Source organism: Rhodococcoides sp. S146-33 (assembly GCF_059489205.1).
The window spans coordinates 1,500,866-1,558,536 of the sequence record NZ_JCAJWY010000002.1; the positions used below are offsets into that span (position 1 = coordinate 1,500,866).

The following is a 57,671-nucleotide window of genomic DNA, read 5'->3' on the forward strand; positions in this document are numbered from 1 at the left end:
CCCCCGGTCGTTCCGCAGGCTCCACTCCTGCCCCCGGTCGTTCCGCAGGCTCCACCGTCAGGTGCCGGCCGCTGCCGGGTCGACCGCCCTGGCCACTGCAATGGCCTTGCCGAGGTACAGCAGTCCCGTCCAGGAGTACAGAACGGTGCCCCAGATGAGCAGGGCGTACCCGAGCGGTCCTGCGGCGTCGGCCACCGAACTGGTGCCTGCGGAGACCAGCAACACGGGCAACGCGATCATGACGACGAAGGTGGCGGCCTTGCCGAGGTAGATGACGTCCGGAGGCGGAAGCGATCGACGTCGGTAGACGAACATCGTCAATCCGAGCACAGCATCTCGCCCGATCAGTATCGCCGCCACCCACCACGGAATGATGCCGCGCAGGACGAAGGCGACGAGAGTACTGACTACGTAGAGCCGATCGACCAACGGATCGAGTACGGCACCCAACTTCGATGCCTGTCCGAGCATGCGAGCGAGTTTGCCGTCCAGCCAATCGGTTCCGCCGCTGACCAGCAGAATGACCAGTGCCCACCCATCAGCCGCGGGCCCGAGCAGGAGATACAGAAACAGCGGAACGCCGGCGAGCCGGATGGCACTGAGCAGGTTCGGAACGGTCGCAATGCGATCGGATACGTCGAGCTCACGGTTGTCGGTCACCGACGATCACCTCCTGTCCATTCTGCTCGTCGTGCATTCGAGCCGAGTCTGCGGCCACGTTAGCGCCACGCGAACACGGGCTGCTCGAAGTCCGCGACTCGCGTGTGTCGACCGTGCATCGCCACTTCACGAAATTGATGCACGATCGCCCCGGTCGGAGCATGGATGGCTCCGGTTCGGTACGGCCATCGAATGACCGGGCGGGTCGATTCGGGAATCGATACGAACTGCGCGTCGACGTCGAGTTCGGCCGCCGTCACCTCGAACACCTCGGATACCTCGTCCTCGTTGGGACGCAACGTGGACGAGTAGTCACCTACCCACACGACGAACGGGGTGATGACGTAACCGGATCGGGTGACGTAGTCGTCCAGCCTGCCGAGCACGTCGACCGTCCCAGCACGAATGCCCAGCTCTTCGTGCAATTCCCGTAAGCACGCCTGCATCGAAGATTCACCTGGATCCACGCCGCCGCCCGGAAGCGCGTACTGGCCCGGATGTGCGCGCAATCGACTCGGCCGCTTCGTCAGCAGCATCCGCCGGTCCCCCGGCGCTCCGCCGAGTGCGACGGCCACCGCAGCGGCGCGCAGGCCCTCGGCATCGGCGGTGCGGAATGTGAAACGTGCGAGTTCGCGCGCGACGGAACTCCGATCGAGCAGGTCCTCGGCCGACTCGGCGGAAGTATCGTCACTCACAGCACGAACACTAGAGCCCCGGCGATGTCGACGGGAGACGGGCGGCGGGCGGAAGCAGGTCGTCGGCGGCAACCGGCCAGCTGCGAGGGTCGTCGGCCAGAACCGACAGTTGTTCCACTTGTGTACGGCACCACGGTGATACGTCGACGGTTCCGTCGAGCACACCGGCAGAGAATTCCGCCCACGACACCCACCGGGTCTCGTCCACCTCGAGTGGGTCGGGGTCGAGCGTCGCGCTCTCGTCCACCCGCACGCGGTACACGGGACAGATCTCGTTCTCCACGATGCCGTTGTCCATGACGGCCCGGTACCGGAAGTGCGGGAGAACCAGTTCGGCCGAGCTTGCGTGCAGTCCCAACTCTTCACCGATCCGGCGCAGCACCGCATCGGAGAGCTCTTCACCGGGAGCGGGGTGACCACAACAAGTGTTGGTCAGTACGCCCGGCCAGGTCGTCTTGCTCGACGCTCGTCGCGTGAGCAGTACCGCACCGTCCGATCCGACCACATAGCTGGAGAACGCCAGATGCAGCGGTGTCTGCAGCGTGTGCACGGTCGTCTTGTCCTGTGTGCCGACAGCGCGGCCTTCGTCGTCGAGCAGCACCACGTGCTGCGCCGGTGATCGATCCATAGTTCCATGGTCCCACGGCCGATCCGTCGGTCTACTGTCGAACCATGGGACGTGAAACGAACGCAGACGACGAGACACCGACCGACAGCGAGAATTCGACTACGCCCGATTCACCGAAGGGCGGCCGCCCAGGACCGGTGGACGGCGGAGGCGGCGGCGGGATGGCGACACGTGAGAATGCGCCGGAGATCGCAGACGGCTCTGCTTGAAAGTTCCACACCACGGCTGTTTGAAAAATATAGTTCGCGTCAATACCCCCGATGTTCTCGCGCGACGCGGGCACACGAACCTCCACGACCGGAAGGATCTCGATGAGCATCAACGACGACGACATCACCACCACGGGCGGAGCCGCAGGCGAAGGCCCCGCTGACGGCGGATCGAACCCGGGTGGCCATGACGGCGGAGCAGACGGCCCCGCTGGAGCCGGCGAAGGCCCCGCCGACGGCGGATCGAACCCTGACGGTCACGACGGCGGAGCAGACGGCCCCGCCGGAGCCGGCGAAGGCCCCGCCGACGGCGGCTCCAACCCCAATGGACACGACGGCGGTGCGGACGGTACCGCTTGATCACTGAGTCGAGCGACGAGCGCGGATCGGATCACCGGTCCGCGCTCCGTCGTCTCACCGGTGTCGACCTCGCGACCTTCGCCGATCGGTTCTGGGGCGTCGCGCCCAAGCTGAGTAGATCCGCTGATCTCTCGGACTCGTTCGACGATCTGATGACGCTCGCCGCGGTAGACGAGCTGATCGCCGAACGCGGAGTACGCACTCCGTTCGTGCGAATGGCCAAAGACGGTCAGCTGCTGGACAAGTCGCAGTTCACCGCGTCCGGTGGGTTCGGTGCCGAGGTCACGGACCAGGTCGACTCCGCAGCGGTGCTGGCAGCCTTTGCGGCCGGAAATACGCTGGTACTTCAGGGCCTGCACAGACTATGGCCCCCGCTGATTCATTTCGTCGGTGATCTCGTTCGCGAGCTGGGCCATCCAGTGCAGGTCAATTCGTATGTCACACCGGCTGCGTCGCAAGGTTTTTCACCGCACTACGACGTGCACGATGTGTTCGTCGTACAGATCGCGGGAACCAAGCGGTGGAGCATTCACTCACCGGTGCACGTGCATCCGCTCAACAATCAACCGTGGTCGGACCGGCGGTCGGCCGTCGAAGACCACGCATCGAATACTCCCGAACTGGACATCGTCCTCGAGCCCGGCGATGTGCTCTACCTGCCGCGCGGGTGGATCCACTCGGCGCAAGCGCTCGGTGACACCACAGTGCACCTGACCATCGGCGTCGCGTCGTACAACGATTACGACCTCGCGCACCACGTACTGAAGTCGCTCGGCGACGTCGAGAGTCTGCGTGCTCCTCTTCCCGCCGGCCTCGACCACTCCGACCCGGAGTCCATCGTCCCGCACGTGCATCGAGTTGTGGACGCCATGCGTGCCGCGCTCGACGACATCGACCGAGACCCCGCTGCGGTACGTCGACTCGCCGAACGCCTCGCAGACCGTCACGACGCCCTCGTCCGACCGGAACCGGTGCGCCCACTGGCCAGTGTCGCCGCGATGGGTGCGTTGCGGGGCGAGGATTCGATTCGATTGCGGCCCGGCATGTTCGCGCGGATCGCGCACGACAAGGACGGAGTGTCGATGGTGCTTCGGAACAAAACCGTCACGCTGCCGCCTCAGTGCACCGACGCGATCGAGAGCCTGATGAAGGGCTCTCCGTGCCGCCTCGATTCGATGCCGGGCCTCGACCCCGGCGATGCACTGGTGGTCGCGCGCAGACTCATTCGCGAGGGGATAGCGGTGACGGCAGCGCCGTAGCCGCCGTCAGGTGATCGTGACCCCACCGTCGACCGCAATGGTCTGACCCGTCACGTATCCCCCGGCGTCGGAGGCGAGCCAGATCGCGGTGGCGGCCAGTTCCTCGGGATCGCCCTTGCGGCCGAGGATCATGCGTGGAGCCATCGACTCGAGGTACCCGGGCTGATAGCTGTCGGTCATCTCACTCTGGAAGAAGCCCGGGGCAATGGCATTGACCCTGATCCCTTTTCGCGCACCCCACTGCTGCGCAAGGTCGCGGGTGAGCCCGACGATGGCTGCCTTGCTTGCGCTGTAGGCGGCCTGAGGCAGGCCTGCAGTGGTCAGACCGAGCACGCTCGAGATGTTCACGATCGAACTGCCGGGCGCCATCACCCGTCCGCACGCCTGGGCCGCCCAATACGACCCGTTCAGATTGATGTCGATCACCGAGCGAAACTGCTCGGGGGTCTCGCGGGTCGCCGGGAAGGCTGTGCCGATGCCGGCGTTGTTGATCAGCACGTCCACCTTCCCGAACTCTGCCACTGCGGCGTCGACCATCGCGGAGCACTGGTCAGGATCGACCACATCGGTCCCGACGGAGATCGAACGTCCTCCGACACTGTCGATCAGCTTCGCGGTCTGCGCCAATTTGTCCACCCTTCGCGCGGCGAGCACGACGTCGGCCCCGGCCTCGGCAGCTGCTTTGGCGAAGGCGACACCCAGACCCGAGGATGCGCCGGTAACGACGACAACTCGGCCGTCGAGGCGGAATTTGTCCAAGATCGACATGTACGTGAATCTCCTTGTAGGTCGCGGTCAGAACCAGGCGGGTGACATATCGAGGGTGGTGCGGTCCAGTCGCGCGAGCAGGTCCAGTTGAGCCGTCACCTTGGGCAACTCGTAGACGTAGAAGAATTGCGCTGCAGAACGCTTTCCGTCGTAGAAGTCGCCGGACTTCGCGCCGACGGCCAGTAGCTGTTCGAGCCACATCCAGGCAATGACGATGTGCCCCATGGCTTCGAGGTAGGCAGTGGAGTTCGCCAAGGCCACAGCTGCGTCACCGGTCCCCCACAGTGTCGCGGTGACCTCGACGATTCTCGCGAATCGGTCCTGCAGTTCCGCGCCGAAAGTGCCAGCGTCACCGCCGGCAGCGTCCGCCTGCGCGACCGTCTTCGAGATCTCTTCGCTGAGCAGTGTCAAACCAGCGCCGCCCTGCATAACAACCTTGCGGCCCAGCAGGTCCAACCCCTGAATACCGTGCGTACCTTCGTGAATCGGATTGAGCCGGTTGTCCCGGTAGTGCTGTTCGACGTCGTAGTCGCGGGTGTATCCGTAGCCGCCGTGCACCTGGATGGCCAAGCTGTTGGCCTCGAGGCACCACTGTGACGGCCAGCTCTTGGCGATGGGAGTCAGGACGTCCAGCAACAGTGTCGAGCGCGCCGATTCGGCATCGTCGGACGCCGAGTCCTGGAGGTCGACCAGATGCGAGCAGTACAGACCGAGTGCCAGCGCACCTTCGACGTAGGACTTCTGCGCCAACAACATTCGTCGGACGTCGGCATGTTCGATCAGTGCTACCGGAGGTGATGCAGGATCCTTCGCGCCGAGCGGCCGTCCCTGGGTGCGTGTCTTCGCGTACTCGACCGATTTGAGGTACCCGACGTAGCCGAGGGCGATGGCCAGGAACCCGACACCGATACGGGCCTCGTTCATCATGTGGAACATGTAGGACAGTCCACGATTCTCCTCGGCGACCAGGAATCCGATCGCCCCGGGCTGTCCTGCGGGAGAATGGGTTCCGTCGCCGAACGCCAGCAGAGTGTTGGTGGTCCCGCGGTTGCCCATCTTGTGATTGAGGCCGGTCAACACGATGTCGTTCCGCTCTCCCGCACCGCCGTCGCCGTTCGGGAGGAATTTGGGAACGATGAACAACGAGATCCCCTTGACACCTGGAGGACCTCCCGGTGTCTTCGCGAGCACCAGGTGGACGATGTTCTCGGTCAGTTCGTGATCGCCGCCGGAGATCCACATCTTGGTACCGGTGATACGAAAGCTGCCGTCGTCCTGCGGTATCGCTTTGGTCGTGATGTCCGCCAGTGACGATCCGGCCTGCGGCTCCGACAGGCACATGGTTCCGAACCATCGTCCGTCCAGCATGGGCCCGACGTAATCACGCACCTGATCCGGCGTCCCGTACGTCGCGATCAAGTTGGCGTTGGCCATGGTCAGGAACGGGTACGACGACGTGCCTGCGTTCGCCGCCTGGAAGAATGCCATCGCCGCCCGAGAGACGGTCGCAGGAAGCTGCATCCCGCCGATCGACTCGTCGAACTGCCCGGCGATCAGACCTGCCGCCGCGTACACATCGAGCGCTTCCTTCACCTCCGGAATCAGCTCGACCGAGCCATCCGGATTCATGGTCGGTTCGTGCGTGTCGGCCTTCTTGTTGTGCGGCGCGAAGTGCTTGCGGGCAATATCCGCGCTGAGGTCGAGTACTGCGTCGAAGGTCGCGCGCGAGTGTTCGGCGAAGCGGGGGCGAGTGGTCAGGCCTGCTACGTCCAGCCACTCGTACAGCAGAAAATCCAGGTCGCGGCGCGAGAGGACGTCCGACATTCACTTCTCCGATCGCGAGGGGTGACACGTGCGCACGATGGTGACGAGCACTGTGACGCACATGACTGTGGATTCACCATACAAGTCTTGATCTCCGGCTTTCACCGAGCACCAGAGTGAGCTGTCGACGCAGACCTACGTTCGTCGTCCGGCGTTCAAAAACCCAGCCAGGCAGACTTTTACGACTTATCGGGCTATGAGGAGCGTCACGATTGGCACAGCCCCCGGCGGCATATACTTACCTTTGATAACGATATGAATCGGACAATCGCGAGGCGTCCCGGCCCACCGGGCGCGCATCGTCGGAGGGAGTCGAGCATGACGCACACGCTGGCCGTCGACAGCCGACAGGATCGAGAGACCAGGCAACGCAGTCGGTTTCAGGAGCTGCACGAGTCCGACCAGGAATTTCGCGCCGCCGAACCGGACAGCTCCGTAGCGGACGCCGCCCAGGAGCTGGCACCCAACCTCGCACGCGTGGTTGCCGAGATCATGACGCGCTACTCCGACCGCCCGGCCCTGGGCAGCCGGGCTCGACAAATCACTCGCGTGGACGACGCAAACGTCCTTCACCTACTCCCGCGCTTCGACACCGTCACCTACGGGGAAGTCTGGAAGAGTGCCGGTGCACTGGCCTCGGCTCTCACGCACGACTCGGTCGGAATCGCGCCCGGTGATTTCTTCGCAACGCTGGGATTCGCGAGCGCCGACTATGTCATCGCGGAGTTGGCCACGATCCGGCTCGGCGCAGTCGCCGTTCCGTTGCAGGCCGGTGCCTCCGCGGGCCAGCTGTCGGCCATCGCGGACGAGGTCGAACCCGTCGTCCTCGCAGCCGACGTCGACAATCTGTCCGTTGCGGTCCAGGTTGCCGGCCAGTGCAGGTCCATTCGGCGAATTGTCGTCCTCGATTACGACGCTGAACTCGACGTGCACACACGGATCATGAAGTCCGCGCGCGACGATGCCGAACAGGCCGGGGTCGTCATCCGGCCCCTGACCGAGCTGATTCGCGACGGCGAGCAACTACCGGAGATTCCACTACCCGATGCCGAAGATCCCGACCGACTCGCGACACTGATCTACACCTCCGGCAGCACCGGAACTCCCAAAGGAGCGATGCACACCGAACGAATCGTCTGCGGAGCCTGGACCGGAGCCTGGCACCACACCGGAGCTTCCTCCGAATCCGTGGACCGGCCTGCTTTCCCCGTGATCACTCTCGACTATCTTCCGATGAGTCACCTGGCCGGCCGTGGTCTCGTGTTCTCGGCGCTCGCTGCCGGCGGGACGGTGCACTTCGCCGGAGCCAGCGACCTGTCCACCCTGTTCGAGGACTTCGCACTCGCTCGGCCCACGATGGCACTGTTGATTCCCCGAGTGTGCGAGATGATTCGGCACAACGTCCTTGCCGAGATCGACCGAGAGGTCGACCGGTCCAGTGGCGGAGACGAAGACAGTGTCCGTCGAGACGTTCTGGAGCGCCACAGGAACGACCGATTCGGCGGACGCATCCTGGCGGCGATGGTCGGCACCGCGCCGATCGCGACGGAGGTCAAGGACTTCGTTACCGAGCTGCTCGACATCCAGGTCCGCGACAACTACGGCTCCACCGAAGCCGGAATGGTGCTGCACGACGGCATCATCGCGCGTCCGCCGGTGATCGAGTACAAACTCGACGACGTACCCGAGCTCGGCTACTTCTCCACCGACACCCCGCATCCACGCGGCGAACTCCTACTCAAGACGTCGTCCATCATTCCCGGGTACTACAAGCGCCCGGACGTCACCGCGGACGTGTTCGATTCCGAGGGCTTCTATCGCACCGGAGACGTTGTCGCCGAGATCGAGCCGGACCGACTCGCCTACGTCGACCGCCGCAAGAACGTTCTCAAGCTGGCCCAGGGTGAGTTCGTGGCCCTTGCCCGTCTCGAGGCAGTGTTCGGTACCAGCGATCTGGTGGACCAGATATTCCTCTACGGCAACAGCCAACGCGCATATCTGCTTGCCGTCGTCGTCCCGTCTCACCCGGATACGACCACAGCCTCGATCATCGAGTCGCTGCAAGAAATCGCTCGTACGGAATCGCTGAACTCGTACGAAATTCCGCGTGACGTGACGATCGAGCACCAGCCGTTCACTCAGGAGAACGGGCTCCTCTCGGGCGCCGGGAAGCAACTACGGCCGAAGCTCGTCGAACGCTATGGTGCCGATCTCGAGCGTCGCTACGTAGATCTCGAGTCGGGTCAGAACGAACGCATCCGCGAGCTTCGACGCCATGGTGCCGACGCCCCGGTTCTGACCACCGTCGGCGATGCAGCACAGGCACTGCTGGGATGCGACGGATCCGATGTCCGACCCGACGCACATTTCAGCGACCTCGGTGGAGACTCGTTGTCGGCGTTGACGTTCTCGACGCTCCTGCGAGACATCTACGGAGTGGACGTGCCGGTGGGAGTGATCACGGGGCCGGCCATGGATCTGTCCGCCTTGGCCGACTACATCACCTCGGCCCGGGACAACGATTCCGACACAGCAACATTCGCCTCGGTACACGGACGCGACGCCACCGTCGCGCACGCCTCCGACCTGCGCTTGGCTGCATTCCTGGACGAGACACTCCTCGATACCGCTCATCACGTTGCCGGCCCTCGCACCCGAACCGAGACAGTGTTGTTGACCGGTGCCAACGGATACCTCGGCCGCTTCCTCTGCCTGGAATGGCTCGAGCGTATGGCCGAGGTAGGCGGGACGGTGGTGTGCTTGGTTCGCGGGCGCTCCGATTCCGACGCGCGTTCTCGACTCGATGCAGCGTTCGACAGTGGTGACGAAAAGCTGTCCGCTCACTACCGGGCTCTGGCAGACTCCGCGCTCGAGGTTGTGGCAGGAGATCTGGGCACGCCTCGATTCGGCTTGGACCACGACGAGTTCGCGGCTCTGGCCGAGCGGGTCGATCGCATCGTTCACCCCGCTGCGCTGGTCAACCACGCTCTTCCGTACGAGCACCTGTTCGGTCCCAATGTCGTCGGTACGGCGGAGGTGATTCGGCTCGCGCTGACCGACCATGTCAAGCCGGTGACCTACCTGTCGACGGTCGCCGTCGCTGTGGGCGTCGACAATTTCCGGGAGAACGGCGACATTCGCATCGACAGCCCCTCGCGAGCTGTCGACAATTCCTACGCCAACGGCTACGGCAACTCCAAGTGGGCCGGCGAAGTGTTGTTGCGCAACGCATTCGACGAATTCGGCCTGCCGGTGTCGGTCTTTCGCTCCGACATGATCCTCGCGCACAGCACGTGGTCGGGTCAGCTCAACGTACCGGATGTGTTCACGCGTCTGATCCTCTCGGTCGTGGCCACCGGCCTGGCTCCCAGGACGTTCTACGCCACGGGCACCGGTGCACCCACAGACGACAGTGGGCGCCCCCTGGCCCATTACGACGGGCTCCCTGCCGATTTCAGCGCCGAAGCCATCACGTCGATTGCCGGTGCCGACGTATCGGGCTACCGAACCTTCGACATTCTCAACCCGCACGACGACAGCATCTCGCTGGACACGTTCGTCGATTGGATCCGCGAGGCGGGTCGCGACATCGAAATCGTCGCGAACTACGACGAATGGTTCGAGCGCTTCAGCGCTGCGGTCGAGGCTCTTCCGGAAAAGCAGCGTTCGCATTCGCTGCTTCCCTTGATTCAGTCGTACGCGCAACCGCAGCAACCGTCGTCGGGTGCGATGTTGCCGGCGGACGAGTTCGCTGCGGCCGTCGGGGAGATTCCGCACCTCGGGCGTGGACTGATCGAGAAGTATCTGTCCGATCTTGTTTCCCTCGGCCTCCTCGGCAAGAGCTGAGGCATCTCCCGGTGCGGGCCGAGCGGCCCGCACCGGGAGCGCTACTCCCCTGACTCACCGACTGGTTGCGCCTCGTCCGTCCGCGTCGTGCGGGGAACCAGCCGCGAGTACGCCAGACACACCAGTCCGAAGAACAGGTACCCCAGGGCCACTTGGGGATTGGCGGCCCATCCCACCTGGTGCGAGTGGATCAAGCCGACCCACGACAACGCTGCAGCAACCCCACCTGCTGCAGCGGCGGCAACAAATCGTTTGTCGAGAACGAACGTGACGATGGTGCCGAGCATCAGTCCGGCGAGTACCGCTCCGGACCCGAACGTCTTCAGCCCGTCGTACACGACACCTGCCTGGCCCAGCGCCTCGCTTCCCACTTCCGTCGCCGATGTGCCGGCAGCACTGAGCGCATTGTCGATCAGGCCCACCGCCCACTCCGCGAGGTTGGGGAGCAGTGCCACGACCACCGCGATGGCGTGGAGCTTCGGCACCGACTGGAATGCCTGAGCACCGATCAGCAATCCGATGTACAGCAGAATCGGGACGATAGCTGGAATCGGAAGGAGCGTGGCCAGTAATCCGAAGAGCCCGAGAAAACACATGATTCCGATCGCGACACCCGACGCGAGCGAATACCCGGTTCGGCCGCCCGCGTCTTTCCAGCCCGGGTGGCCGATGTAGACCGCAGGGGGAAACGGCGAGCCGAAGGCCGAGCCGACGATCGCACCGAATCCGTCCGCGAGCAACACGCTGCGGAGGTTGTAATTGTCTCCCGCGGCGGATGCACTTTCGACGTTGCTCATCGCCTCGGTGAAGTTGTACACCCCCAACGGAATTGCGGTAGCGAGCAGCGGAGCCAGATTACCGAGACCGTCGAGTAGGAGATCGAGGCGCAGATCGGGTAGGCCGAGTGCGATGTTGCTCGCCGCTTCTGACACGTCCGGGACCGACATGTATCCGCCGATCCAACCGATCGCCGTGCCTACCAGGAGCGCTGCGAGACCGACCGGGATGTTGCCCGGCAGCTTCACATCCGTGAAGAAGCCGATCAGAATGATGGCCAGAACGGGCAACCCGATCCAGGCTGCCTCCCACATCTGAGCGGCCGGACGCATTGCGATGAACGTGATCGAGATGCCGGCAAGGGTGCCGAGCATGGCAGCGCGCGGGGTGATCCTCCGAATGTACGGCCCGACGAATGCGCCGATCATCACGATGATGCCGATCATGAACGCCCAGGCCAACCCCGCTGCCCACGCCTGCAGCGCGTCTCCCGTTGCCAGGTACACCGGCAACATGACTACGAACACCACGATGAACATATGCGGAACGCTCGGCCCGTAAGGCAGCGCTGTCACGTCGGTTCGTCTCTCGCGCTTGGCCAATCGACGCGCGAGAACCATGTAGTAGAGGTTTCCCAGAATCAGTGCGATACCGAGGGCGGGAAGCAGAGTCCCGAGGACGTCACTCGACGGAATCCCGACCACTGCGATACTGAGTGTCGTCAGCGTGAGCACGTTGACGAGGATGTTGAAGCCGAGTCCGAAGAACGCGTTGGTGTCTCCCTTCGTCCACCACGAGAGAACGAACGGAGACGACGGGCCGGCAGCGGGTTGATCTTTCACGTCCATGGTCATGTCCGAGGTCCTATCGACTCGCCGAGGTGGGGACGAAAGCAGACAACGCAGCGACTACGTCCTCCGACGGCGCGGTCCACCCGAAAATTCCGCCTTGAGCCGAGATCATCTCGAGGCCCACTCGCTGAAATTCCGGAAAATACGAACCTACGCAGTCCGTCACCACGAGGCACTCGTATCCGCGATCGTTGGCTTCACGCACTGTCGTGTGCACGCATACCTCGGTCGTCACCCCGGTGACGAGCAGTGTGGTGATTCCTGCGGCGATCAGAATTTCGGCGAGTTCGGTTGCGTAGAACGCTCCCTTCCCGGGCTTGTCGATGACGGTCTCGCCGGCGATCGGTGCCAGTTCGTCGACGATGTCGTGACCGTACTCACCGCGAATCAGGATGCGGCCGAACGCTCCTGGATCTCCGATGCGTTGTGACGGGGTGCCGCGGCGCAGCTTTGCCGGCGGACAATCGGACAGATCCGGTAGATGACCCTCCCTGGTGTGGATCACCGGGATGCCGGTTTCTCGTGCCACCGAGATGAGGCGTGCGAGCGGTTCGATCACGCTCCGAAGAAGGCCGACGTCGTTGCCGAGGCTTTCGCCGAATCCCCCGGGCAACAGAAAGTCCCGTTGCATGTCTATGACGAGTAGCGCCGTCGTCGCGGTGCCGATGGTGAATTCCGAGGGTGAGGCCGACGGAACCACCGATTCCGGTGGATATTCCGATGTCATGAGATCTCCTGTGCTGCAGTCGAAGTGTCGTACTCGGATGAAAGCGCCCGGGAGTATGCCCGCCAGCCACCGAACTCGCTGATGTCGTCGACGTCGTGGCCCTCCGCTCCGGTCTGGACAGTCGCGTCGCAGACGTAGCCGAGAACGTCGGAACCGTCGGCCAGCAGCACTCGTCCCAGAGCGAGCACCGCCGGCAGTCTGCCCGCGAGTACAGCAAGAGAGGCGGCGGGCAGTCGCCACCTCTCCACGTGTATTGCGCTGCCGCCGAATGGAACTCGCAGCAGGCCAGGTGTGGGATCGGTGGTTCCGATCCGAAGCAGTGTGTACGTCGGTGCGGTAGTCGTCGCCTCCACCATGGTTCCGCCCAGCTCGAGCAGTTGCGAATTGGCCCGCTCGCCTGACAGATGATGCCCCGCAACGACGATGTCGACAGGCGATTCTTCGGTTGGAGTGGGAGCCGAGACGATGCGTCGTTCGCCGATGATCCTGGCTGCGACCGCCAGCACCGTGTCGTCGGCGAGCGCGGGCCCGATCACCATGAGACTGGCCGGTCGACCGTCTTCGGTGAACCCCGCGGGGACTGCCACGGCCGTCAGGTCGAGAAGGTTCCCGAAGTGGGTGTAGTGACCGAGCTTCGTATTGCACGCGATTGGGTCTGCGAGCACCTCCGGAACGGTGAAAGTGGTGCCGATGGTCGGCACGATCATCACGTCCATCGAGCTCCAGAGTTGTGCGACGCGAGCACGAAGCTGCTGGAGTGTCTGCAGGGCGCGAAAAGCATCGACTGCGCTGTACCGACGCCCTCCCAGGAAGATCTCGCGGACGACGGGGACGATGGAATCCGGCTTTTCGGTGAGGAATTCGTCGAACTCGACCAGCCGCTCGGCAACCCACGGTCCTTGGTACAGCAACGAGCCGGCATCGAGAAACGGCATCAGATCGACTGTTGCCGTGTGCAGTCCGTACGTGGGCAACAACTCCCGCGCAGCCGAATGCGCGTCGGCCATGGCCACGTCGCCGAAGAAATCCAGTTGGGTCGGGTCCGGTAGTCCGACGGTGATCTCGCGACCGTCGTATCTGCCTCCACGTGGGCGTGACCACCCGTCTTCCGGGTCTTCACGACACATCACGTCGAACACGAGGTCTAGGTCCTCGACGGACGATGCCATCAGCGTGATGCAGTCCAGTGACTTGCAGGCGGGGACGAGTCCGATGGTGCTGATCAGGCCACGTGATGGTTTCCATCCGACGATTCCGTTGAGCGCGGCCGGTACTCGACCGGATCCGGCGGTGTCGGTGGCCACGCAGAACGGCACCTGCCCGAGTGCGACGGCCAAGGCAGATCCGGAGCTCGATCCGCCCGAGATCATGTCGTTGCCGTAGACACTTCGCGGAACGGTGTGTGGTGTGCGAGTGCCGTTCAGCCCTGTTGCGAACTGATCGAGACTGGTCTTGCCGACAAAGATGGCTCCGGCGTCGAGCAGTGCCTGAACCGCAGGTGCCGTCGAATCCGGTGTGTACGCATAGTCCGGGCAGGCGAGGGTGGTGGGGTACCCGGCCACGTCGATGCTGTCTTTCACTCCGAAAGGAATGCCGAACAGCGGAAGCGACAGCGGGTCGGTCCGAGCTTCCAGCGCTGCGGCCGCCGCGGAGAGTTCCGCGCGCCCGACGACGGTGATCCAGGTGCCGTCGTCGCCGCGCGACTCCGCGGCGTCCGAGAATGCTTCGACAACACTCGATGGAGTCTTTGCCCCGGTCCGGTACGCCTGGAGCATCTCTGCAACGGTGGGGCCGAACGTGGGGCCCATGCCTGGATTCATACCGTCGATTGTCGACAGTTTTGTGTTTCTGCAGGTTGTCGACGTGTTTCGAGTCTGTTAGGAAATACTCTCGAGGTGCAGGTACGTGAGTTCGCCGTGTTGCTTCAGCGCAGCAAGCGCCACCGAGACATCGTTGGATTCGATCGCGTCGAGCAACCACTCGTGACGCCTGATCCCGTCGACCGGATTCGCGACCCGAGCTTCCTCTCTCAGGTTGCGAGCCATGGGTAGCTGCAATTTCAGCAATATCGGCGCGTACGCCACGTCGAGCTGACGGCTACCGGCCAGCGAGACGATGGCTTCGTGAAAGCGACGATGTGCGTCGTCCTTCCCCAGCGTGTCTCCGCGGGAGTCGGCGCCACGCATCTCGTCGAGAGCTGCACGGACCGGAGCGAACGAATCGCGGGACGTCGAGGACGCAACCGGGAGTGCACGCCTGAGCGCATGCTGTTCGAGAACTTGACGAAGCTCGAAGAGTTCGAGAATGTCCTCCGCCGACCACACGGTCACCCGAAACCCACGGCGCGGAAGGTGTTCGACGAGCCCTTGCTGAGCCAACAGGCGAAGCGCCTCGCGAACCGGTGCACGGCTGATTCCGAGGCGCGAGCACAAAGTCTCCTCGACGACTCGTGATCCGGGTTCGAGCTCACCGCTGAGCACCTCGGATCGCACCTGGCGGGTCGCCATTTCGACAAGGCTCGGCGGCAAGGATCCATGTCCCTCCGGCGCAGCCATGACGTCAGTGTACGAACCCGAGGGTCGAATTGCGTGTATCGACGGCCATCGCCACCTCGAGTCGGGACTACTCGGGTGCCGCCGGCATTACACTGGCGTGCCTATGTGGATTGGATGGATAGAATTCGACTTCCTTCTCGGCGATGTTCACTCACTCAAAGAGAAGCGCTCCGTGATCCGGCCGGTGATCTCCGAGATGCACCGCAAATTTGCAGTAACGGTCGCAGAGACCGATCATCGCGAATTGCACCGACGAGCAGGTATCGGCGCGTCCGTCGTAGCAGGCGATCGCGACCACGTCACCGACGTTCTCGACCGAATCGAGCGCGTGGCGGCGTCACGCCCCGAGCTGCAACTCGTCTCCGTTCGGCGACGCACCATCCGGAGCGACGACGTCTGAGGCCCACCCCGTCGGGTCATCGACGTACGTCGAACACCTGCTTCTGAATTCCGTTGCCGTAGACCTCGTGTTCGACCAAGTCGAGATGCGTTGTGTCCTTGTCGGCCTCACTGAACAATCGTTTTCCCGCCCCGAGCAGCAGCGGAAAGACGAGCAGGTGGTACCGATCGACGAGTCCGGCGTCGGCGAGACTTCGTCCCAGGGTGGCGCTGCCGTGTATGGAGATCGGCCCACCATCGGAGTTCCTGAGCTCGGCAACGTCGTCGACACCACGCAAAATGGTTGCCGGCCAACGTGAGTCGTCCTGCTCGAGCGTCGACGACACCACGTACCTCGGCATCGCGTTGTAGCCGGCAAAATCGTCCATGGTGGGCCAGATCGGCGCAAATGCCTCGTAGGAGGTGCGCCCCAACAGCAGCGCAGTGGCTTCCTCCTGCTCGCGGCCCTTGATTTCGTACGCCGCCGGGTCGAACTCGATGTCCTTGAACGTCCATCCGGAGTTGCGATAGCCGGCCTCGCCGCCGGGTCCTTCCATCACGCCGTCGAGCGAAACGAACGCGGTCACGATCAGAGTGCGCATCGGCGGTCCTCACAGTCGAAAGTGTCGGGTGCCGGAATCGTAGACCATCGGTATCGGTCGACGAATACCATCGTCGGCATGATCGGCACCGTCAGCATCGACATGTCCCGGCCGGCGTGGGACGACGACACTGTCGTGTCCGGTTGGCAGGGATTGCCCCCGTCGGACGGCGACTGCGCTGCCGACGTCTGCGTCGTCGGCCTCGGCGGATCGGGCATGGCCGCTGTCGCTGATCTGCTCGGCCGTGGTCTCGATGTCGTCGGAATCGATGCCGGGCGAGTTGCGGCCGGTGCGGCGGGCCGAAACGGCGGCTTCTTGTTGGGCGGCCCCGCATCGTTTCTGCATACCGCACTGTCGATGTGGGGGCCCTGCGCCGTCGATTTGTACCGTGCAACCCTCGACGAGATCGATTCGCTGGAAGCACTCCTCGGATCGTCCGTTGTCCGCCGCACCGGGTCGATCAGACTTGCGGGCGTCCCGGACACGGAGGCCGACCCCGCCGATGCGCAGGACTGCGCGGATTTGCAGAAGTGTCTGCGCGAGAACAACATTGCCGTCGAAGAGTATTCGGGCGAGCTGGGAAACGGCATCTTCCTGCCCGATGATGCGGTGATGAATCCTGCCCGTCGTGCAGTCGGAATGGCGGCGGCGCTGGCCGGTCGCGCCAGGCTCCACGAGTACACACCCGCGGTTGGCATCGAACCCGGAGCGGTGACAACGCCGACCGGGGTGATCCGCTGTGATCTCATATTGGTTGCCGTGGACGGTCGCCTCGAACGCGTACTCCCCCAGCTCGACGGTCGAGTTCGGACGGCCCGCCTCCAGATGCTCGCCACCGCTCCTGTCTCGGCGGGTCGGTTGCCGTGCCCCGTGTACGGACGGTGGGGATACGACTACGCGCAGCAGGATGCGTCGGGACGGCTGTACGTCGGGGGTGGCCGCGACTTGTTCGCCGAGGAAGAGTGGACCTTCTCCAACGAACCGACGGCCCGAGTGCAGAATTACCTCGATTCGCTCGCCGAGTTGTTTGCCGGTGAACACGTCTCCGTGAACGCCCGGTGGGCAGCGTCGGTGGGGTTCACCGCGGACGGGCGGCCGTTGTGTGGCTACGTCGCTGACGGAGTGATCGCGTTTGGTGGCTACAACGGAACCGGCAATCTCGTCGGGCCGGTGACCGCTCGCGCTGCTGTGGCCCTCGGACTGGACGCAATCGAGGTTCCGAAGTACCTGAGCAGCTGACCCATGGCAGTGTGTACTCATGGCTGACGAACCGGATCGCACCGAAGACGGCCACTACGTTGTCATAAAGGGGCGACGTTGGCGCGCAACGGATCCCGACATACCCGAGAATCGAAACGCAGAACTGCGGTCGATTCTCATGGCCTGGCGCAGGGAGGTCAAACGTACGTCGGGTGCCCCGGAGTCTCGCGCGGGTGTGCAGGCAACCAAGGTCGCTCTCGGTGAACGGGGAACACCGTGGTGGGAGCAGTCCGAAGACGAGCGACAGGCTCGATGGGAGTCCGCAATTCCTAGGCCGGGAGATACCGATACCTCGTCCGGTGACTTTTCGTCGTAGTGCGGGTCTACCGTTTCGACGGATGCACATCAGCGAAAAAGGAGCCTGCCATGTCCCTTCTCAATCCGTATCTTTCGTTTCGTGACAACGCCCGCGAGGCCATGGAGTTCTACCGGTCCGTGTTCGGGGGCGAGCTGACGATCAGCACGTTCGGCGAAGCACACGCCAGCGAGGATCCCGCCGATGAGAACAAGATCATGCACGGCCAGTTGACCACTTCCAACGGATTCACCTTGATGGGTGCGGATACACCGTCCTCGATGGAACACACTCCCGGTAGCGCGATCAGCGTCTCTCTCAGCGGCGACGAGGAGGACGAATTGACGGGGTACTGGAACAAGCTCGCCGTCGACGCGCAATTCACGATGGGCCTCGACAAGGCTCCGTGGGGCGATACGTTCGGCATGCTGACCGACAAGTTCGGTGTGCAGTGGATGGTGAACATCGCGGGATCCACGGCCGGTAGCTGAGCCCCGGCGCAACCGTCCCTGCTCATTACACCTAGCCGGCGAAGGTCTTCGGAGGAATCACCTGCCGGAGACCTTCGGGGCCCCAACCCCGGTCGAGCGCGACAAGCAATGTTGCGCAGCCGATTCCGGACAACACCAGGGCAGAACCGAACATTGCTGTGTAGCCGAACAGGTCTCCCACCACACCGGCTGCGATTCCTGCCGCCCCTTGCGCGAACACGACCGCACAGGCCATCAACGTGTAGTCGCTTCCTGCGAAACGCTTCTCAGATGCGTCCATCATCAGCGCGAACACCGCGACCGTGGCCGCGCCGCCGAGCACGTGCTCGGTGATGTTCGCCGTGATCAGTAGTGGAAATCCACCGATGCCGAGGGACGCGATGACGTACAACGCGAGGCTCAGGGTCTGGCTCACTCCGCCCACCAACAGCGCCCGGCGACGTCCGTGCCGGAAGGTCATCCACGCCCCGAGGGCAGCACCCCCGAGCGCTGCCACCGAAGAGAGGCCGCCCTCGACCAACGCGATCTGTGGCAGCGACAGTCCACTGTCCGACAGAAACGGCCCCACCAATGCCGATCCCATCGAGTTTCCGAACTTGAACCCGATGATCAGCAGTATGAACGCGACCATGCCGGGCCTGCGAAGCCTGGACCACCAGACAACCGCAAGCCGAGCCGGCGATTCCGACTCTCCGCGCCGATCGGAAGCGGCATCCGCCGCGTCGAGTTGCCTGCGCATCCACCACACCGGGACAGTCGTCAATACGATGAGCAACGCCATCGCGACGAACAACACTCGCCACCCGGCAAAGGTGAACAGCCACAACAGCAGTCCACCGCCACACACCATTCCGATTCGATAGGCACCGACTTGGAGGCCGTTGCCCAACCCGCGCTGCGCCGCGGTCAGCGTTCTGACCGCAATTCCGTCGGTCGCGATGTCTTGCGTGGCCGAGAGCGCATTCATGACGAAGATGCCGACGAACAACCAGCGCAACGTCGACGACAAGTCGAGGAACGACAACGCCAGAGCCACCACCGCAGCCGAACACTGCAGCGACAGCAGCCACCGTCGTCTGGATCCGTAGCGATCGACGTACGGTGCCCAGAGAAATTTCAGCGCCCAGGGCAGAAACAGCACACCGGTGGCACTGATCTTCACCAGCGAGAATCCCGACTCCCGCAGTACAACCGGGAGTGCCTGAGTGAAAAATCCGAATGGTAGTCCCTGCGCAAAATAGAGAGCCCCGAGCAAGGTGAGGGTTCCGGCTGTGAACGAAGCCGGACGCACCGCGTTGGTCATGTCGGCCATCGTGTCAGAGCGTCGACTACCCCGCTGAACGCACAACCGGTTGACGGAAAACAGTCCGGAGTTTCGCGGGCTCGACCCGGCGCGGATCGCTCAGGTAGATCTCGTGGTGTCTGCCGGTCATCGTCAATCCGGAATCGGGGATGTACCGATCGTGAAGTTCGGCCAGCACCGGCGTCTCGTCGTCGTAGGACCCGATGTGCAGTGTCTGAACGCAGAGTCCCTCGCTCAGGGTCTCCAACCGAACTTTGGTCGACGCCTCGGACCTGCGTTTCGCACCGGCTGACGCCACCGCCGCCTCGAACATTGTTGGGTCGATCCAGTCGGGCACCATGATCATGACGGTCCAGTTCCACTCGGCCTTGTTGCGAGCAGTGGTGAACGACGCCATGTCGTCGGCCCACCACAGAGCTTCCAGCGGCGGGACGACGTAGTCGCGGTCGAGGTCCTTCTTGCTGGCGAATTTCAGCGCGTACGCCACGGGGTAGAGAGCGGCGAGTGCGTCCGCATACTCGGGCGCGGTATTCGGATCACCGCGTCCGTCGATCATCAGATACTGCAACGGCGGCACGGCGAGAGTCCGAAAGACATTGCGCTGGGTCGAATACGAGTCGAGCGTCTTCTTGAAATCGATCTTCATGGCACCCGATCCGTTTCGACCACGGATCCAGCGTAACGATGGAGACCGTTCGTGCAAGTAGAGCGTTGAACGTTTCCCCTCAGAACAGTCCGACCGGCCGGTAGTATCGCCGAATGCGAAAAGTGATCCTGGGCGTCGTTCTGGTTGCTGCGTGGTCGACGACAGTGATCATGCCTGCGACGGCAGCACCGACGACGAGCGATGCATCCTGGAACGGCCTGTACACGCTGGAACGATTCGCAGCGACCAAATCCGGTTCCAGCCTGGCTGCCCGCCAGCCGGAACCGGATTTCTCCGACGACTACATGTTCGTTTCCACGTGCATGGGTGGTCCTTGCGTGGCAACCGTGGTCGGCGGCCCTCCCCCGAAGAATCCCACTCTCCCCCAGCCTCCTCAGTACACCTGGGACGGAACGAGCTGGGTCCACGTGTACGACTGGATATGGGACTGCTACCAGGGCCCTGATGTCCCACGCCCGTTGGCTCCGGCGCACTCCGTTGCGACGTACACGCCTCAGCCCGATGGCACGTTCTCCGGTGTATGGCGCACCGTCATCGACAGCGGACCGTGCGCGGGCGACGTGGTGATGAACGTCGCGGCCTACCCCGTGCAGGTTGCTCCCACGCCGTTCGGCAGCAGTTAGCTCGGCCCTACACCGAACCGAACACGGCCCGTCACACCAGCCACGCCCGTTCGTCGTCACTGAATCGGTTGACGGCTCCGCGGGTCGACATCGCCCTGTCGTACATTGCGGCCAACGCGTCGAGCAGTGGCCTGTTCTGCGAATCCAGTTCGTTCTGGCGCGTCACGATCTCGTCGAGGCGCTCGGCGAGTTCGGCCAGTACTGCCGAACGATCGACGGTGGTGACCCGTCCGCCCTCGACCACGATGCGTCCGGCCACGATCACCGTGTCGATCGACGATCCGTTCTCGGAATACACCAGTTGCCGATCGAGCTTCTGCCGAGGGGTGAACGCCATGGTCTCGAGGTCGAAGATCACCAGATCTGCTTGCATCCCGACCTCGACCGAACCGACGGTGTCCTGAAGGAGTGCACTGCGGGCACCGCCGACCGTGGCCGCATGCAGCACCTCGTCCACTCTCGGCCAGGTGGCGAAGTCTGGACTGGTGACCTTGTGCAGCAGCGCAGCTGATTTCACGACGTCGAGCATCCGTGGAGAATCACTGCTCGAGCACCCGTCGGTTCCGAGTCCGAGATTCACGCCGGCGTTACGCAGTGCGCGCCACGGGGCGATCCCAGACCCGAGCTTGAGATTGGAGATCGGATTGTGCGAGATCGATGTGCCCGCCGAAGCGATCATCGACATGTCATCTTCGGTCAGCCAAATGCCATGCGCCAGTGTGGTATTCGGTGACAGGGCACCGATCCTGTCCATGTACGCCACCAGTGAGCCGCCGTACATCTCGGTTCCCGTAACCAGTTGAGTCTTGGTTTCGAGCACGTGGATGTGGCATTCGGCGTCGAATTCCTGAGCCAACCGCGTAGCGCCGACCAGAAGATCCTCGTCGCACCGTTGTGGTGCCGAGGGGGCGACCATGTACCGCAGACGTCCGTTCCCTCGACCGTGATACTGCTCGAATGCCTGCCTGCTGAAGGCTAGATACTCCCCCGTCGTGGGGACGGGATGGGACAAGATCTCGGCTGTGATCTCCTGCGGTAGGTAGTCGACGACGAACGGCACGGTGTCGACGAACGGCTTGCTGATCACGTGTCCGGAAATGTTGGCTCTGATGCCGATCTGTTCGTACGCGTCGAACACCGCCGACAGTTGCGCCCAATCCTGAGTCGGGTTCTCCAGCACGTCGTCGACGATCGTGGTGACGCCCGCTTCGAGAGATTCGATTGCGAACAACGTGCTGCGCAGACGAACCAGATCGGGTTCGACGCGACTGTCGCCGAGAATGGGATACGACATGGCCATCCACATCTCGAGGGGCATGTTGTCGTATCGGCCCTTGTAGAACGTCTCCCAAGAATGCGTGTGCGCGTTGACGAAACCCGGCGTCACCAGCCGGTCACGCCCGTCGATGATCGTGTCGCCTTCTCGGGCTTCGAGATCACCGGCGACTGCGGTGACTACGTCGTTCTCGATTCGGATGCTGCGAACGATCGGCTCGGATCCGGTGCGGCTGTCCATGGTGATGACGTGCGCGTTTCTGATGAGGATTCCCATGTCTCTTTCCTTGACTGCGCGGTCTGAAGTCGGAGCGGACGCTATTCGACCGGTTGGGGAGCCGGTGCCTGCCCGTCCGGTAGCTGTTGCCGAACAGTCCACCGCCGATGCGTTTTTCGTGCGAGTAGGTAGTAGGTGAGCGCTGCGGCGCTCCCGCCGACCAGCCACGAGATGTCGAGACCGCCGAGTGCCTGCGAGCCGAATCCCTGCAGCGCCGGGACCAGGCCGTTGAGGAACATCCAGGTTCCGACAATTCCCACCGCGAACGCCACGAGCGCACGCCAGTTGACGTCCTGGATCCTCCTCGAACCCACTTCGTCGAACAGATGGTCGTAGCGGGTGCTGGCGCGCTCGAAGACGTAGTAGTGCACCAGCATGATGGCACCCCACGTCGCTACCCAGCCCACCACTCCGACCAGCCAGGCGTCGAGAGTCTCGGCCGCATCCTCCTGGAACACGAAGAACACGCTGGCGGCCAAGGCGAGAACACCGACGCACAAGTTCAGCGTCCGCCGACTCAGTCTGATGTCGAGGGCCTGCGCCGTGACACCGAAGCTGTAGACGTTGAGGACGTTCGTAGCGATGGGGCCGTGCAGAACCAACAGCAACACCGGTACAGCGAGTGCACCGAAGTTCTCGACGATGAGCTTGCCCGGATCGACGGAGCCGTTGGTGGTGGCCAGCGTCGCGCCGAGAACACCGAGCCAGACGACGGGAATGAACTGCCCCAACGCACTTACCAGGTACAGCTTGCGTCGTGGAACGCTGGTACTCACGAACCGGGAGTAGTCCGCCGCATAGGTCAGCCACGTCAGGCCCCATCCGATTCCGATGGCCGTCATCACGGCTGACATGGCGACGATGCGCTCGGAGCCTGCCAGGGCAACACCGTTGGGACCTGAGTAGCTCCAGTCGATGTCGAGGTAGAACCAGGCCACGATGGACATCAGAACCAGGACGGCGACGGTGGGCGGAACCGTCCAGCGCTCGAACGCAGCGATAGCCCGGTACCCGGCCATGGAGATACCGACCTGAATTGCCATGATGGCTGCAGCCACGAGGACCTTCCATCCGACGTTAGCGGCACCCGGATCGACCCAGCCGAGTTCGCCGAGCAATGCCATCACCAGGTCCAGGACGATCCAGGTGTTCACCGCGCACCAGCCGACTACCACCACGGCTTGGACGGCAGACGGAACATAGTTGCCTCGACGCCCGAAGACCGAGCGTCCCAACAGCATTCCGGTGGTACCCGTTCGCTGTCCGAGTAGGACGAAGAACCCGAAGATCGACATTCCGATCACGTTTCCGAGGACGAGCACCGTCAATGTGTCGGTCAGCCCGAGGCCCATGCTGATGCCGAGCGCGCCGAGCACCCAATTGATCGGTGCAATGTTCGCGCCTGCCCATATCCAGAACTGACCGGACAGCGCTGTAATTCTCTGGCTTTCGGGAATCGGTTGCAGCGATTCCTCGATGTCGTGGGAATGTGTGGTCACCGTGAGCTCCTCAGGAATTCGGCGGACCGGCGGTTCGGTTGGCCTGTCGCACAGCCTGGTTCTCGTGTGTTTCCCGAACCCTTACGTAATGTAAGCCACTCGTAACAGCGGGTGGACAAAATGTCACCTATGAATTTGCTCGACGCCTTCGACGACGTCTATCTGTCCGCAGCGCGTCCCGAACTCGTCGCGGCCGGGCGTTCCGCAACGCGGGCGCTGCGGTGGGTTCATGCCAGTGAGCAACTCGACATCGCACCGCTGTTGCGCGGTGGGGAGCTGATCTTGATGGAGGGCGCGAACTTCGGAACGTGTTCCGATGCCGGGCTGATGGCGTATGTCGATTCGATGAAGGCGGCAGGGGTAGTCGGGATCGCAGTGGAGACGAACGGACACCTCGACGTCATTCCGCGGTTTCTGCTCGAGCACGCTGACCGAGTCGGTTTTCCGGTGGTACAACTCCGTCGCCGGGTTCCGTTCGTGCAGGTGTGCGAGAGCATCAACAGCCAACTGGCCGACTCCGCTCTGCGCAGGCTGCACATGGCAGACCGCATATCGCGGTTGTTGTCGGCCTCGATCGAGACAGACGGGGCCGTGGGTGCAGTTCTCGACGTACTCGCCGTCGAGACTCGCTCGTCGGTGACGCTGCACTCGGTGTCGGGAGATTTGATCGGGCAGGCCGGCGTCGCCAGCCCGCACTCGGAGTTCACCGGTTTCGACGTGCCGGTGACGAGCGGCGGAACGGATGTCGCAACATTGACCGTGACACCCGGCCCTGACGCCGACATCTACACGATCAACGCCGGGTTGGAGAGGGCTCCGGAGATCTTGTCGATCGCGTTGCTGAGCGGGCACCCGGCCACGATGGAGGACCGGCTGCGCACACGCTTCTTCTCACTGTTGTCGGCAACGGCACACCCTGCCTCCGATGTCACCGACCACCTCGACGGCGTCGCCGAGCGCATGGGTCTGTCCGAACACGATTCCTACCTGACGCTGTCCGTCGAATTCGACGTCGACCCGCCTGCGGGAACCCTGCGCCGTCTCGCCGATGCGGTCACAGCGCGGAACTGGCATCACCGGATCGGTGACCGACACGTCGCGGTTCTCGGTTTCGACAGCTGGGCTCAACTCGACGACCGACGCCCGGTCGTGATGTCGATGTTGCGGGCCGGCGAGTTGCGGATTCGACGAGCGGTCGTCGGTCCGGGAGCCAACGACCGCCATGGTCTGCGCCGATGTTTCAGCACGGCCACTGCGGTGCTCGCATTGGACCCAGACCCTCAGTGTCGAATCCGCGACGCCCGCGATTTCGCCGTCGCTCTGCTGGTGGAGTCGATGTCGGGAGAATCCACTATCGACAAGTTCATCCAGAATCAGATCGGGGCGTTGCTCGCGCACGATCGCGAGCGGCACAGCGAGCTGTTCACGACCCTGCTGGCGTACATCACCCATTGGGGCAGCAAGACCGAGACCGCGAAAAGCCTTCTGATACAACGGCAGACGCTCTACCAACGGCTCGACAGGCTGTTCGACGTTCTCGGTCCACTGCCGGCGGGCTCCCCTCGGTTCCCTGGGATCGCCACGGCAGTGTTCCTCGAACAGGCCCGCCGCCAAGGCCATATCGGCCCCGGCGGCTGACCCACCCAACCAGGGATCTCAGACCTCGGCGTCGACCTTGTTCGGCTCACCCCGGCGCATTGCCATGTAGTCGGACAGTTCACGCTTGACTACCGGCAACAGCAGGTACAGACCGGTGATATTGACCAGTGCCAGCAGGAAGAGAGTGGCATCGGCGAAGTCGAGAACCGAGCCGAGCGAGAGCACCGTTCCGACGACCGTGAACACGCAGAACATGATGTTGAAAAAGCTCCGCGAGAGTCGGCTGCGGCCGAACAACGAGGTCCAGGCCTGTAGCCCGTAGTAGGCCCACGTGATCGCCGTCGACAGTGCGAACAGCGCCACCGCCAGCGTGAGTACGTACGGGAACCACGGCAGCACGGTCTCGAAGGCGTCCGAGGTGAGCGTCACTCCGCCTGCCGGTAGTTCGCCGGTCTCGGCGACGATGGCACGCTGGTCCTGCCAGGAGACGGTATTGGCGATCACGATGGTCAAAGCGGTCGCAGTACAGATGACGACCGTGTCGATGAAGGGTTCGAGCATGGCCACGAATCCCTCCGTGACCGGGTGCCTGGTCTTGACGGCGGAGTGCGCGATCGCCGCTGATCCCAGCCCCGCCTCGTTGGAGAACGCGGCCCGCTGGAATCCGATGATCATGACACCCAGCACACCACCTGCCACGCCCTCGGGCGAGAACGCACCCTCGAAGATTGCCGTGAACGCGGTGGGAACGGAACGGAAGTTGACGGCGATCACCACACCACACGCGACGATGTAGATCAGGGCCATGGTCGGCACGAGCTTTGCGGTCACCGCGGAGATCGACTTCATGCCACCGATGATGACCAGTCCGATGATCAACGCGACGACGATACCGAACACGGCCTTTGCCCCGTCGGAGCCGAGGAATCCGTCCTCGCCGCCGGTGACCGAGCGAACCTGCGCGTAAGTCTGGTTGGCCTGGAACATGTTGCCGCCACTGATGGCGAAGAACGTGATGATGATGGCGTAGAAGACAGCCATCACCTTGCCCACCTTGGCAAGACCTCGCTCGGCAAGACCTTTGGTGAGGTACTTCATCGGTCCGCCGGACACGGTGCCGTCCTCGTTGATGTCTCGGTACTTCACACCGAGTGTGCACTCGACGAATTTCGAAGCCATGCCGAGAACACCCGCGAGGATCATCCACAGCGTGGCGCCGGGGCCGCCGAGCGTCACCGCTACCGCGACACCTGCGATATTGCCGAGTCCGACAGTTCCGGAGACGGCCGCCGTGAGCGCGCGAAAATGACTCACCTCGCCCGGGGCATCGGCTTCGTCTTCCTTGCCGCTCACCAGGATCAGCGATCTCTTGATCCCGCGGAACTGGATGAATTTGAAGGTCACCGTGAAGATGACGGCACCGAGGATCAGCCACAGCACGATCAGAGGAACAGCGGCACCGCCGATGTTGACGGTGAAGAACACGAAGTTCGACACCGCGGCGGAGATCGGATCGAACGCGTTGTTGATCGCCGTCTCGATGGAGCTGAGTGTGCCTCCATCCGCGGCCAGATGATCGGTGGCAAGGAGGTGAGAGCTCATGCCTACGAGTGAACAGCACAAAGAGTGCAGTCGAAGCCCTTTACCGAATTTACAGCGAATGTTTACCTGAATTTGACCGCTTGGATCGGCCGATCATGACGAAGGTCGCGCAGGAATTCGCCTGAGAAGCACCGTGGCTGCATCGAGTACGACGTCGCGGTCGTAGGTCAGGCGGTAGTCGTAGAGTGTCGTGCCGTCGGGCGTGACACCACACTCGACAGCGATCAGCGCCACGCTCGACATCGGTGCCACGATCACAGTCGAGCGCTCCCTGGCCAACGGCTCGTTCTCCCCCACCGGCACCGACCGATAGCGGTGCGGCGGCAGCGCTGGATCGAAGCCGAACACTGCCACGAGAGCGGTGCGCGCGGCCAGGTCGTCCAAGACTGCGGCACGTGCGGGCGTCAGCCGATTCGACACATTTGCCGTAGCCAACACGACTGTCGACGGTCCGGTGCCGAACGCACCGGTCAGCAAGCTTTTCTCGATGGCCTCGAGAAAAGCTGTCTCGGCATGTCTGCGGGCACCGAGCTGATGGATGAGACCGAAGGGTGTCACCGCCACCGGAGCGCGGACGGTGACTGTCGCATCCAACTCCAGAGATCCAACTCGTTCCCGCACATCACCGAAGTCCGGGAGTGGCCCCGGAGCACCATAGAAGAAGCCCTGTCCCAGAACGGCACCCATGTCGCGTGCATAGCGTTCGTGTACGTCGGTTTCGATTCCCTCGGCCAACACGAGGGCACCGGTACGTTCGACCTCGGCGGCGACAGCAGCAACTATGGCGGCAGTCTGGTCGGTCGAACGTTCCTGCACGAGCGTCATGTCGAGCTTGATCACGTCGGGACGCAACAACGGGATCAGCGCCAGACTGGACGAGTCTGCTCCCACGTCGTCGATGGCGACCCGCCAACCCATGTTTCGGGCATGCTCGGCCGCCCTCAGCAAACCTGCTGGATCTCCCATCAGGTCTCGTTCGGTAATTTCGACAGTGATCGACAGGCGTGCGGCGTCGGCAATCAGCGGCCGGCTGTCTCGAGGTGGGAGCGTGTCGAGTGCGGTCGGCTCTGCATTGACGAACAGCTCCAGCTCATTGGGATAACCCGCCTCGACGGCCCCGTGCAGTGCGCTCGCTCGGCACCGCCAGTCGAAGTCGCTGAGCACGCCCTGCTCGCGTGCAGCGCGCAGTAGCTCCGGCGGAGCAATGGACGGACCGTCGCCGCTGGTCCGCACCAGGGCCTCGTACCCCACCACGGCGCGGTCGTCCAGGGAGACTATCGGCTGGTAGACCGACGTGATGTCGATCGACATCGGCTGGATCTGCGCATTCGTCGATTGGGGACGCATGGGTAGGACCTTTCTCGAGGCCTGCTCGATCTCTCCCCACCCGGTTGATCATCATGCCCGACGGACTTACAGAGTCGAGAACGGACTGCACTCCGAACGACTGTTCGTTGGCTATAGGGTGCTCGGAGTAGTCGACGAACGGCGGTGAAATCACGATGGACGAGGATGTTCGTTCTCGCCCTACTCAGGACCGTCTGTTCGCGGGTCGATATCGACTGGGCCCAGTTCTGGGCCGCGGTGCCATGGCCGACGTCGTGCACGCGGAGGACCAAGTCCTCGGCCGACCGGTGGCAGTGAAGATATTCCGCCACGGCGAACCGGTGGACACAGCCCAACGGATCGACGCAGAGATTCGAACCCTGGCGTCGCTGTCGCACCCAGGCCTGGTCACGTTGTACGACGCAGGAACTGCCGAGGACGCCGCAGGATTGGCCACGCCCTATCTGGTGATGGAATTGATCGACGGACCGACGCTCAACAGCTTTCGCCGGAACAGATCGATGCCCGCCGTCCATGTTGCGCGGATCGGAAACGAGATGGCGGAGGCGCTCGCGTACATCCACGACCGGGGCGTGGTGCACCGGGACATCAAACCAGCCAACATCCTGATCGCTCACGCCCCGGACTCGGGTGCGGGTCAGTGCGTCAAACTGGCCGATTTCGGCATCGCCCGCATCGTCGACTCCGAGCGACTCACCGAGCACGGCACCACAGTCGGCACCGCGCACTATCTCAGCCCGGAACAAGCGACGGGTACGTCTGCGGGACCGCCGTCCGACATCTACACACTCGGCCTCGTCCTCATCGAGTGCCTCACCGGCACCATGGCATTCGAGGGCAGCGCGGTGGCCGCCGCGGTAGCGCGACTGCACCGTGATCCCGCCGTCCCCGAGAATGTCGGGCCGGAGTGGCATTCGCTGCTGACGGCTATGACGTCTCGGCAGCCGGAGGATCGCCCCGACGCAGCTGCCGTCGCGCACCGACTGCGCAGGATCGTCGGAAGCACAACCCCACTGCCGCCGACCGCAGTGATACCTGTCGAGCGCACGAACGTAGTTGCGGCTGCTGATCTCGTAGGCACCGCGCACAATCCAGTGCGTCGACGTTGGATCGTTCCGGTGGCGGCCGCGCTCGTCCTCGCGCTCGGAGCGGGAATCATCTGGCTGGCGTCCAGCGCAAGCGACGACCCGGGTCAGGTGCCTGCATCACCGACGACACCGACACCGAACGAGTCGCCGATCGCCGTACCCACGACGCAGGTGCCGCAGCCTTCGCCGACCACCTTGCCGAACCCGACCATCGCCGAGGTGACGCCATCATCGAATCCGGTGCTGATCCAACCTGCAGCACCGGCAGCACCCGCCGCACCGCAGCAGAACGATAATCCCGGCAACGGCAATTCGGGCAGGGGCAACGGCAACTCAGGTCCCGGCAACTCCGGAAACGGCAATTCGGGACCGGGAAACCCTGGTAGAGGAAACTGACCTGGCCCACTACGTGATCGGAGCAGCTATGACCCATTTCGACACGATCGTGGTGGGAGCAGGAATATCCGGTGCCACTGCAGCCAGGATCCTGCACCGTGCAGGTCGGCGAGTTGTCGTCCTCGAGGCTCGCGATCGTGTGGGCGGTCGTGTCTGGACGGTGCGCGGCGACGGCAACGTTCTCGACGTCGGTGCTTCCTGGATTCACGGGATCGACAACAACCCCCTTGCCGACGCCGTACGCGCTTTCGGTATTCGGACAGCCGAGTTCACCGTGGGCAGCTACCAACCGGATGGTCGACCGATCGCGTACTACTCCCCCACCGGTGCCAGGTTGAGCGAGTCCGCGGCCGCGAGGTTCGCCGCCGACGTTCACGACTTCGACGAACGGTTCGCCAGGACCATTGCCGAGTCCGCTCCCCTTACATCGTTCGGTGGCGCGGTGGAAGCGACTCTTGCGCAGATGAATTGGGACAACGATCGTGTGGACCGAGTGCGTGAATTCCTCGGCCACCGAGCCGAGGAACAGCTGGGGGTTGCCCAGGGTGATCTCGACGCACACGGTTTGGACGACGACGCCATCGACGGCGACGAAGTGGTGTTTCCCGACGGCTACGACGAGCTTGCACTCCGTATCACCGAGGGACTGGACGTTCGACTCGAGCACGAGGTCACGCAGGTCCGTTGGGGCGACACGGGAGTGGAAGTGACGACCTCGGAAGGCTCGTTCACGGCTGACAGTGCGGTGGTGACAGTACCGATCGGGGTACTGAAGTCACCGAGTTTCACCGTCGAACCGCCGCTGCCAGAACCTGTTTCAGGTGCTCTCCACCGGCTCGAAATGAACGCCTTCGAAAAAGTCTTCCTCCAGTTTCCGGTGAAATTCTGGGACGAGAACGTCTACGCCATACGGCAGCAGGGCGAAGCCGGGCGCTGGTGGCATTCGTGGTACGACGTGACTCGGCCGAACGGCAGGCCCACTCTCCTGACGTTCGCAGCGGGACCGTGTGCACAGGAGACCCGACACTGGTCGGACGAACGTATCGGGGACTCGATCGTCCACGCGTTGCGTGGCCTCTACGGCGACCGCGTCGTCCCGCCGGACAGTGTGTATGTCACACGGTGGCAGGACGATCCGTTCTCGTATGGCTCGTACTCCTACATGACGGTCGGTTCGCAGACGCGCGATCACGACGATCTCGCCACGCCGATCGGCGGTGTGCTTCATCTTGCGGGTGAGGCCACCTGGACCGATGACCCGGCAACGGTCACCGCAGCCATGAGGTCGGGACATCGCGCTGCAGAACGAATCCTGGGCCGTACCGTTCCGTTCAGCGACATCTGGACGTTGTCGGACGCGTGAGATGTCGTGCACCGAGCGGGCAAGACGGGTCGTGTGCACCCTGAAGCCTGTCGTAGGGACGCGAGTTCGGCCGATTTCGCCCACGAAACGTACGTGGGGATTACCATAACGATTTCATCCAGGCGGATGACCCGTTCCAAGTGCTCGCCGCCATCCCCTGGTCGGTGCTGATGCGACGTTGTTGTCCGCCTCGGCGGGTACAGGGGTGGGGAATGGTTTCGGACGTCATCGACTGCAAGGTTGTGTTCGCGCACGACGTCGAGCAGGTATGCGAGGTCTTGAGCGCGGTCGAGTTGTTCCCACGTTACTTCCCCGGTCTCGAGTACTGCTCGCTCCGCGAAACTGCCACCGGGTATCGATGCGGCGTCGGCGGCGTAGAGCACAATCTCGAGCTCGTGGTGAACCGGCGTAATCAACCGATCATCACCATCGAGCACACCGAGTCCGGCGGCTTCATCAGATTTACCCTGACCAGACGCGCGGCCGGCGAGACGAAGATAGATGTCACCGTGTTCAGGGCAGGTCTCGGCGGAGCCTATGCACCCCAGCCCGAAAACAACCGTGCGGTGGTCGAGTGGGTCATGGGTGGTCTTCGCAGACTGGAGAATTCTCTTTCCGGCACCGCTGACTCCGTTGTCTCGAACAGCGGCGACTCCCGATCGCTGCAATTGGCGATCCTGAAGACGATGGTGGGAACAGGCGTCGTGCGTGCCGCACGCCCCGACCGCGCGTACCGGCAACTGAACTCGCTGGCGAAGTGGGGTTTCACGTTGGGAGGAGGATTCGCGGCCGCGACGGCGAAGTCACCCGACGAGATAGCCGTTGTGGACGATCGAGGGACCCGTACGTTCGCGGAGGTTCATCACCGATCTCACCGCATCGCAGCAGGTCTCGATGCATCAGGGATTCGTCCCGGCAGCACGGTCGGAATTCTGGCCCGCAATCACTCCGCCATGATCGAGTGCACTGTCGCGTGCGGGATGCTCGGAGTCGAGGTCGTGCTTCTCAACACCGGCCTCGCGGCGCGTCAGATCGAAGCGATTGCCGCCCGCCACCAGCTCCGAATGCTGTTCGTCGACGACGAATTCGACACGATGGTTCGCTACCTGCCGGAGGACGTCACCCGAGTCAGTCTCTCTTCTCATACCGCCATTCCGCGTCGGCGCACCTTGGAGCATTTCGTCGCACCCCCGTCTGCAACATTCGTACGACCGGATCGCCCAGGGTCGGTCGTCGTGTTGACATCAGGGACCAGCGGATCACCCAAGGGCGCGCTCCGCCCCACCCCGAGGGGCTTCGGAACCATCGCCGCAATGTTGTCTCGGATGCCCCTCAAGACGAACGAGCGGATGCTCATCGCAGCACCCATGTTCCACAGCTGGGGGCTCGCTGCCCTGCAAATCAGCACGTCGTTGCGAGCCACAGTGGTGCTCCAGGATCGATTCGATGCAGAAGACTGCCTGCGTGCAGTCGAGGAGAATCGGTGCACCTCGTTGATTGTCGTACCCATCATGCTGCAACGAATCCTCGATCTGCCCGAGTCGGTGCGATCCCGCTACGACACCTCCAGTCTGCGGGTCGTCGCCTGTAGCGGTTCCGCGCTGACCGGGTCGACAGTCAGCCGCTTCATGAACGTCTTCGGCGATATTCTCTACAACTTCTACGGTTCCACCGAGGTCTCGTGGGCCACGATCGCCACGCCCGACGACCTGCGCGCGTCACCTGGCACCGCAGGACGTCCACCGCTCGGCACGACCATCGCTGTTCTCGACGCCGAAGGCTCTCCTGTGCCGGTGGGAAGCCTCGGTCGCATTTTCGTCGGTAACGACATGCTGTTCGACGGCTACACCAACGCCGAACCTCCGCCCACCGCGTCTGCACGTGGAGCCGCGTTGATGGACACCGGAGATCTCGGGTACATCGACTGCAACGGGCGACTGTTCGTATGTGGCAGGGACGACGAGATGATCATTTCCGGTGGCGAGAACGTATTTCCGGGACCGGTCGAGGATGCAATCGCCAATCTCCCGCAGGTCGGCGAAGTTGCAGTTGTCGGTGTGCCCGACAGTGAGTACGGGCAACGTCTTGCAGCGTTCGTCGTCGGCCGCGGTGCCGCAGGTCTGGACGCAGACATGGTGCGCGCCTACATCCGAAACCGACTGAGTCGCTTCTGTGTTCCCCGAGACATCACGTTCCTCGACGAACTCCCCCGAACCGCAACCGGCAAGGTCATCAAGAGAATGCTGATCGAACCCCCGACCGCCGCTGGAATGTGAACCTGGCCTCGTATCTCGTACGGCACCCCGCACTGCGACGTCCATGAGCGGACAGCTGCGTCGAAATCGAGTGCACACGGGACGGCGGAGTCGGCGCTCGGCAAGGTGCCGGCCGGCGGTGGGCCTTCTGGGTGTACCGGCGCACGAACGTTCGACGATTGTCGACGCGCCAAGACGCTGATCCGTAAGCGGGCGGTACCACTTTTCGTGCTCATCACGAGGTCGACGCACTCGCGTTGCACCGCCTGGTCGAATTCGTCGCCATCGAACACCGGTAGTCGATCGTTTCTCCTCTGCGCTTTGGGTACTATCTCAGTTGTTTGACTATTCAGAATCTGAGACTGTTCGCCGGAGTCAGCAATAACGTGAGTTCTCCGCGCAGCCGATACGGGAGGGACGCGAATCGCCATGCCTCAGCAATCCGAAGAACCTCACGCGGAGAAATCGACTCGAGAACGCCGCGAGCATTCGTCCTTTCTCCAACTGTTCCTCGAAGCGACACGTGACGAAGAACCGCCCGGCGACAACGTATCGACTGGCCTTCTCTGATCGGACCGGCAGCGTTCTCGTCCCTTACAGATCCGCAGTCGATTGACAGCGGCTCGATCATGGTCGACGGTGGGGAGTAAGGACAAACAGGGAGATGCCCGTGGACACTGCATTAGCTCTCGTCGCCGTGGTCGCGGTTCTTCTGTTCTTCTTGGTGTCGGCACACTTTCTGCGCGCCAGAATGCGTGCCGGACGTTTTCACGGAATCGAAAGCTCTGTCGGCGGTACGGCATTCATGGGAGCGACACGCTCGCCAGGAATTACTCCACCCGATCACGGCGATCCGCGCTCGGACACAGGTGGACGCGAGACGTCGCCGATGCGAGCAACTCCTACGGAACGGACACAGTCGCCAGGCCCGGAGTGATAATGCCGCCGCTCGCGACGATCGTGATTGCAACCTGACCGGGCCCGGTCGCAAGAATGGCTTCTGGCACGAAGCCTTGCAGGCCCGCCGAGGTAACGGCCGTACCCACCGCCCCGCTCGACAGGTTCACCCAGTACACCTGGGACGAGATCAGGCATCCCCACCCGCCCTCTTTGCCGCCGGTGACTCTGACCGTGCCGGCCTGCTCTCCGACGACAGCGACACATCGAACAGAGGGAGCATCGAAGCTACCGTTGGGATTTCCGAACGGTGCCGGGTTGATCTGAAACGGTACTGCTGTCGCAGCGGACGCAGTACCCACCGACGCCAAAGCCGATCCGAGAACAATCGATGCGCAAACAACAAGTGTACGAACACGTTTCATGAAATCTGCCTCCGTAGCTCGAGTAAGCAAGCGTGTTCGATACTCCACTCCCTTCGTCGATAGAACAAGGGCCGCGGCCGAATCGAGACCTCGCCGATGTGGGCCTGACATGATCTGACGACATCTACCGGACGAGAGGGCAAAGCATGATCGACAATCAATTCACCGAGGACAGAGGCCCGCGGTTTCTGGACGGACTAGGGGTTCGAAAAGACGTGATGGGCGAAGAATTCGTGGAGCGGGCATTTGCCGATGCCGAGCACACCGACTCTGCCGCGCTGCAAGACTTCGTCACCGACACCGTGTGGGGAGGAGTGTGGACCCGCCCCGGACTCGACCACCGTAGCCGCAGTCTGCTCAATCTCGGAATCCTCATAGCGTTGCGCGCACACGAAGAACTCTCAGGCCACGTCCGGGGGGCGCTTCGCAACGGCCTCACCAGAACTGAGGTCACCGAAACCGTCATCCACACTGCGGGATACTGCGGTGCGCCGGCCGCGCTGGCGGCAATGCGCGTTGTGCAGAAAGTGCTCGACGCCGAACTCGGTCCGCTCGTTGCGGAATCGGACTCCACCCGGTAAGTGGCGCATGCGGATTCCGATGTTCAGTTCCCGAGAACCGATTAATGTTCGTCGATCGGGTACACCGGATCCATGCCCGAACTCCCCGAAGTCGAAAACGCTCGACAGGTCGTCGAAAAAGCCCTCGGTCGCGTCATCGTCGATATCGACGACACCGACACGTTCGAGTGCCGTCCGCACATGCCGGGCGACATCGCGCATGCCCTGACCGGCGGCAAACTCACCGAGGCCTGTCGGCGCGGCAAGGCTATGTGGTGCGAAACTGTCACCGCCGACGGATCCAGTGGTCCGACACTGGGAATCCATCTCGGGATGGGCGGCCGAGTCATCGTCACCGCGCCGGACGGTGAGCAGACGTCTCGTTACGGTGGCGGTGATCCGCACGTGGGCGAGCGCGATACCGACAAGCCCGAGTGGACGCGCTTTGCCATGACGTTCGAAGACGGGGGTCAGCTTCGGCTTTTCGACAAGCGACGCCTGGGTCGAGTTCGACTCGAGCCCGATATCGACGCTCTCGGCCCGGATGCCGCGGAGATCACGCGCGACGAGTTCAGACACCGAATAGGTTCCAGCGCGGCACCTTTGAAGGCGCGCCTGCTGGACCAGGCGGCAATTGCCGGGGTCGGAAATCTGCTGGCCGACGAAGTGCTGTGGCAGAGCGAGCAATCCCCGTCCCGGCGAGCCAAGACGCTCACTACGGAGGAGCTCGACGAACTTCGCGTTGTTCTGCGTCGCGCAATCAGATCGGCAATCAAGAAGGGTGGCGTGCACACAGGCGAGATCATTCCGTTCCGCAAGGCGGATGCGGCATGCCCTCGGTGTGGTGCTCCCATGACTCGCGGAACGGTGGGCGGACGTACTACCTGGTGGTGCTCGCAAGAGCAGGCCTAGGCGGCACATGCAGAAGGCCGGCCCTACGGGGCCGGCCTTCGTGGTCGATCTGTGTGTCAGTGAATCAGGACGTCGCTTCCACGGCGAGGCGAGCGAGGGTGTCGTTGAGCTGATCCTCGGTGACGAGCGGGAACTTGATCTGCTCGAGCAGCTTCTTGTCCGTGACTTTGGACCAGTCGTAGGTGTGGCGCACCAAGGTCTCGTTCGGCCCCTGAGACTCCAGCTCCCACAACCACTCCCAGCCGGGAGGCTCGTTGCCGGCGGGTGCCGTCTTCCACGCAAGCAGCTTGTCCTTGATGTAACCGCTCACTACGTTGTCGGTCTGGTACTCGCCGCCCATGTGGTCGCCCTGCATGTTCATCGTGAACTTCTCGCCGACCTTCTGGATCCGGTCGGCGTGGTCGACGCTACGTACGAAGCCCGATCCATCGAGCGCCTGATGCCGCTCGGGATTGGACAGAACGTCGAATACTGCGTCGACAGGTGCCTCGATGGTGCGCTCGACTGTGACCTTGGAATTGTCTGTCATGCCTACCGGGTGCCCACTGTTCCCGTTCCTCAACCATCCCGTTCGCACAGAACTCACTCGGAACGGACCGGCTGGACCTCCAACTGGGTGATCGATGGGTCGGTTGTGCTGCATCCTGTCGTGGGGTACCCCAGGTACACGACCTCCGCTGTGTTGGGCGAGTACACGTCGAGTCCGGACACCGAACTGGGCTCACACGTATCGATCGAATAGTTCTGCACTACGGTTGCTTTCACCAAGGACTCGGCCGACGCACCGGGGGCCAACACCACAGGGTTCGCCTCGGATCCCGATCGGACCGCTGCCTGCCCCACTTGCGTGCCGCCCGGGCTGGATACGTAGGAAACCCCGGGATAACCGTCGAGCGTGCATGTTCGGTTACCGATGTTCGAGAACTCGATCAGGAGCACAGTGGAACCGGCAGCGCCTTGGACCGCACCGAGGGATACCGACAGCTCCGCCGCGACGCAGTTCGAGCTGTTCGGCGCAGTGTCGTCGATGGACGGCGTCGACTCGGTTGCGGGTGCATTGGTGCCAGACGGTGCGGCTCGAGGCGTAGTCGGATCGATCGACACCGCGGACGTGGACGGTGTGTTTGCGGACGGCGAAGCAACCGACTCCTGCCCCCCACATGCAGTGATCGCCACCCCGGACGCAAGGAGTAGTGCAGGCCAGAATTTCCTCGTCGCACTCATCGTAAGCAAGGCTACCGACTTTTGTTGACCACGCAACGTTCGCTTAGCTATTTCATCCGTAAGCGCTCCCCGGAGCAGCAGATCGTCTATTCAGTCTTCCTCGGTCTCGGCAGAACTGGACCCGGGGGCCGAAGGAACCCATGGCTTCAACGGCTGCACCACATCGCGATAGAAGGCGTCGAGACCGTCTGTCACGCTGCCGATGAAACTTGCCGCCGATCCGGACCGCTTGCTGCCCATCTTGGTCGGTGAGGTCAACGTGAAGCACAGCAGTTCACTGGTCCGGCCGGCAGTCAACGACTTGATATCCGCTCGTACGGTCGCCAAGTTCTCGCACGACACTTCGCTCGCGTCGGCGAATACTGCTTCGACCAGGATGTCAGCGGGCGCGTCCTTCAATTGCCTGACAAGCCATGACGCCCGCCTGAACGCCGTCCCCTCCGTCGGGGCGTCAATAGCGGTACTGCACTGAATCTTGTTGGTGCGCAGATCGGCTTCGACGGTGACGTCTCCGGCGGCATCCGGGATGCGCAACGTGGCCGAGAGGCAGCCGGAGGCAACGAGCTGCTCGACGATGTACTCGTTGCGCGCCTGAGGGTCGGCACTGAACTTTCTCGGGAGGTGGTGCTTCACCGGAACGCCGAGATCGGCCGTCATCCGCAGCGCCAGGTGCCTGGACAACGACGCCCATGTATTCGCCACCGACATGGCTTTGACATCACTCGACCGGAGGGTTCCGGCGGTGACGGAGTCACGAACTGCCACCCAGTGGCGACCCATGTCGACGAACTCCGTCGCGCCGGACTTCGGGTGCGTCAGATATCGGACGAACTCGCTCAGAATCCATACCTGCAGTGAATCGGCAAGGTCACCGTGTGACAACAACATTCGAGCCTCGTGGATAACCTCGGACCACGAGATATGCCGCAGCGATACCTTGTTCAGCTTGGTCTTGCTCACCTGGACCGGGAGCTCACCGGCGGAGGCCGGTATGTCGTTGGACAAACTCAGAACGGTCTCGTACCTGTGACGCTTCGCGACGTCGAGGTAATTCTCGAGCTGCTCCTTCTGTAGCTTGCCGGTGCCGGTCTTCACTTCCAACAACGCGGTCCACACTTGGCCCGCGCGAGATACGCGGAACACACCGTCGGGAATGACCTTGCCCTCGCCCTTGACGAACTGCACTTCGAGATATCCCTCGAAGGGACCGGACGGCGCTCCCGCATGTGCGCAGATTGCGCGAGCGAACGGACGAACCGCCTGCATCGTCGCGATTAGGGCCGAGGTGGCCCTCTTCTCCTGCTCCTCACCGGATCCGACACCGGAAATCGAGAACAGGCGAGTCGTCTGCCACCCTTCTCCCCCGGCCAGGGTGAACTGAGGCGGCGCGACCTTCTTGGCAATAGGCTTCTTGGTGCGAACGCCGCGTTTCGGGGGTTCGACATCGACAACCGAGACATCGACGATCTCACCGGTCGTGTCGACGGCTTGAACGTGCGAGTCCGCGACCTCGACAACGACCACATCGTTCACCGACGCTTCGGGCTCACTGTCGTCGACGTCGACGCCGAAGTCCTGCGCCAAACCACCCAATCCGGATTCCCAGCCCTGCCCGACCGCGCGTAGTTTCCACGCTCCGTTCCGCCGATACACCTCTCCGAACACCAACGCACGTTCCGACGACGCATCGGCGGTCAGGAACTCCCCCAGTACCGAACCGGTCTGATCCCGCACCTGCATCGACAGTTTCCCGAAGTCACCCAACGGAACATCGTCGGAGCTGCCTGCTATGACCACCTTGTCCACTTCGACTGCGAGAGAATCGAGATGAATCGACACACGTTCTTGTTTACCTTCGTCGGTACTGCTGCTCCCGCGGTAGCGCACGGTCGCGTCCGCAGACTCCGGCTGGTTGTAGAAGACAAAGTCCTCATCCGACCGAACGTGTCCGCTCGACGTCACCAACAATGCAGACGCATCCAGATCTCGTTCCGGGTCGACCCAGGACACGATGACATCCAACTCGGTCACGTCGTCCGGTAAAGAAATGTTCTGACCCTTGACGAGAATGGGTGAACTCACGCTGACACGCTCCTGTCGGACAAAACGGACTCGAACCGTGCAGCTTATGCAAAACCGCTTCGGCGATAGTCGTCCTCACTCGACAATTCATTCATTCGACCTACCGACCGCCCGGCGCAATCTGGGCGAGCACAGAAATGAGTCAGGCCCGGTGCCGCAGTACAGTCCCCGCTCGTGAACTATCAGCAGTGGGAGCGAGCAACCGAATGGCCGCTTGCCGGATCAGCTTTGACGTTCCTTGCGATCTACACATGGACTGTGTTGAGCCAGCCGACAGGCACAGGGGCACATTGTCGAGTACGCGATCCTCGGGATTTGGGCATTGTTCGGGATCGACTACCTCGTGCGACTTGCCCTTGCGGAGAATCGCACGCGCTGGTTTTTTCTGCACCTGCACGAACTCGCAATCATCGCGCTGCCGGTACTGCGTCCGCTGAGACTGCTACGGCTCCTCACCTTGGTCAGTTTGCTGCAGCGTTCGATCGGTGGCGCTCTCCGCGGTCGGGCAGTCACCTATGCCGTCGCCGGAACCTTGATGCTAGTTTTTGTCGCGTCACTCACGATGTTCGACGCCGAACGCACCACACCGGCCGGCAGTATCAAGACCTTCCCAGATGCCCTGTGGTGGGCGATCGCAACTGTAACGACAGTCGGCTGTGGGGACTACTCGCCTTCCACAGCGACGGGCCGATTCATCGCCGTCGGGCTGATGGTCCGCAGGCATTGCATTGCTCGGTGTAGTCACCGCAACCTTGGCGTCGTGGCTCGTCCAGAAGGTCGCCGAGCAGGACAACGCCAATCAGGCTGCGACGCAAGAACAGGTTGAGGCGCTGACCTCCCAAATTGCGGCGCTGCGAAACGAATTCGCGTTGAGACCCGAAAGGCGATGTTCGGCTGTGTCTTTGGCGCCCGATGTTGACGGCGCCCACAGAAATTGCTGATCAAAGTCGGGCCGCCTTCACACCAACCCCAGCTGTAGTCGACTGTAGGCATACACGTTGTGCGCTGTAGACAGCATTTCACCCAAAGTTTTGATTCTAGAAAACCACACATCCGCAACTATTCGGCGTTCGCTGTATGAGCAAAACTAATCCTCGCGGCCTAGCAATGGCACGTTGAGCTACGGCCGTCGGCAACTTTCGACGGGAAGCCCCTCCGCTGATCGGGTTTCGATGACTCAGACGAACGCAACGCCCCCGACGTCGTTCAGTCCATCAACTCCGGGTGCTGCGCGACGATTCGGTCGTACATCGGCTGAAACTGGAACCACCCTGCGTACTCGAGACCCACCTGGTTGTACGTCAGCTTCGCCGTCACGTCGTCCAGCGGTTTAGGTTCACCCGCCGCCATGGCGATGAGCTGCGCCTGGCTGGATCGCTCCATGGTGATGAACCACCACGCCGCGGAGTCCACGGTCCGACCGACCGTGAGCAAACCGTGGTTCGACAGAACTATTGCCTTGCGCTGACCGAGTGCTGCACCGATCTTCCTACCCTCCTCCAACTCCGCAACAACACCCGTGTAGTCGTCGAACACGGCGTGATCCTCGTAGAACGCGCAGGCATCCTGAGTCAGAGGGGCAAGCCCCATCCGTAAACTCGAGAGGGCTTTGCCATACAACGAGTGTGCGTGTGCGGCCGCGACAACGTCCGGTCGAGCCGCGTGCACCTGGGAGTGGATAACTAAAGCAGCACGGTTGACCGGACGATTGCCTTCGACGATGTTGCCCTCGTGATCGACCAAGATCAGATCGCTCGCTTTGATCATGCTGAAATGCATACCGAACGGGTTGACCCAGAAATGGTCGGTCTTCTCCGGGTCGCGAGCGGTGATATGCCCCGCAACTCCTTCGTCGAAGCCGCACTGACTGAAGAGCCTGAAAGCAGCCGCAAGTCGTTGCTTTCGGTGCTGTCGTTCGTCGTCGACCGACTCGAACACCGGCGGAGCGGGTACGTCGATTCCTGGGCGGGTCTGTGCCAGTTCGGACATCGTGTTCCTTCGAGTCGCAGGTGTCGTATCCGCGCACTACCTCGGGGCCATGGTCGACGCGTAGCGGACGGTCCGCATGACAAACCTCGCAGCGAAGGGTCACCGCTCGGTCATGCTTCAGTTCTACACCCGCGGGTCACCGGAGTGGCGGCATTCGCTACGCCTCGTCGCTTTCGGTCATGACTCCCACGCCGACGTCCCGTTCAGCGTGCCGCAACGGGCAAACAAGCTCACCCAGAAACTGTCACGCTGCGCTACCCGTGATTCCGCTTGCGCCACAACACTTTTGCCTCAGACCCATCGATCATCCACCACGCTGAGCTGTCCGAACGGTGCATTGCACCACCGGCAGCTCGCATCCACGTAGTCGTGTCCGTCTTCACGTTCGCACTCATCCACCGCGCATCCGCTACCACATGACAACATCTGCCCGCATCTGCACCGTTCGCCGTCACACCCCGGGTGGTGAAGCGCTCTCGGTGGAGTGCCGCAGTCGTGACATTTGCTCCTGCCGTTGGGTATTCGACTGGGCCGCCAAGTGCAACCCACCGAATCGAGCATTTCCAGTTCACACGCCATGCAGATCGCCATGCGTGCAGAGTCGCACGGAGCACCGACAGGAAAAGATTCTCGCGCTCGAACCTCAGCGTCTCGAAGCACTCACACCGTCGAGTTCAGGAGACATCATCCAGATCGACCGGTGACAGTCGCGCCACACGCAAGCAAAAATGGCGGCTCCGAATTTCTTCGGAGCCGCCATTCACCTGCACTCTGTCGGGCTGACAGGAATTGAACCTGCGACCCCTTGACCCCCAGTCAAGTGCGCTACCAAACTGCGCCACAGCCCGCCGCGCCTCGAAGGGCGCTTGCTGAGATTACCCCAGCCCCACCCCTGAGAGGAAATCGCCTGCTCAGGGGCAAGGCCGGGAAACGTCAGCGGTTGTTGCCCTTGCCCGGCCGTTCCCGCTTCTCACGGATACGCACCGAGACGCGCACGGGGCTGCCATCGAAGTTGAACTCTTCACGCAGTCGCCGCTCGATGAAGCGGCGGTAGCCGGCCTCGAGGAACCCGGTGGTGAACAGTACGAACGTCGGTGGCCTCGTGCTGGCTTGCGTCGCGAACATGATCCGCGGCAGACGTCCGCCACGCATCGGCGGAGGAGTGGCCGCCACGACCTCCTTGAGCCAGGTGTTCAACCTGCCGGTGGGCACACGCTTGTCCCACGATTCCAGAGCCGTCTCCAGGGCGGGCACGAGCTTCTGGACCGCACGGCCCGTCTGCGCCGAGATGTTCACTCGCTGCGCCCACGGCACCCGAGCGAGATCGCGATCGATCTCCTTCTCGAGCTGCTGACGACGATCGTCGTCCACCAGGTCCCATTTGTTGAACGCCAACACCAGCGCTCGGCCGGCATCGGAGACCATGCTCAGCACCCGCAGATCCTGCTCCGAGATCACCTGTGAGGCATCGATGAGCAAGATCGCAACCTCGGCGGCCTCGATAGCGGACTTCGTGCGCAGCGACGCATAGAACTCGGCACCACTGGCATGGCTGACGCGCTTGCGCAAGCCTGCGGTATCGACGAATCGCCATGTCTTGCCGCCCAATTCGACCAGCGAGTCAACCGGGTCCACGGTGGTACCGGCAACATCGTGCACCACCGAGCGCTCGTCACCCGAGAGCTTGTTGATCAGCGACGACTTACCGACGTTCGGCTTGCCGACCAGAGCGACACGCCTCGGTCCCCCACCGGGGATACCTTCGCGTGGTGTCTCGGGCAGTGCCTCGAGCACACGGTCGAGCAAATCGCCGGTACCGCGGCCGTGGGTGGCCGAAACCGACAACGGCTCCCCCAGACCCAGAGACCACAGTGCGGCAACCTCGGACTCGGTGCGACCGTCGTCGACCTTGTTGGCCACCAACAGAACCGGAGTCTTCGACCGGCGCAGCACGCGTGCCACAGCCTCGTCCGTCGTCGTCGAACCGACACGAGCGTCGACGACCAGCAGGATCGCGTCGGCGGTGTTCATCGCCAATTCGGCCTGCCGCGCAACGGACTGTTGCAGGCCCTTGGCGTCGGGCTCCCAACCGCCGGTGTCCTGCACCAGGAAGCGTCGACCACTCCAGTTCGCCTCGTACGACACGCGGTCGCGGGTGACGCCGGGAACGTCCTCGACCACTGCTTCGCGGCGGCCGATGATGCGGTTGACGAGTGTCGACTTGCCGACGTTCGGTCGGCCCACCACGGCGAGAGTCGGTACGGCAACGGCATCTTCGCCGTCTTCGCCCTCGTTGAGGTCGACGTACTCCCACTCGCCCTCGTCGCTCCATGTTCCGTCGCCCGCGGTTTCCGCTGCGCCGGAGAAGAATTCTTCACTCACTGCACTGCTCCAGTTCTGTCATTGACCACGAGCAGCAAGCGCTCCATCACACCGTCGAGATCCAGCTCGCTGGTATCGACGATCACCGAATCCTCGGCGGGACGAAGCGGTGACACTGCTCGTGTCGAATCTGCATGGTCACGGCGTTGCACATCCGCGAGCACGAGTTCGTAGTCGTCGCCGCGACCTTGCTCTATGTTCTGCTTGTTGCGACGCTCCGCCCGCGCTTCCGGGGACGCCGTGAGGAACACCTTCACGTCGGCGTCGGGAAGCACGACGGTACCGATGTCTCGGCCCTCCACCACGATTCGCGTCGACGAGCTCGCAAGGTCGCGCTGCAGCTGCACCAACAGTTCACGCACCGCAGGCACTGCGGACACCGCCGAGACGGCCTTGGTGACGACATCGCCGCGGATTTCGCCGCTGACGTCCTCACCGTCGAGCAACACGGTCTCGGACAGTGGGTCCTTCCCGATCTCGAGAGGCAGGGCCGCAACAGCTTTCGCTACTCCGTCTGCATCGGTGGGATCGACGCCCGAGCGCAGTACCCACACCGTCGCGACGCGGTACATCGCGCCGGTGTCGAGGTAGCTTGCTTCGAGTGCCGCCGCGAGCCGACGCGATACCGACGACTTACCGGTGCCCGAAGGCCCGTCCATCGCCACGACGAGCGCACTCATCACAGGCCTACGGATTCGTAGAGCTTGCCGATCTCGCCGCGGCCGAGAACTCGCAGTGTTCCTGGACGCTGATCGCCGAGCACGATGTTGCCGACATCGGTACGCACGAGACGTCCGACCGGGAAGCCGACCTTGTCGAACAACCGACGCACGATGTGCTTGCGGCCCTCGTGCAGGGTCACCTTGACGAGCGACTTGCCGTCCGAGATGTCGAGCAGCTGGAAGCCGTCGACCTTGACCGGGCCGTCGTCGAGAATGACGCCCTCACGCAGCTGCTTACCGAGTGTGCGGGGAATGGTGCCGAACAGCGTCGCCAAGTAGGTCTTGGAGACCTCGAACGACGGATGCATCAGGCGGTGAGCAAGGTCACCGTCGTTGGTGAAGAGCAACAGCCCCTCGGTGTCCGCATCGAGGCGGCCGACGTGGAACAGTCGCTGCCCGGCCTGAACGCGCTCGGAGACGATGTCGCCGACGCACGGGCGCCCGAGATCGTCGGACATGGTGCACTGCCATCCACGAGGCTTGTTCATCGCGAGATGAACAAGCTCTTCCTTCACGACGACGCGGGTGCCGTCGACACGGACGACAGCGATGTTCGGATCGATACGGATGCCCTGTTCGGTGACGATGCGTCCGTCGACCTCGACGCGGCCGTCGGCGATCAGTTCCTCGGCCGCGCGACGCGATGCGACACCGGCCTGCGCGAGCACCTTCTGCAGACGAACACCTTCACCGGCAGGCACATGCTTGCGAGGTGAGGAATCGGTGTGCTGATGCTTCGCCGGCTTGGCGTTGCTGATCGTGGTCGTCGGAACCTGCTTCTTCTGCGGCTTCGGCGGCTTGGGACGCGACGGCTTCTTACGGGGCACCGCGTCGTTGCTGCGGTCGTTGATGCCCGTGTCGGCAGGCTTGTAATCGAACTCGTCCTGCTCGACGCCTCTGCGCGGGGCCGGTCGGCCACCGGCGCGAGGTGCGCCTGCGCGGGGTCCTGCGGTTCGAGGTGCACCGGTGCGGGGGGCACCGTCACGGGGCGCTGCGTCGCGGGTGCGATCTCCGCGGCGTGCGTCACGCGGAGTGTCCGACCTACCTGCGGTCGGCTTCCTGCGTGGGTCTTGTCTCTTGTTACGGTCCGGTGTGCCATCACGGCGAGCGGGCTTGTTCACTTGTCTTACCTATCAGTCGTCCGAGTCGAGCTCGGCTGCCGGATCGGGTTTCGATCCGCGGTTTTTGGTGGAGCGGGTCATTCTCGGGTCGGTGTCCATGCTGTCACTGATCTCGTCGATCAGGTCCACTCCAGGCAACAGCGGTGCCAGTTCGGGTAGGTCACCGAGCGATGCGAGCCCGAGCCGTTCGAGGAACAGCTCGGTGGTGCAGTACATCGTTCCGTTCGTCTCCGGGTCCGTTCCTGCTTCGGAGATCAGTCCACGGGCGAGCAACGTACGCATCACTCCATCGACATTGACTCCACGCACGGCGCTGACTCGTGCGCGGGTCAACGGTTGACGATAGGCGATCACGGCCAGGGTTTCCAATGCTGCGCGTGTGAGCTTGGACCGAGCGCCGTCCAGAAGCAGCCGTTCGACGTAGGGCGCGTATGCGGTTCGGGTGTAGAAACGCCACCCGTCACCGGCGTAGCGAAGGTCGATTCCGCTGCTTCGTTCGGTCAGCGCTGCGGCCATCTCGTTCAACGTGGCGCGCACGCGTGCGACCGATGCCCCCACGGCCGAGCCGAGCTGCTCGTCCGAAGCGGGAGTGTCCACGATCAGCAACACAGCTTCCAGCGCCGATGCGAGGGTGGCGTCGTCGAGCTCCTCGGAATCGTCGACGTCCTCGAGCTCGAGTTCGGGGTCGGCACTCATGCATAGTCCTCTTCCGTGACCACGATGGGTCCTTCGTCCTTGCCGGTCCAGCTCACTCGGAGATCGCCCAGCGGCTCCGGTTGTTCGAACGCGATCACCTGTTGACGGAACAGCTCCAGCAACGCCAGGAATCGCGCGATTATTTCGACCTGCACCTCGCAGTCCTGCACCAGCTCCGAGAACGACGCCCATTCGTTCAGGCCGCGGCCTTGCAAGTTCTCCAACAGCCACTCGGCCTGCTCGGGAATCGAGACGGCGTGCTGATGGATGTGATCGAGCCCAACCTGCGGAATCGGCTTGGGCCGAAAGGCGGCAGCGGCGATGTCTGCGAACCTTGCGGGGTCGACGCCGAGCAACACCTCCGGGATCAGATCGGCGTACCTGTCCTCCACCGACACCGATCGCGGATACCGCCGCAGCGCAGCAGCTTCCAGCTCCCCGAACAGCAAGGCCACCTGCTTGTAGGCGCGGTACTGCAGCAACCGAGCGAACAGGAGATCTCGCACTTCGAGCAGCGCCAGATCCTCGGCATCCTCGACGTCACCCGACGGCAGCAGACGAGCTGCCTTGAGGTCGAGCAGAGTCGCGGCAACGACCAAGAACTCCGTCGTCTGATCCAGTCCCACATCGGCACCGAGAGACTTGGTGAACGAGATGAAATCGTCGGTGACGGTGTGCAGCGCCACTTCGGTGACATCCATGCGGTGCTGACTGATCAACGACAGCAGCAGGTCGAACGGACCCTCGAAGTTGAGCAACCGAACCCGAAATTTCGAGGGATCCGCGTCGGCGGGAACCTCGATCGGGGCCTCGTCGGTCACGGACCCGACCGGTAGATCACCTCGCGCGCCAGAGCGCGGTACGCCTGCGCGCCGCCGGATTTCGGAGCCCACGTGGTGATGGGTTCACCGGCCACACTGGTTTCCGGGAACCGGACAGTACGAGTGATCACCGTGTCGTAGACGACGTCGCCGAACACCTCGACCACCCGTGTCATCACCTCGCGAGAGTGCAGTGTTCGGGCGTCGAACATCGTCACCACGATGCCGGCCAGCTTCAGCCGAGGATTGAGGCGATCGCGCACCTTCTCGACGGTGTCGTTGAGCAGTGCCAGACCGCGGAGGCTGAAGTACTCGCACTCCATCGGAATGAGTACTTCGTCGGCGCATGTGAGCGCATTGACAGTCAGCAGACCGAGCGAGGGTTGGCAGTCGATGAGCACGTAGTCGTAGCGATCCAGAATCGGATGCAGCACCCGCCCGAGCGTCTGCTCGCGGCCCACCTCGGTCACCAGCTGAATTTCGGCGGCCGAGAGGTCGATGTTGCTGGGCATCAGATCGAGGTTCTCGACGCGAGTCCGCATGATGATGTCGTCGGCAGAGACCTTTGCCTCGACGAGAAGGTTGTAGACGGTGAGATCGAGTTCGTGGTGCGCGACGCCCAAGCCCGCGGAGAGTGCGCCCTGCGGGTCGAGGTCAACCAGCAGCACTCGACGGCCGTAGCCGGCCAGCGAGGCACCAAGATTGATGGTCGACGTCGTCTTGCCGACGCCGCCCTTCTGATTGCACATCGCGATGATCTTGGCCGGGCCATGACTGGCCAGCGGTTGCGGATCCGGAACCGACCGCGTCTTTCGACCGGTGGGCCCGAGTTCGTCGGGAGCCGGAATGATGTCGCGCGACTCGCGACTGGACTCGGGTTGACGCGTATGGAACAGCGCGCCTTCGAGGTGCGCACGATCCGAGGCTGACTCCGCCGCTGGCGGCTGCGGTGTCGACACGTTCCAGCGCTCCCCTGTCCCGTTCGTCTTCGAGTAGTTCACGCAAACGCTACCGCTTGAGACACCGTCGCTGTCACCGGACACGCTGACAGGCAGGGGTCGACCTCGTGCTACCGCGCCCGCGGATGCGCTCCCGCCCATACTTCGCGCAGCGTGGTGACGGTGACGAGAGTGTAGATCTGCGTCGTCGTCACCGACGCATGCCCCAACAGTTCCTGCACCACGCGGACGTCGGCGCCGCCGTCGAGTAGATGCGTGGCGAAGGAGTGCCGCAGAACATGTGGCGAGACGCCGGAGGTGATCCCGGCCCGCTCGGCCGAGTCCTGCAGCACCTGCCACGCGCTCTGCCGAGACAACCTGCCGCCGCGCACGTTCAGAAACAGGGCCGGGTTGGAGCGCGCAACCAAGCCGGGTCGCCCACGCACCAGGTACGCGTCGATCGCCTCGATCGCCGGCCTGCCGACCGGGACGATGCGATGCTTGCCGCCTTTTCCGCGCAGCAGTACCGAGCGTGACTCGGTGTCGATATCGTCCACATCCAGTCCTACGGCCTCGGAAATTCGGGCACCGGTGGAATACAACAACTCCAGCAGTGCTCGATCACGCAGTCCGCGTGGAGCATCGGGCCCTGCAATCGACGCCGATTCGAGCAGGGCCACCACTTGGTCGATGGGAAGCGACTTGGGCAGTCGCTTGGCAGGCTGTGGGGGCTTGACCTCGCTCGCTACGTTGCGCTCGACCATCCCCTCGGCCAGAGCGAAGCGGTGCAGACCGCGCACGGCGATCAGCGTGCGCGCGGCCGAACTCGCTGCGAGAGCTGGGAATTCGTCATCGCCGCGCCGGAGATACAACACGAACTCGGTGATGTCGTTCTCGGTGACCTTGGCCAGATCGGCAATTCCGTAGCCGCTGAGAAACCGCTCGTACCGCACCAGATCACGACGGTAGGACGACACCGTGTTCTGTGCCGAACCGCGCTCGACCACCAGATGGTCGAGGTACGTCTGAATCTGCTGGCCGATCACGGTGGCTACTTTCGTGAACTCTTCCGCTTCTCGAAGGCCGTGGGCAGGTCGGGCCACGGGGCGTCGGCCGGGCGCAGTTCGGTGCCTGCGGCGCGGGCGGCAGCGAAGGCAAGCACGCCCGCCACCGCTGACGCGTTGACGATCTCTCCAGCCAATGCGCGACGGACGGCCTCGTCCATCGGTACGAAGGAGAGTTCGATGTCTGCTTCCTCGTCGTGCGCTTCGGGCCGATCCACCTCTGTCAGGTCCTGTGCGAGAAAGATCCGCACGGCCTCGTCGGTGAACCCGGGCGAGGCCAGCACGTCGACCAATACCGACCAGGTACCGGCGGCAAGGCCGGTCTCCTCGGCAAGCTCACGCTGGGCCGCCAGTACCGGCTGCTCCCCCGGCGCGTCGAGCAAGCCGGCCGGCAATTCCCACAGGCGTCGCCCGATGGGATGCCGATACTGCTCGATCATCGCCACACGGTCCTGATCGTCGACGGCCAGAATCCCGACCGCGCCGTGATGCTCGATCACCTCACGCTCGGCCGTGCGACCGTTCGGCATCGCGACCTGATCGAGCCGGAGCGCGAGAATCGCACCGGAATACGGCACCGACGAGTCCAGGGTGGTGAACTCGTGGCGGGGCTCGCTCATCCGACGGTCTCGGCAGTGGCGTCCGACTCCTCCGCCGCGACGGTGTCGCCGTGAATGTCGACCGGCAGACGCTCGGCGGCCTTGTACTTCAACGCCGCATTGATCAACGATGCGAACAACGGGTGCGGACGGGTCGGCCGACTCTTGAGCTCCGGATGCGCCTGAGTGGCGACGAAGAACGGGTGCACCGATGCGGGCAGTTCGACGAACTCCACCAGGTGGCCGTCCGGAGAAGTACCGCTGAACACCAAGCCGCTCTTGGCAATTCGATCCCGGTAGTCGTTGTTGACCTCGTAACGATGACGGTGACGCTCCGAGACGTTCTCGGTGCCGTACGACGCCGCGACCATCGAGCCCTTCTGCAGCGTTGCCGGGTACGCACCGAGGCGCATCGTGCCGCCGAGATCGGCGTCACCGGCGACGGCATCTTCCTGATCGGCCATCGTGGAGATCACCGGATCCTTGGTGTCCGGATCGAACTCGGCGGAATTGGCATCGGTCAGACCGACCGAACGAGCCGCCTCGATGACCACGCACTGCAACCCGAGGCACAACCCCAACAGCGGAATCTTGCGCGTACGTGCGAACTCGATGGCTCCGAGTTTGCCCTCGATTCCTCGGATGCCGAAGCCACCGGGAATGAGCACGGCATCGACATCACCCAACGCAGCCTGCGCCCCCGCAGGCGTCGAGCACTCGTCGGACGGGACCCACTTGATCTCGACCTTGGCGCGATGAGCGAACCCGCCGGCCCGCAACGCCTCGGTGACCGAAAGATAGGCGTCGGGCAGGTCCACGTACTTGCCGACCAAGCCGACGCGGACGGTTTCGCGCGGCTGGTGGACGCGCTCGAGCAGTCCACCCCAGATGGTCCAGTCGACATCGCGGAACGGCAGACCGAGCTGACGGACAACGTAGGCGTCGAGGCCTTCCTTGTGCAGCACCTTGGGAATGTCGTAGATCGACGGCGCGTCGGGCGTGGAGATGCAGCCGTCGACGTCGACGTCACACATGAGCGCGATCTTGTTCTTGAGTCCCGGCGGCACGTCACGATCGCAACGCAGGATCAACGCGTCGGGCTGGATACCGATGCTGCGCAGTGCTGCGACGGAGTGCTGGGTGGGCTTGGTCTTGAGTTCACCGGACGGAGCCAGGAACGGAACCAACGACACGTGCAGGAAAAAAACGTTGTTGCGGCCGACGTCGTGGCGCACCTGGCGCGCTGCCTCGAGAAACGGCTGCGACTCGATATCGCCGACGGTGCCACCGATTTCGGTGATCACGACATCGGGCTGGTGGCCCTGCAGATCCGGACCGTTCATGGCCAGGATTCGACGCTTGATCTCGTCGGTGATGTGCGGGATGACCTGGACGGTATCGCCCAGGTACTCGCCGCGCCGCTCCTTGGCGATGACCGTCGAATAGACCTGGCCGGTGGTGACATTGGCGAATCCCGACAGATCACGGTCGAGGAAGCGCTCGTAATGGCCGACATCGAGGTCGGTCTCGGAGCCGTCCTCGGTGACGAAGACTTCACCGTGCTGGAACGGGTTCATCGTGCCGGGATCGACGTTGAGGTACGGATCGAGCTTCTGCATGGTCACGCGCAGTCCGCGTGCGGTCAGTAGCTGGCCGAGGCTGGACGCCGTCAGACCTTTTCCGAGCGAAGACGCGACGCCGCCGCTGACGAAGATATGCTTGGTGTCGGAACGCGACTGAAGGCGTGACAATGAGGCTCCCGTGACGAATCTGCAGGGCTTGCTCCTACCAGGGGGCTGATAAGAGAGGTACAGCGTGGAAATTGGGCCTGCTACCCACGGGACTTCACGGTAACACCACTACGTACCTCACCGCCAACGACACGCGCGATCAGCTCGCGGGAGCTCCGACCGTCACGGCGTTCGCGTTCGCGCCGGTTCCGTATCGACCCGAGGCTCCGTCCAGCTGCTCCACCAAGGCGAGAACGGTGGTGATCCGTCCGGCTTCACGGTCGACGTTGTCGACCGTGCTCAGTGACGACGACAGAGCCGAATCCGCCCGTACGACGGCGATGGATCCATTGCCCTCCGCGGCGCCGGATCGTCCCGCCAAGACCGTGCCCGCACCACGCGAGTCGAGAGCACCGGCGAAGCGAGCGACGATGGCACCACGATTGCCGTCCTCGACGTCGGACGTACCCGCACCGGTGACGACCACTGCCAACTGAGCGGGTGCAACGGCACCGTTGTCGTACGCGATGAACCCGCCGCTGCGCAGCGTCTCCAGCGCGAGTGAGAGCTCCTCGGGCGTCGACTGCGGCTGGGCCGTCTCTGCGTTGAGCAGCAGCACCGATCCCAGCAGATCTCCCGCCAGGCTGCCTTGATCGACCGCCCCAGTGCGCAACTGCACGCCCGCCGGAATGACGTTGGTCAGGCGCGTCCGCAGATCGTCACCGTTCGCAGCGGAGACGAACGCGTCGGTCAGCGACACTCGGCCGGTGACAGTGGCACCCGACGCTCCGATCGAGCGTGTGACTCCGTCGACGTCGCCGGGATCTGCGTCGGGGGTGGTGATGACCACGACCGAACGGTCGACCAACGTGTCTCGCAGAACCCTGCCTGCCACTGCGGCGTCGAACCCGTCGGCAGAATTCAGCTGCTCGCCGAGCTGATTGTTGGACGCCTGTAGATCGTCCACCTGGTTTTCGAGACCGGTCTTGTCATCGCGAAGACCGGAGACCAGTCCGCTGGACAGCAGACCCGAACCGAGCACGATGCCGATGGCCAACGCGACGAACACGGCCGCCAATGAAATGGCATGTTGGCGAAGCGAAATCACGGAAGCAACCCCTGGAACCACACAGCGAACCGGTTCCACAGGTCGATCGCCCAGTCCAACGATTCACCACCGATGTTGGACACGGCCAACGCCACGATGACAGCAACGAGGGCTGCGAGAATCAGCAGTGCGATCGCGCCACCGGACACCCTGCTTCGGTACAGGGTGGCCACAGCTTTGGCGTCGACCAGCTTGGCTCCGACCTTCAGACGCGTCATGAATGCGGCCGGGTTGGTGTTGCGACGGCCACGATCGAAGAATTCGTCGAGGCTGGCCGGGCTACCGACCGACACGATCAGCGAGGCCCCGTGATGATCGGCCAGCAACATAGCGAGGTCGGCAGCGGCACCGCTCGCGGGAAAGGTCATGGCACCGATTCCGAGGTCCTGAATGCGTTCGAGACCTTGCGCGTGACCGTCCGAATCGGCCGGAAGTACAACCTCTGCACCGCATTTGAGCGTCTGAGCGGTGACGTCCTCGGGGTCGCCTACGATCAGATCAGGGCGGTGACCGGCCTTCATGGCGGTGTCGGCACCCGCGCCGACGCCGATGATGACGGGCGAGTACTCCTTGATGAACGGCTTGAGATTCTTCAGATCCTCGGCGTGACCGGGTCCGTCGGCGACGATCACCACATGGCGACCCTCGAGGTCGATGTCGATGTCCGGCACACCGACGCCATCGATGAGCAATGGACTCTCGGTACGGATGAACTCGATGGTGTTGCCCGAGAACGCTTCCAGATGGTCGACGAGACCTGTCTTGGCCTCGATCATCTTGTCGGAGATCTCGGCTTCGCTCTGCTCGTCACCTTTGGCGAGGCGGCGATCGCCGGTGTAGACACCGCCGTCGTTCAGACGAACCTTGGTTCCGTCCTTGATCTTCTTGAAGATCTCGGTGCCGGCCGAGTCGATCAAGGTGATCCCGTTGGCCACGATGACCTCGGGACCCAGATTGGGGTATCGCCCGGAAATCGACGGCGACGCGTTGACGACCGCGAGCACCCCCGCCTCGACGAGCGCATCCGCCGTCAGACGATCAAGATCCAGCTCGTCCAGGACGACTATGTCACCGGGGCCGACCCGTTTGAGCAGCTTGGCCGTATTGCGATCGACTCGCGCGATCCCGGTGATTCCAGGCAGCGAATCCTGACTTCGTGACAGCAGAGCCGGCATCTTCATGAGGACCATGATGACCCGACCGACACGCCCGGCGATGGAGGCGCGCCGAAACAACTACCACACTGATCACATCAGCACCAAAGGTTACAGGGCAGCTCGATCGGCGTTTGCAGTGGCCAGCAGCTCCTCCGCGTGCGCGCGACCGGTCTCCGTATCGTCCAGACCCGCGAGCATTCTGGCGAGCTCTACGACCCGCTCCGACGACGACAGGGTCCGAACGCCGCTGTTCGCCGCACCCTTCTTCGCATCGGTCTTGTCGACCACCAGATGTGTATCGGCGAACGCCGCGACCTGAGGCAAGTGGGTGACCACGATGACCTGATGGGTGCGAGCCAACCGACCGAGCCGACGCCCGACCTCGACGGCAGCGCGACCACCCACTCCGGCGTCGACCTCGTCGAACACCATCGTCGCGCCCTTGTCCGAGCCCGCAAGCACCACCTCGAGCGCCAACATCACCCGTGAGAGTTCGCCGCCGGACGCACTCTTGCTGATCGGCAGAGCCTGCGCACCGTCGTGGGCGGACAGACGAAATTCGACCTCGTCCACGCCGTTGCTCCCGGCATGCAGTTCGGTTCCGTCGACGACGATCGGAGCGGTGTCCGACGGTCCGGCGGGCAAAGCTCGAACATCGATCTGCAGCTTGGCTTTTCCCATCGCCAACCCCGCCAGCTCGACGCTCACCGCCTTCGAAAGCTTCACCGACGCCTTCGTGCGGGCCGCACTGAGCTTCGATGCCGCTGCCGCTACGTCCACCGCAGCCGCGTCGACCTTGGCACTCAACTCGGCCAAGGCATCGGCCGAAGTGTCGATACGCGAGAGTCGCTCGCGGGCATCCTCCGCCCAAGCGATGACACCGTCGACGTCGGCGGCGTACTTGCGCGTCAACGATTTCAGTTCGGCCTGGCGGTTCAGGATCGCGTCGAGCGCTCCGGGATCCGACGGCAGATCCGACAGGTACGAGGTGAGATCGGCACCGATGTCGCCCACGATGGCCATCGCGTCGTTCAGTCGCGGCAGCAGCTCCGTCAGAGCAGCGTCGTCGGCATGCTCCAAGCGAGAACGAGCCTCGCCCAACAGATACAGCGCGGATGTGGTGTCCGACGCCTCCTCGGTACTCCCGACGAGGGCCGCCGAGGCACCCTCCGCGGTCTCACGCAACGAATCCAGATCACCGAGCCGACGGACGTCCTCGGCCACCGAACGATCCTCCCCCGGCTCGGGTGCGAGAGAGTCGATCTCCTGAAGACCGAATTGCAGACGGTCGGCTTCCTGCGCCAGCTCGCGACTGCGTTCGGTGCGGTCGATCAACTCGTTGCGCGCGTCGAGCCACGTCGTGCGAGCGGTCCGGTACTTCGAGACGAGGGATGCCACCGCATCGCCGGCGAACCTGTCCAGGGCAGCGAGTTGCTGGTCGGGGCGCAGCAGACGCAACTGATCGTTCTGACCGTGCACCGTCAACAGCGAGTCGGTGAAGTTCGACAGGACCGATGCGGGCACACTGCGTCCACCGAGGTGCGCGCGAGAACGACCGTCGGAGTTGACGGTGCGGACGGCGATGATCGAATTGTCCTCGTCGCGTTGACCTCCCGAGGACTCGAGCACCTTGTCGACGTCGTCGATCACCTGATCCGACGCGGTATCGGTACTGAATCGCCCCTCGACCACAGCGCGCTGCGCGCCCAGCCGAACTCGACCTGCATCAGCGCGGGCACCCGACAACAGGTGCAGGCTCGTCACCACCATGGTCTTGCCGGCGCCGGTTTCACCGGTGAGAACGGTCAGCCCCTCGTGAAACTGCGCGCTGGCACCGGAAATGACTCCGAGGCTGTCGATCCGAATCTCTTCGAGCATCCCTACCTCGCTCTCCCCCGCCACCCGGTGACGGGCAGTTCGAATTTCTTGACCATGCGATCTGCGAACGGTGCCGAATCGAGTCGGACCCATTTGATCGGTGACGCGCCCCGCACCACCTCGACGCGAGCACCGGCCGGAAGGCTCAGCGTGCGCCTGCCGTCGCAGAATACGAATCCCGCGTGTCCGCCTGCATCGATCTCGACCGCGACGATCGACTCGGGACTGGTGACGAGCGGTCGCGCGAACAGAGCATGCGCGTTGCTCGGAATGACGAGTATCGCTTCGAGTTCCGGCCAGACCACAGGTCCGCCGGCCGAGAAGGCGTACGCCGTCGACCCCGTCGGTGTGGAGACCAGGACTCCGTCGCAGCCGAATGCGGACACCGGCCGACCGTCGACTTCGAGCACGACTTCGAGCACCCCTAGCCTCGACCCGTTCTCGATGCTCGCCTCGTTCAGCGCCCACCCGCGGTCGACTACTCGATCTCCGACGCGAACAGCGATGTCCAAGGTCATGCGCTGCTCGATCCGGTAATTACCGCCAATGACACGGGCCAGAGCATCTTCGAGATGGTCGGCCTCCGCCTCGGCGAGAAAGCCGACGTGGCCGAGGTTGATGCCGAGAACCGGAATGGAGGCTGCTTGCGCGAGTTCGGCTGCGCGCAGAAAGGTTCCGTCACCGCCCAGAACCAGGACCATCTCGCAGCCGACCGCCGCGTCGGGGCCGAATTCCACGACGTTGAGCTTCATGTCCGCCACGAACACGTGGTCGTGCTCTTCCGTATCGGAGGCTTCGATTTTCGAGGGTTCCACCTCGTCCACCAGCACGCGCAGGCAGATGCCCGCTTCGTCGAACACTTTGCCCACTCGGCGTGCAGTCTCGGCGATGTCCGGTCGACCCGGATGAGCGACGAGAAGAATCTCTCGCGACGACTCCAGTTCCGGTGCTGCGTGGGACGGAGTCACTGTGGTCCTTCCTCGATCGCGAGCCGGACGAGTTCCGGGATGTCGGAACTCGGCAGATCCTCGCCTGCACCTGCGCTCAGCCACAAAAAGTACTCGACGTTGCCCGACGGGCCCGGCAGCGGGCTTGCCGCCACCGCGCGAACAGTCAGATCCAGGCCGACGGCCGCGTTCGCCACGTCCTCGACGGCCTCGGCTCGCAGCGCGGGATCTCGTACGACGCCGCCGGCACCCACGCGATCCTTTCCGACCTCGAATTGCGGTTTGACCATCAGCACCATGTCGGTGCCCGGCGTCGAGCAAGCGACGAAAGCCGGAAGGACGAGTTTCAGCGAGATGAACGACAGGTCGGCCACGATGACGTCTACGGGTCCACCGATCGTCTCGGCGTCGATCGACCGGACGTTGGTGCGGTCGATGACATGGACACGATCGTCGGACTGCAGCCGCCACACCAGCTGGCCGTACCCGACGTCGACGGCAACCACCTCGCGTACTCCCCGACTGAGGAGAACATCGGTGAATCCACCGGTGGACGCACCGGCGTCGAGGCAACGAGCATGCTCGACGGTCAAACCCAGCGGCCCGAACGCGTCGAGAGCCCCGAGCAGCTTGTGGGCACCGCGTGAGGCCCAACTGACCTCGTTGTCTTCTTCGGCTACCAGCAGTGGCGTACCCGGCTCCACCGCGGTGGCAGGCTTAGAGGCCACAGTTCCGGCGATCTTCACCCGACCGGACTCGATCAATTCCGACGCGTGTTCGCGAGATCTCGCCAACCCGCGGCGAACCAGTTCCGCGTCGACGCGTGCGCGACGAGCCACGTCAGGTCTTGTCGACGGTGGTCAGGGCGCGCACGAGCACCTCGTGAGCGCGGTCCAACAGGCTCGCATCGCGGGACAGGGCATCCGAATCCACCGCTCCG

At 63.4% G+C, this 57,671-nt stretch carries 52 protein-coding genes and 1 tRNA gene (1 of these 53 cut by a window edge); 16 read left to right on the forward strand and 37 right to left on the reverse strand.

Annotation, left to right across the window (positions count from 1 at the left end; translation table 11 throughout):
* Positions 1-57 precede the first annotated feature (57 nt).
* Genes AC5WEY_RS15395 through idi form a run of 3 tightly spaced genes read right to left on the reverse strand, consistent with a single transcriptional unit; the run spans position 58 to position 1,983 of the window.
* Positions 58-660 carry a CDP-alcohol phosphatidyltransferase family protein gene (locus tag AC5WEY_RS15395; protein ID WP_057479403.1) on the reverse strand — a complete coding sequence of 201 codons (603 nt, stop codon included), beginning with the start codon at positions 658-660 and terminating at the stop codon, positions 58-60.
* Positions 661-719: 59 nt separating this feature from the next.
* Positions 720-1,355, reverse strand: a complete 636-nt coding sequence (locus AC5WEY_RS15400) for an NUDIX hydrolase (protein WP_495646469.1) — start codon at positions 1,353-1,355, stop codon at positions 720-722.
* Positions 1,356-1,365: 10 nt separating this feature from the next.
* Positions 1,366-1,983, reverse strand: a complete 618-nt coding sequence (gene idi, locus AC5WEY_RS15405; protein WP_495646470.1) for an isopentenyl-diphosphate Delta-isomerase — start codon at positions 1,981-1,983, stop codon at positions 1,366-1,368.
* A 44-nt stretch (positions 1,984-2,027) separates the two neighbouring features.
* Between idi and AC5WEY_RS15410 the strand changes: the two genes are divergently transcribed.
* The 3 genes from AC5WEY_RS15410 (at position 2,028) to AC5WEY_RS15420 (ending at position 3,811) form a co-directional block, all read left to right on the forward strand.
* Positions 2,028-2,192 (forward strand): hypothetical protein, encoded by a 165-nt coding sequence (locus AC5WEY_RS15410; protein WP_200936662.1) that lies wholly within the window; start codon positions 2,028-2,030, stop codon positions 2,190-2,192.
* A gap of 102 nt (positions 2,193-2,294) precedes the next feature.
* Positions 2,295-2,552 carry a hypothetical protein gene (locus tag AC5WEY_RS15415; protein WP_032398144.1) on the forward strand — a complete coding sequence of 86 codons (258 nt, stop codon included), beginning with the start codon at positions 2,295-2,297 and terminating at the stop codon, positions 2,550-2,552.
* On the forward strand, positions 2,549-3,811 hold the full coding sequence (locus AC5WEY_RS15420; RefSeq protein ID WP_495646471.1) for a cupin domain-containing protein: 1,263 nt from the start codon (positions 2,549-2,551) through the stop codon (positions 3,809-3,811). The genes AC5WEY_RS15415 and AC5WEY_RS15420 overlap by 4 nt, the downstream gene beginning before the upstream one ends.
* A gap of 6 nt (positions 3,812-3,817) precedes the next feature.
* Here AC5WEY_RS15420 and AC5WEY_RS15425 read toward each other — a convergent pair whose 3' ends face one another.
* On the reverse strand, positions 3,818-4,579 hold the full coding sequence (locus AC5WEY_RS15425) for an SDR family NAD(P)-dependent oxidoreductase (RefSeq protein WP_057479407.1): 762 nt from the start codon (positions 4,577-4,579) through the stop codon (positions 3,818-3,820).
* A 27-nt stretch (positions 4,580-4,606) separates the two neighbouring features.
* Entirely contained in the window at positions 4,607-6,403 is a 1,797-nt protein-coding gene (locus tag AC5WEY_RS15430) for an acyl-CoA dehydrogenase (protein ID WP_495646472.1), read from the reverse strand.
* Between the two features lie 318 nt (positions 6,404-6,721).
* Here AC5WEY_RS15430 and car point away from each other — a divergent pair, with 318 nt between their 5' ends.
* Positions 6,722-10,249 (forward strand): carboxylic acid reductase, encoded by a 3,528-nt coding sequence (car, locus tag AC5WEY_RS15435; RefSeq protein WP_495646473.1) that lies wholly within the window; start codon positions 6,722-6,724, stop codon positions 10,247-10,249.
* A gap of 41 nt (positions 10,250-10,290) precedes the next feature.
* On the opposite strand, the gene AC5WEY_RS15440 is transcribed toward car, so the two are convergent.
* From AC5WEY_RS15440 to AC5WEY_RS15455, 4 genes are read right to left on the reverse strand one after another with little or no spacing between them, the layout of a single operon-like run.
* Positions 10,291-11,880, reverse strand: a complete 1,590-nt coding sequence (locus tag AC5WEY_RS15440; RefSeq protein ID WP_495646474.1) for a regulator — start codon at positions 11,878-11,880, stop codon at positions 10,291-10,293.
* Between the two features lie 10 nt (positions 11,881-11,890).
* A complete protein-coding gene (locus tag AC5WEY_RS15445) occupies positions 11,891-12,604 on the reverse strand; it encodes a cysteine hydrolase family protein (RefSeq protein ID WP_057479411.1) in 714 nt (237 codons plus the stop codon).
* Positions 12,601-14,424 (reverse strand): allophanate hydrolase, encoded by a 1,824-nt coding sequence (gene atzF, locus AC5WEY_RS15450; protein WP_495646475.1) that lies wholly within the window; start codon positions 14,422-14,424, stop codon positions 12,601-12,603. The genes AC5WEY_RS15445 and atzF overlap by 4 nt, the downstream gene beginning before the upstream one ends.
* Positions 14,425-14,481: 57 nt before the next feature.
* On the reverse strand, positions 14,482-15,159 hold the full coding sequence (locus AC5WEY_RS15455; protein WP_495646476.1) for a GntR family transcriptional regulator: 678 nt from the start codon (positions 15,157-15,159) through the stop codon (positions 14,482-14,484).
* Between the two features lie 103 nt (positions 15,160-15,262).
* Between AC5WEY_RS15455 and AC5WEY_RS15460 the strand changes: the two genes are divergently transcribed.
* The gene (locus AC5WEY_RS15460; RefSeq protein WP_495646592.1) at positions 15,263-15,559 is read left to right on the forward strand and encodes a DUF503 domain-containing protein; all 297 of its coding nucleotides are present in this window, start codon (positions 15,263-15,265) and stop codon (positions 15,557-15,559) included.
* Positions 15,560-15,575: 16 nt separating this feature from the next.
* On the opposite strand, the gene AC5WEY_RS15465 is transcribed toward AC5WEY_RS15460, so the two are convergent.
* Positions 15,576-16,139, reverse strand: coding sequence for a dihydrofolate reductase family protein (locus tag AC5WEY_RS15465; RefSeq protein ID WP_495646477.1), 564 nt, complete (start codon positions 16,137-16,139; stop codon positions 15,576-15,578).
* Positions 16,140-16,217: 78 nt separating this feature from the next.
* On the opposite strand from AC5WEY_RS15465, the gene AC5WEY_RS15470 reads away from it, so the two are divergent.
* Genes AC5WEY_RS15470 through AC5WEY_RS15480 form a run of 3 tightly spaced genes read left to right on the forward strand, consistent with a single transcriptional unit; the run spans position 16,218 to position 18,185 of the window.
* Positions 16,218-17,378, forward strand: coding sequence for an NAD(P)/FAD-dependent oxidoreductase (locus tag AC5WEY_RS15470; RefSeq protein ID WP_495646478.1), 1,161 nt, complete (start codon positions 16,218-16,220; stop codon positions 17,376-17,378).
* A 19-nt stretch (positions 17,379-17,397) separates the two neighbouring features.
* Complete coding sequence (locus AC5WEY_RS15475) at positions 17,398-17,715, forward strand: hypothetical protein (protein WP_495646479.1); 318 nt, start codon at positions 17,398-17,400, stop codon at positions 17,713-17,715.
* A gap of 50 nt (positions 17,716-17,765) precedes the next feature.
* Entirely contained in the window at positions 17,766-18,185 is a 420-nt protein-coding gene (locus tag AC5WEY_RS15480; RefSeq protein WP_495646480.1) for a VOC family protein, read from the forward strand.
* 31 nt (positions 18,186-18,216) lie between these two features.
* Here the strand turns inward: AC5WEY_RS15480 and AC5WEY_RS15485 are convergent, their stop codons facing one another.
* Complete coding sequence (locus tag AC5WEY_RS15485; RefSeq protein ID WP_495646481.1) at positions 18,217-19,488, reverse strand: MFS transporter; 1,272 nt, start codon at positions 19,486-19,488, stop codon at positions 18,217-18,219.
* Positions 19,489-19,513: 25 nt separating this feature from the next.
* Positions 19,514-20,134, reverse strand: a complete 621-nt coding sequence (locus tag AC5WEY_RS15490; protein ID WP_495646482.1) for a GyrI-like domain-containing protein — start codon at positions 20,132-20,134, stop codon at positions 19,514-19,516.
* Between the two features lie 113 nt (positions 20,135-20,247).
* Here AC5WEY_RS15490 and AC5WEY_RS15495 point away from each other — a divergent pair, with 113 nt between their 5' ends.
* A complete protein-coding gene (locus AC5WEY_RS15495) occupies positions 20,248-20,778 on the forward strand; it encodes an Rv2253 family sensor-like surface protein (protein ID WP_495646483.1) in 531 nt (176 codons plus the stop codon).
* Between the two features lie 31 nt (positions 20,779-20,809).
* On the opposite strand, the gene AC5WEY_RS15500 is transcribed toward AC5WEY_RS15495, so the two are convergent.
* Together AC5WEY_RS15500 and AC5WEY_RS15505 are read right to left on the reverse strand one after the other, a co-directional pair.
* Complete coding sequence (locus AC5WEY_RS15500; protein ID WP_495646484.1) at positions 20,810-22,330, reverse strand: amidohydrolase family protein; 1,521 nt, start codon at positions 22,328-22,330, stop codon at positions 20,810-20,812.
* Positions 22,331-22,371: 41 nt separating this feature from the next.
* The gene (locus AC5WEY_RS15505; RefSeq protein ID WP_495646485.1) at positions 22,372-23,829 is read right to left on the reverse strand and encodes a purine-cytosine permease family protein; all 1,458 of its coding nucleotides are present in this window, start codon (positions 23,827-23,829) and stop codon (positions 22,372-22,374) included.
* A 129-nt stretch (positions 23,830-23,958) separates the two neighbouring features.
* On the opposite strand from AC5WEY_RS15505, the gene AC5WEY_RS15510 reads away from it, so the two are divergent.
* A complete protein-coding gene (locus AC5WEY_RS15510) occupies positions 23,959-25,467 on the forward strand; it encodes a PucR family transcriptional regulator (protein WP_495646486.1) in 1,509 nt (502 codons plus the stop codon).
* An 18-nt stretch (positions 25,468-25,485) separates the two neighbouring features.
* On the opposite strand, the gene AC5WEY_RS15515 is transcribed toward AC5WEY_RS15510, so the two are convergent.
* Together AC5WEY_RS15515 and AC5WEY_RS15520 are read right to left on the reverse strand one after the other, a co-directional pair.
* Positions 25,486-27,030 (reverse strand): alanine/glycine:cation symporter family protein, encoded by a 1,545-nt coding sequence (locus tag AC5WEY_RS15515; RefSeq protein ID WP_495646487.1) that lies wholly within the window; start codon positions 27,028-27,030, stop codon positions 25,486-25,488.
* Between the two features lie 93 nt (positions 27,031-27,123).
* A complete protein-coding gene (locus tag AC5WEY_RS15520; RefSeq protein WP_495646488.1) occupies positions 27,124-28,377 on the reverse strand; it encodes an EAL domain-containing protein in 1,254 nt (417 codons plus the stop codon).
* Positions 28,378-28,532: 155 nt separating this feature from the next.
* Between AC5WEY_RS15520 and AC5WEY_RS15525 the strand changes: the two genes are divergently transcribed.
* The 3 genes from AC5WEY_RS15525 to AC5WEY_RS15535 all read left to right on the forward strand — a co-directional run bounded on the left by AC5WEY_RS15525 (position 28,533) and on the right by AC5WEY_RS15535 (position 33,500).
* Positions 28,533-29,861 (forward strand): serine/threonine-protein kinase, encoded by a 1,329-nt coding sequence (locus AC5WEY_RS15525; protein WP_495646489.1) that lies wholly within the window; start codon positions 28,533-28,535, stop codon positions 29,859-29,861.
* Positions 29,862-29,889: 28 nt separating this feature from the next.
* On the forward strand, positions 29,890-31,224 hold the full coding sequence (locus AC5WEY_RS15530; protein ID WP_495646490.1) for a flavin monoamine oxidase family protein: 1,335 nt from the start codon (positions 29,890-29,892) through the stop codon (positions 31,222-31,224).
* A 212-nt stretch (positions 31,225-31,436) separates the two neighbouring features.
* Positions 31,437-33,500 (forward strand): AMP-binding protein, encoded by a 2,064-nt coding sequence (locus tag AC5WEY_RS15535; RefSeq protein ID WP_495646491.1) that lies wholly within the window; start codon positions 31,437-31,439, stop codon positions 33,498-33,500.
* Positions 33,501-34,381: 881 nt separating this feature from the next.
* Here the strand turns inward: AC5WEY_RS15535 and AC5WEY_RS15540 are convergent.
* Positions 34,382-34,801, reverse strand: a complete 420-nt coding sequence (locus AC5WEY_RS15540; RefSeq protein WP_495646492.1) for a hypothetical protein — start codon at positions 34,799-34,801, stop codon at positions 34,382-34,384.
* Positions 34,802-34,947: 146 nt separating this feature from the next.
* Between AC5WEY_RS15540 and AC5WEY_RS15545 the strand changes: the two genes are divergently transcribed.
* On the forward strand, positions 34,948-35,382 hold the full coding sequence (locus tag AC5WEY_RS15545) for a carboxymuconolactone decarboxylase family protein (RefSeq protein WP_495646493.1): 435 nt from the start codon (positions 34,948-34,950) through the stop codon (positions 35,380-35,382).
* Positions 35,383-35,454: 72 nt separating this feature from the next.
* Positions 35,455-36,273 carry an Fpg/Nei family DNA glycosylase gene (locus tag AC5WEY_RS15550; protein ID WP_495646494.1) on the forward strand — a complete coding sequence of 273 codons (819 nt, stop codon included), beginning with the start codon at positions 35,455-35,457 and terminating at the stop codon, positions 36,271-36,273.
* Positions 36,274-36,337: 64 nt separating this feature from the next.
* On the opposite strand, the gene AC5WEY_RS15555 is transcribed toward AC5WEY_RS15550, so the two are convergent.
* The 3 genes from AC5WEY_RS15555 to AC5WEY_RS15565 form a co-directional block, all read right to left on the reverse strand.
* A complete protein-coding gene (locus tag AC5WEY_RS15555) occupies positions 36,338-36,802 on the reverse strand; it encodes an SRPBCC family protein (protein WP_495646495.1) in 465 nt (154 codons plus the stop codon).
* 53 nt (positions 36,803-36,855) lie between these two features.
* Positions 36,856-37,497 carry a DUF4232 domain-containing protein gene (locus tag AC5WEY_RS15560; RefSeq protein ID WP_495646496.1) on the reverse strand — a complete coding sequence of 214 codons (642 nt, stop codon included), beginning with the start codon at positions 37,495-37,497 and terminating at the stop codon, positions 36,856-36,858.
* A 90-nt stretch (positions 37,498-37,587) separates the two neighbouring features.
* The gene (locus tag AC5WEY_RS15565) at positions 37,588-39,579 is read right to left on the reverse strand and encodes a TerD family protein (RefSeq protein ID WP_495646497.1); all 1,992 of its coding nucleotides are present in this window, start codon (positions 39,577-39,579) and stop codon (positions 37,588-37,590) included.
* A gap of 343 nt (positions 39,580-39,922) precedes the next feature.
* Between AC5WEY_RS15565 and AC5WEY_RS15570 the strand changes: the two genes are divergently transcribed.
* On the forward strand, positions 39,923-40,405 hold the full coding sequence (locus AC5WEY_RS15570) for a potassium channel family protein (RefSeq protein ID WP_495646498.1): 483 nt from the start codon (positions 39,923-39,925) through the stop codon (positions 40,403-40,405).
* A gap of 380 nt (positions 40,406-40,785) precedes the next feature.
* Here the strand turns inward: AC5WEY_RS15570 and AC5WEY_RS15575 are convergent, their stop codons facing one another.
* The 17 genes from AC5WEY_RS15575 to AC5WEY_RS15655 form a co-directional block, all read right to left on the reverse strand.
* Positions 40,786-41,568: a class II aldolase/adducin family protein gene (locus AC5WEY_RS15575; protein WP_495646499.1), complete on the reverse strand. Its 783-nt coding sequence runs from the start codon at positions 41,566-41,568 to the stop codon at positions 40,786-40,788.
* A gap of 774 nt (positions 41,569-42,342) precedes the next feature.
* Positions 42,343-42,416 (reverse strand) — tRNA-Pro (locus tag AC5WEY_RS15580).
* 85 nt (positions 42,417-42,501) lie between these two features.
* On the reverse strand, positions 42,502-43,950 hold the full coding sequence (der, locus tag AC5WEY_RS15585; protein WP_057478160.1) for a ribosome biogenesis GTPase Der: 1,449 nt from the start codon (positions 43,948-43,950) through the stop codon (positions 42,502-42,504).
* Positions 43,947-44,630: a (d)CMP kinase gene (cmk, locus tag AC5WEY_RS15590; protein WP_057478161.1), complete on the reverse strand. Its 684-nt coding sequence runs from the start codon at positions 44,628-44,630 to the stop codon at positions 43,947-43,949. The genes der and cmk overlap by 4 nt, the downstream gene beginning before the upstream one ends.
* A complete protein-coding gene (locus tag AC5WEY_RS15595) occupies positions 44,630-45,793 on the reverse strand; it encodes a pseudouridine synthase (RefSeq protein ID WP_495646500.1) in 1,164 nt (387 codons plus the stop codon). The genes cmk and AC5WEY_RS15595 overlap by 1 nt, the downstream gene beginning before the upstream one ends.
* 12 nt (positions 45,794-45,805) lie before the next feature.
* Positions 45,806-46,489, reverse strand: coding sequence for an SMC-Scp complex subunit ScpB (gene scpB / locus AC5WEY_RS15600; protein WP_495646501.1), 684 nt, complete (start codon positions 46,487-46,489; stop codon positions 45,806-45,808).
* Positions 46,486-47,310: a segregation and condensation protein A gene (locus AC5WEY_RS15605; protein WP_495646502.1), complete on the reverse strand. Its 825-nt coding sequence runs from the start codon at positions 47,308-47,310 to the stop codon at positions 46,486-46,488. The genes scpB and AC5WEY_RS15605 overlap by 4 nt, the downstream gene beginning before the upstream one ends.
* Complete coding sequence (locus AC5WEY_RS15610; RefSeq protein WP_235581699.1) at positions 47,307-48,269, reverse strand: ParA family protein; 963 nt, start codon at positions 48,267-48,269, stop codon at positions 47,307-47,309. The genes AC5WEY_RS15605 and AC5WEY_RS15610 overlap by 4 nt, the downstream gene beginning before the upstream one ends.
* A gap of 110 nt (positions 48,270-48,379) precedes the next feature.
* Positions 48,380-49,294 (reverse strand): site-specific tyrosine recombinase XerD, encoded by a 915-nt coding sequence (gene xerD, locus AC5WEY_RS15615; protein WP_057478164.1) that lies wholly within the window; start codon positions 49,292-49,294, stop codon positions 48,380-48,382.
* Between the two features lie 5 nt (positions 49,295-49,299).
* The gene (locus AC5WEY_RS15620; protein ID WP_495646503.1) at positions 49,300-49,932 is read right to left on the reverse strand and encodes an NUDIX domain-containing protein; all 633 of its coding nucleotides are present in this window, start codon (positions 49,930-49,932) and stop codon (positions 49,300-49,302) included.
* The gene (gene pyrG, locus AC5WEY_RS15625) at positions 49,929-51,662 is read right to left on the reverse strand and encodes a CTP synthase (protein ID WP_495646504.1); all 1,734 of its coding nucleotides are present in this window, start codon (positions 51,660-51,662) and stop codon (positions 49,929-49,931) included. Before pyrG ends, AC5WEY_RS15620 begins: the two co-directional genes overlap by 4 nt.
* Before the next feature lie 139 nt (positions 51,663-51,801).
* Positions 51,802-52,749: a copper transporter gene (locus tag AC5WEY_RS15630; RefSeq protein ID WP_495646505.1), complete on the reverse strand. Its 948-nt coding sequence runs from the start codon at positions 52,747-52,749 to the stop codon at positions 51,802-51,804.
* A complete protein-coding gene (gene steA, locus AC5WEY_RS15635) occupies positions 52,746-53,930 on the reverse strand; it encodes a putative cytokinetic ring protein SteA (protein ID WP_495646506.1) in 1,185 nt (394 codons plus the stop codon). The genes AC5WEY_RS15630 and steA overlap by 4 nt, the downstream gene beginning before the upstream one ends.
* A gap of 84 nt (positions 53,931-54,014) precedes the next feature.
* Positions 54,015-55,784: a DNA repair protein RecN gene (gene recN, locus AC5WEY_RS15640; protein WP_495646507.1), complete on the reverse strand. Its 1,770-nt coding sequence runs from the start codon at positions 55,782-55,784 to the stop codon at positions 54,015-54,017.
* Positions 55,785-55,786: 2 nt separating this feature from the next.
* Entirely contained in the window at positions 55,787-56,752 is a 966-nt protein-coding gene (locus tag AC5WEY_RS15645; protein WP_495646508.1) for an NAD kinase, read from the reverse strand.
* A complete protein-coding gene (locus tag AC5WEY_RS15650) occupies positions 56,749-57,570 on the reverse strand; it encodes a TlyA family RNA methyltransferase (RefSeq protein WP_057478169.1) in 822 nt (273 codons plus the stop codon). The genes AC5WEY_RS15645 and AC5WEY_RS15650 overlap by 4 nt, the downstream gene beginning before the upstream one ends.
* Position 57,571: 1 nt before the next feature.
* A protein-coding gene (locus AC5WEY_RS15655) for a hypothetical protein (protein WP_495646509.1) crosses the window boundary here: on the reverse strand, positions 57,572-57,671 show its final stretch. 143 nt of this gene lie beyond the right edge of the window; only the last 100 of its 243 coding nucleotides appear in the window; its start codon lies beyond the right edge, outside the window — the gene reads right to left on this strand; it ends in the stop codon at positions 57,572-57,574.

Coding starts and splice junctions, on each gene's coding strand:
- idi (WP_495646470.1), bottom strand. CDS start 1,983: ATGGATCGATCACCGGCGCAGCACGTGGTGCTGCTCGACGACGAAGGC.
- AC5WEY_RS15410 (WP_200936662.1), top strand. CDS start 2,028: ATGGGACGTGAAACGAACGCAGACGACGAGACACCGACCGACAGCGAG.
- AC5WEY_RS15415 (WP_032398144.1), top strand. CDS start 2,295: ATGAGCATCAACGACGACGACATCACCACCACGGGCGGAGCCGCAGGC.
- AC5WEY_RS15425 (WP_057479407.1), bottom strand. CDS start 4,579: ATGTCGATCTTGGACAAATTCCGCCTCGACGGCCGAGTTGTCGTCGTT.
- AC5WEY_RS15430 (WP_495646472.1), bottom strand. CDS start 6,403: ATGTCGGACGTCCTCTCGCGCCGCGACCTGGATTTTCTGCTGTACGAG.
- car (WP_495646473.1), top strand. CDS start 6,722: ATGACGCACACGCTGGCCGTCGACAGCCGACAGGATCGAGAGACCAGG.
- AC5WEY_RS15440 (WP_495646474.1), bottom strand. CDS start 11,880: ATGACCATGGACGTGAAAGATCAACCCGCTGCCGGCCCGTCGTCTCCG.
- AC5WEY_RS15445 (WP_057479411.1), bottom strand. CDS start 12,604: ATGACATCGGAATATCCACCGGAATCGGTGGTTCCGTCGGCCTCACCC.
- atzF (WP_495646475.1), bottom strand. CDS start 14,424: ATGAATCCAGGCATGGGCCCCACGTTCGGCCCCACCGTTGCAGAGATG.
- AC5WEY_RS15455 (WP_495646476.1), bottom strand. CDS start 15,159: ATGGCTGCGCCGGAGGGACATGGATCCTTGCCGCCGAGCCTTGTCGAA.
- AC5WEY_RS15460 (WP_495646592.1), top strand. CDS start 15,263: ATGTGGATTGGATGGATAGAATTCGACTTCCTTCTCGGCGATGTTCAC.
- AC5WEY_RS15465 (WP_495646477.1), bottom strand. CDS start 16,139: ATGCGCACTCTGATCGTGACCGCGTTCGTTTCGCTCGACGGCGTGATG.
- AC5WEY_RS15470 (WP_495646478.1), top strand. CDS start 16,218: ATGATCGGCACCGTCAGCATCGACATGTCCCGGCCGGCGTGGGACGAC.
- AC5WEY_RS15475 (WP_495646479.1), top strand. CDS start 17,398: ATGGCTGACGAACCGGATCGCACCGAAGACGGCCACTACGTTGTCATA.
- AC5WEY_RS15480 (WP_495646480.1), top strand. CDS start 17,766: ATGTCCCTTCTCAATCCGTATCTTTCGTTTCGTGACAACGCCCGCGAG.
- AC5WEY_RS15485 (WP_495646481.1), bottom strand. CDS start 19,488: ATGACCAACGCGGTGCGTCCGGCTTCGTTCACAGCCGGAACCCTCACC.
- AC5WEY_RS15490 (WP_495646482.1), bottom strand. CDS start 20,134: ATGAAGATCGATTTCAAGAAGACGCTCGACTCGTATTCGACCCAGCGC.
- AC5WEY_RS15495 (WP_495646483.1), top strand. CDS start 20,248: ATGCGAAAAGTGATCCTGGGCGTCGTTCTGGTTGCTGCGTGGTCGACG.
- AC5WEY_RS15500 (WP_495646484.1), bottom strand. CDS start 22,330: ATGGGAATCCTCATCAGAAACGCGCACGTCATCACCATGGACAGCCGC.
- AC5WEY_RS15510 (WP_495646486.1), top strand. CDS start 23,959: ATGAATTTGCTCGACGCCTTCGACGACGTCTATCTGTCCGCAGCGCGT.
- AC5WEY_RS15515 (WP_495646487.1), bottom strand. CDS start 27,030: ATGAGCTCTCACCTCCTTGCCACCGATCATCTGGCCGCGGATGGAGGC.
- AC5WEY_RS15520 (WP_495646488.1), bottom strand. CDS start 28,377: ATGCGTCCCCAATCGACGAATGCGCAGATCCAGCCGATGTCGATCGAC.
- AC5WEY_RS15525 (WP_495646489.1), top strand. CDS start 28,533: ATGGACGAGGATGTTCGTTCTCGCCCTACTCAGGACCGTCTGTTCGCG.
- AC5WEY_RS15530 (WP_495646490.1), top strand. CDS start 29,890: ATGACCCATTTCGACACGATCGTGGTGGGAGCAGGAATATCCGGTGCC.
- AC5WEY_RS15535 (WP_495646491.1), top strand. CDS start 31,437: ATGGTTTCGGACGTCATCGACTGCAAGGTTGTGTTCGCGCACGACGTC.
- AC5WEY_RS15540 (WP_495646492.1), bottom strand. CDS start 34,801: ATGAAACGTGTTCGTACACTTGTTGTTTGCGCATCGATTGTTCTCGGA.
- AC5WEY_RS15545 (WP_495646493.1), top strand. CDS start 34,948: ATGATCGACAATCAATTCACCGAGGACAGAGGCCCGCGGTTTCTGGAC.
- AC5WEY_RS15550 (WP_495646494.1), top strand. CDS start 35,455: ATGCCCGAACTCCCCGAAGTCGAAAACGCTCGACAGGTCGTCGAAAAA.
- AC5WEY_RS15555 (WP_495646495.1), bottom strand. CDS start 36,802: ATGACAGACAATTCCAAGGTCACAGTCGAGCGCACCATCGAGGCACCT.
- AC5WEY_RS15560 (WP_495646496.1), bottom strand. CDS start 37,497: ATGAGTGCGACGAGGAAATTCTGGCCTGCACTACTCCTTGCGTCCGGG.
- AC5WEY_RS15575 (WP_495646499.1), bottom strand. CDS start 41,568: ATGTCCGAACTGGCACAGACCCGCCCAGGAATCGACGTACCCGCTCCG.
- cmk (WP_057478161.1), bottom strand. CDS start 44,630: ATGAGTGCGCTCGTCGTGGCGATGGACGGGCCTTCGGGCACCGGTAAG.
- scpB (WP_495646501.1), bottom strand. CDS start 46,489: ATGAGTGCCGACCCCGAACTCGAGCTCGAGGACGTCGACGATTCCGAG.
- AC5WEY_RS15620 (WP_495646503.1), bottom strand. CDS start 49,932: ATGAGCGAGCCCCGCCACGAGTTCACCACCCTGGACTCGTCGGTGCCG.
- steA (WP_495646506.1), bottom strand. CDS start 53,930: ATGAAGATGCCGGCTCTGCTGTCACGAAGTCAGGATTCGCTGCCTGGA.
- recN (WP_495646507.1), bottom strand. CDS start 55,784: ATGCTCGAAGAGATTCGGATCGACAGCCTCGGAGTCATTTCCGGTGCC.